Source organism: Bythopirellula sp. (assembly GCF_041737835.1).
GTDB lineage: Bacteria > Planctomycetota > Planctomycetia > Pirellulales > Lacipirellulaceae > Bythopirellula.
Window position 1 is genome coordinate 57,672 of the sequence record NZ_JBGSQY010000022.1, and the last position, 57,671, is coordinate 115,342.

General features: G+C 55.0%; 48 protein-coding genes (2 of these 48 cut by a window edge). 21 read left to right on the forward strand and 27 right to left on the reverse strand.

Annotated features, from left to right (window positions below; all coding sequences use genetic code 11):
* From aroE to rpsO, 6 genes are all read right to left on the reverse strand, one after another.
* Window positions 1–465: the beginning of a shikimate dehydrogenase gene (gene aroE, locus AC6T8Q_RS06640; protein WP_500678325.1), read on the reverse strand. It extends 1,038 nt beyond the left edge of the window; 465 of the gene's 1,503 nt are visible here — the first part of the coding sequence; the start codon lies at window positions 463–465; its stop codon lies beyond the left edge, outside the window.
* A gap of 122 nt (window positions 466–587) precedes the next feature.
* On the reverse strand, window positions 588–2,432 hold the full coding sequence (gene mutL, locus AC6T8Q_RS06645) for a DNA mismatch repair endonuclease MutL (protein WP_500678326.1): 1,845 nt from the start codon (window positions 2,430–2,432) through the stop codon (window positions 588–590).
* Window positions 2,433–2,495: 63 nt separating this feature from the next.
* The gene (locus AC6T8Q_RS06650; RefSeq protein ID WP_500678327.1) at window positions 2,496–3,896 is read right to left on the reverse strand and encodes a sigma-54-dependent transcriptional regulator; all 1,401 of its coding nucleotides are present in this window, start codon (window positions 3,894–3,896) and stop codon (window positions 2,496–2,498) included.
* A 59-nt stretch (window positions 3,897–3,955) separates the two neighbouring features.
* On the reverse strand, window positions 3,956–4,762 hold the full coding sequence (locus AC6T8Q_RS06655) for a two-component system sensor histidine kinase NtrB (RefSeq protein WP_500678328.1): 807 nt from the start codon (window positions 4,760–4,762) through the stop codon (window positions 3,956–3,958).
* A 156-nt stretch (window positions 4,763–4,918) separates the two neighbouring features.
* Complete coding sequence (gene pnp, locus AC6T8Q_RS06660; RefSeq protein ID WP_500678329.1) at window positions 4,919–7,036, reverse strand: polyribonucleotide nucleotidyltransferase; 2,118 nt, start codon at window positions 7,034–7,036, stop codon at window positions 4,919–4,921.
* A 203-nt stretch (window positions 7,037–7,239) separates the two neighbouring features.
* Complete coding sequence (gene rpsO, locus AC6T8Q_RS06665; protein ID WP_496922303.1) at window positions 7,240–7,509, reverse strand: 30S ribosomal protein S15; 270 nt, start codon at window positions 7,507–7,509, stop codon at window positions 7,240–7,242.
* A 357-nt stretch (window positions 7,510–7,866) separates the two neighbouring features.
* On the opposite strand from rpsO, the gene AC6T8Q_RS06670 reads away from it, so the two are divergent.
* On the forward strand, window positions 7,867–8,106 hold the full coding sequence (locus AC6T8Q_RS06670; protein ID WP_500678330.1) for a hypothetical protein: 240 nt from the start codon (window positions 7,867–7,869) through the stop codon (window positions 8,104–8,106).
* A gap of 307 nt (window positions 8,107–8,413) precedes the next feature.
* On the opposite strand, the gene AC6T8Q_RS06675 is transcribed toward AC6T8Q_RS06670, so the two are convergent.
* The 3 genes from AC6T8Q_RS06675 to AC6T8Q_RS06685 form a co-directional block, all read right to left on the reverse strand.
* Window positions 8,414–9,163, reverse strand: a complete 750-nt coding sequence (locus tag AC6T8Q_RS06675; protein ID WP_500678331.1) for a PEP-CTERM sorting domain-containing protein — start codon at window positions 9,161–9,163, stop codon at window positions 8,414–8,416.
* 223 nt (window positions 9,164–9,386) lie between these two features.
* Window positions 9,387–10,394, reverse strand: a complete 1,008-nt coding sequence (locus tag AC6T8Q_RS06680) for an acyl-CoA desaturase (protein WP_500678332.1) — start codon at window positions 10,392–10,394, stop codon at window positions 9,387–9,389.
* Between the two features lie 195 nt (window positions 10,395–10,589).
* Entirely contained in the window at window positions 10,590–13,058 is a 2,469-nt protein-coding gene (locus AC6T8Q_RS06685; RefSeq protein ID WP_500678333.1) for a ComEC/Rec2 family competence protein, read from the reverse strand.
* A 228-nt stretch (window positions 13,059–13,286) separates the two neighbouring features.
* Between AC6T8Q_RS06685 and AC6T8Q_RS06690 the strand changes: the two genes are divergently transcribed.
* The 4 genes from AC6T8Q_RS06690 to AC6T8Q_RS06705 all read left to right on the forward strand — a co-directional run bounded on the left by AC6T8Q_RS06690 (window position 13,287) and on the right by AC6T8Q_RS06705 (window position 19,557).
* Window positions 13,287–15,428, forward strand: coding sequence for a S9 family peptidase (locus AC6T8Q_RS06690; protein ID WP_500678334.1), 2,142 nt, complete (start codon window positions 13,287–13,289; stop codon window positions 15,426–15,428).
* 111 nt (window positions 15,429–15,539) lie between these two features.
* Window positions 15,540–17,246, forward strand: coding sequence for a CotH kinase family protein (locus AC6T8Q_RS06695; RefSeq protein WP_500678335.1), 1,707 nt, complete (start codon window positions 15,540–15,542; stop codon window positions 17,244–17,246).
* 228 nt (window positions 17,247–17,474) lie between these two features.
* A complete protein-coding gene (locus tag AC6T8Q_RS06700) occupies window positions 17,475–18,878 on the forward strand; it encodes a TrkH family potassium uptake protein (RefSeq protein ID WP_500678336.1) in 1,404 nt (467 codons plus the stop codon).
* Between the two features lie 22 nt (window positions 18,879–18,900).
* On the forward strand, window positions 18,901–19,557 hold the full coding sequence (locus tag AC6T8Q_RS06705; RefSeq protein ID WP_500678337.1) for an NAD-binding protein: 657 nt from the start codon (window positions 18,901–18,903) through the stop codon (window positions 19,555–19,557).
* 53 nt (window positions 19,558–19,610) lie between these two features.
* On the opposite strand, the gene AC6T8Q_RS06710 is transcribed toward AC6T8Q_RS06705, so the two are convergent.
* From AC6T8Q_RS06710 to AC6T8Q_RS06725, 4 genes are read right to left on the reverse strand one after another with little or no spacing between them, the layout of a single operon-like run.
* The gene (locus tag AC6T8Q_RS06710; RefSeq protein WP_500678338.1) at window positions 19,611–19,901 is read right to left on the reverse strand and encodes a putative quinol monooxygenase; all 291 of its coding nucleotides are present in this window, start codon (window positions 19,899–19,901) and stop codon (window positions 19,611–19,613) included.
* A gap of 42 nt (window positions 19,902–19,943) precedes the next feature.
* Window positions 19,944–20,990 carry a glutathione synthase gene (locus tag AC6T8Q_RS06715; protein ID WP_500678339.1) on the reverse strand — a complete coding sequence of 349 codons (1,047 nt, stop codon included), beginning with the start codon at window positions 20,988–20,990 and terminating at the stop codon, window positions 19,944–19,946.
* A gap of 21 nt (window positions 20,991–21,011) precedes the next feature.
* Window positions 21,012–22,934 (reverse strand): flavohemoglobin expression-modulating QEGLA motif protein, encoded by a 1,923-nt coding sequence (locus AC6T8Q_RS06720; protein WP_500678340.1) that lies wholly within the window; start codon window positions 22,932–22,934, stop codon window positions 21,012–21,014.
* Window positions 22,931–23,668, reverse strand: coding sequence for an N-formylglutamate amidohydrolase (locus AC6T8Q_RS06725; protein ID WP_500678341.1), 738 nt, complete (start codon window positions 23,666–23,668; stop codon window positions 22,931–22,933). The genes AC6T8Q_RS06720 and AC6T8Q_RS06725 overlap by 4 nt, the downstream gene beginning before the upstream one ends.
* A gap of 192 nt (window positions 23,669–23,860) precedes the next feature.
* Between AC6T8Q_RS06725 and AC6T8Q_RS06730 the strand changes: the two genes are divergently transcribed.
* Entirely contained in the window at window positions 23,861–24,841 is a 981-nt protein-coding gene (locus AC6T8Q_RS06730; protein WP_500678342.1) for a DUF6807 domain-containing protein, read from the forward strand.
* Between the two features lie 2 nt (window positions 24,842–24,843).
* On the opposite strand, the gene AC6T8Q_RS06735 is transcribed toward AC6T8Q_RS06730, so the two are convergent.
* Window positions 24,844–25,620, reverse strand: a complete 777-nt coding sequence (locus AC6T8Q_RS06735) for a HEAT repeat domain-containing protein (RefSeq protein WP_500678343.1) — start codon at window positions 25,618–25,620, stop codon at window positions 24,844–24,846.
* A gap of 78 nt (window positions 25,621–25,698) precedes the next feature.
* Window positions 25,699–26,595, reverse strand: a complete 897-nt coding sequence (locus AC6T8Q_RS06740; RefSeq protein WP_500678344.1) for a peptidylprolyl isomerase — start codon at window positions 26,593–26,595, stop codon at window positions 25,699–25,701.
* A gap of 319 nt (window positions 26,596–26,914) precedes the next feature.
* On the opposite strand from AC6T8Q_RS06740, the gene xylA reads away from it, so the two are divergent.
* From xylA to AC6T8Q_RS06775, 7 genes are all read left to right on the forward strand, one after another.
* Window positions 26,915–28,225 (forward strand): xylose isomerase, encoded by a 1,311-nt coding sequence (gene xylA / locus AC6T8Q_RS06745; RefSeq protein WP_500678345.1) that lies wholly within the window; start codon window positions 26,915–26,917, stop codon window positions 28,223–28,225.
* A 184-nt stretch (window positions 28,226–28,409) separates the two neighbouring features.
* On the forward strand, window positions 28,410–29,534 hold the full coding sequence (locus AC6T8Q_RS06750; protein WP_500678346.1) for a C45 family autoproteolytic acyltransferase/hydrolase: 1,125 nt from the start codon (window positions 28,410–28,412) through the stop codon (window positions 29,532–29,534).
* A 160-nt stretch (window positions 29,535–29,694) separates the two neighbouring features.
* Window positions 29,695–30,468: a glycosyltransferase family 2 protein gene (locus AC6T8Q_RS06755; protein ID WP_496922321.1), complete on the forward strand. Its 774-nt coding sequence runs from the start codon at window positions 29,695–29,697 to the stop codon at window positions 30,466–30,468.
* A gap of 144 nt (window positions 30,469–30,612) precedes the next feature.
* Window positions 30,613–30,942, forward strand: a complete 330-nt coding sequence (locus AC6T8Q_RS06760) for an ArsR/SmtB family transcription factor (protein ID WP_500678347.1) — start codon at window positions 30,613–30,615, stop codon at window positions 30,940–30,942.
* Window positions 30,943–30,959: 17 nt separating this feature from the next.
* The gene (locus tag AC6T8Q_RS06765) at window positions 30,960–31,478 is read left to right on the forward strand and encodes a rhodanese-like domain-containing protein (RefSeq protein WP_500678348.1); all 519 of its coding nucleotides are present in this window, start codon (window positions 30,960–30,962) and stop codon (window positions 31,476–31,478) included.
* Window positions 31,479–31,509: 31 nt separating this feature from the next.
* Window positions 31,510–33,156 (forward strand): FAD-dependent oxidoreductase, encoded by a 1,647-nt coding sequence (locus AC6T8Q_RS06770; protein WP_500678349.1) that lies wholly within the window; start codon window positions 31,510–31,512, stop codon window positions 33,154–33,156.
* 13 nt (window positions 33,157–33,169) lie between these two features.
* Entirely contained in the window at window positions 33,170–33,598 is a 429-nt protein-coding gene (locus AC6T8Q_RS06775) for a ferritin-like domain-containing protein (RefSeq protein WP_500678350.1), read from the forward strand.
* 172 nt (window positions 33,599–33,770) lie between these two features.
* Here the strand turns inward: AC6T8Q_RS06775 and AC6T8Q_RS06780 are convergent, their stop codons facing one another.
* The 3 genes from AC6T8Q_RS06780 to AC6T8Q_RS06790 all read right to left on the reverse strand — a co-directional run bounded on the left by AC6T8Q_RS06780 (window position 33,771) and on the right by AC6T8Q_RS06790 (window position 37,098).
* Complete coding sequence (locus tag AC6T8Q_RS06780; RefSeq protein WP_500678351.1) at window positions 33,771–34,673, reverse strand: PfkB family carbohydrate kinase; 903 nt, start codon at window positions 34,671–34,673, stop codon at window positions 33,771–33,773.
* Between the two features lie 132 nt (window positions 34,674–34,805).
* Window positions 34,806–36,449 carry a DUF1559 domain-containing protein gene (locus AC6T8Q_RS06785; RefSeq protein ID WP_500678352.1) on the reverse strand — a complete coding sequence of 548 codons (1,644 nt, stop codon included), beginning with the start codon at window positions 36,447–36,449 and terminating at the stop codon, window positions 34,806–34,808.
* A gap of 55 nt (window positions 36,450–36,504) precedes the next feature.
* Window positions 36,505–37,098, reverse strand: coding sequence for a transposase (locus tag AC6T8Q_RS06790; protein ID WP_500678353.1), 594 nt, complete (start codon window positions 37,096–37,098; stop codon window positions 36,505–36,507).
* Window positions 37,099–37,240: 142 nt separating this feature from the next.
* Between AC6T8Q_RS06790 and AC6T8Q_RS06795 the strand changes: the two genes are divergently transcribed.
* Entirely contained in the window at window positions 37,241–38,656 is a 1,416-nt protein-coding gene (locus AC6T8Q_RS06795) for an NCS2 family permease (RefSeq protein ID WP_500678354.1), read from the forward strand.
* On the opposite strand, the gene AC6T8Q_RS06800 is transcribed toward AC6T8Q_RS06795, so the two are convergent.
* Window positions 38,653–40,332: a glutamine--tRNA ligase/YqeY domain fusion protein gene (locus tag AC6T8Q_RS06800; RefSeq protein ID WP_500678355.1), complete on the reverse strand. Its 1,680-nt coding sequence runs from the start codon at window positions 40,330–40,332 to the stop codon at window positions 38,653–38,655. The two genes, AC6T8Q_RS06795 and AC6T8Q_RS06800, sit on opposite strands and share 4 nt — an antisense overlap.
* A gap of 316 nt (window positions 40,333–40,648) precedes the next feature.
* Here AC6T8Q_RS06800 and AC6T8Q_RS06805 point away from each other — a divergent pair, with 316 nt between their 5' ends.
* The gene (locus tag AC6T8Q_RS06805) at window positions 40,649–41,128 is read left to right on the forward strand and encodes a hypothetical protein (protein ID WP_500678356.1); all 480 of its coding nucleotides are present in this window, start codon (window positions 40,649–40,651) and stop codon (window positions 41,126–41,128) included.
* Between the two features lie 129 nt (window positions 41,129–41,257).
* Complete coding sequence (locus AC6T8Q_RS06810) at window positions 41,258–42,310, forward strand: response regulator (RefSeq protein ID WP_500678357.1); 1,053 nt, start codon at window positions 41,258–41,260, stop codon at window positions 42,308–42,310.
* Between the two features lie 6 nt (window positions 42,311–42,316).
* Here the strand turns inward: AC6T8Q_RS06810 and AC6T8Q_RS06815 are convergent, their stop codons facing one another.
* Complete coding sequence (locus AC6T8Q_RS06815; RefSeq protein ID WP_500678358.1) at window positions 42,317–42,793, reverse strand: hypothetical protein; 477 nt, start codon at window positions 42,791–42,793, stop codon at window positions 42,317–42,319.
* 141 nt (window positions 42,794–42,934) lie between these two features.
* Entirely contained in the window at window positions 42,935–44,086 is a 1,152-nt protein-coding gene (gene proB, locus AC6T8Q_RS06820) for a glutamate 5-kinase (protein ID WP_496922334.1), read from the reverse strand.
* 185 nt (window positions 44,087–44,271) lie between these two features.
* On the opposite strand from proB, the gene AC6T8Q_RS06825 reads away from it, so the two are divergent.
* Window positions 44,272–46,695, forward strand: coding sequence for a M48 family metalloprotease (locus AC6T8Q_RS06825; RefSeq protein ID WP_500678359.1), 2,424 nt, complete (start codon window positions 44,272–44,274; stop codon window positions 46,693–46,695).
* Here the strand turns inward: AC6T8Q_RS06825 and AC6T8Q_RS06830 are convergent.
* Entirely contained in the window at window positions 46,688–48,709 is a 2,022-nt protein-coding gene (locus AC6T8Q_RS06830) for a S1C family serine protease (protein ID WP_500678360.1), read from the reverse strand. The two genes, AC6T8Q_RS06825 and AC6T8Q_RS06830, sit on opposite strands and share 8 nt — an antisense overlap.
* A gap of 281 nt (window positions 48,710–48,990) precedes the next feature.
* On the opposite strand from AC6T8Q_RS06830, the gene lexA reads away from it, so the two are divergent.
* A complete protein-coding gene (gene lexA, locus AC6T8Q_RS06835) occupies window positions 48,991–49,590 on the forward strand; it encodes a transcriptional repressor LexA (RefSeq protein WP_500678361.1) in 600 nt (199 codons plus the stop codon).
* 76 nt (window positions 49,591–49,666) lie between these two features.
* On the opposite strand, the gene AC6T8Q_RS06840 is transcribed toward lexA, so the two are convergent.
* The 4 genes from AC6T8Q_RS06840 to AC6T8Q_RS06855 all read right to left on the reverse strand — a co-directional run bounded on the left by AC6T8Q_RS06840 (window position 49,667) and on the right by AC6T8Q_RS06855 (window position 55,413).
* Entirely contained in the window at window positions 49,667–51,022 is a 1,356-nt protein-coding gene (locus AC6T8Q_RS06840; RefSeq protein WP_500678362.1) for a sigma-54-dependent transcriptional regulator, read from the reverse strand.
* Between the two features lie 10 nt (window positions 51,023–51,032).
* Window positions 51,033–52,661: a sensor histidine kinase gene (locus tag AC6T8Q_RS06845; RefSeq protein ID WP_500678363.1), complete on the reverse strand. Its 1,629-nt coding sequence runs from the start codon at window positions 52,659–52,661 to the stop codon at window positions 51,033–51,035.
* A gap of 155 nt (window positions 52,662–52,816) precedes the next feature.
* Window positions 52,817–54,004 (reverse strand): LptF/LptG family permease, encoded by a 1,188-nt coding sequence (locus AC6T8Q_RS06850; protein ID WP_496922340.1) that lies wholly within the window; start codon window positions 54,002–54,004, stop codon window positions 52,817–52,819.
* An 86-nt stretch (window positions 54,005–54,090) separates the two neighbouring features.
* The gene (locus tag AC6T8Q_RS06855) at window positions 54,091–55,413 is read right to left on the reverse strand and encodes a protein phosphatase 2C domain-containing protein (RefSeq protein WP_500678364.1); all 1,323 of its coding nucleotides are present in this window, start codon (window positions 55,411–55,413) and stop codon (window positions 54,091–54,093) included.
* Window positions 55,414–55,685: 272 nt separating this feature from the next.
* Between AC6T8Q_RS06855 and AC6T8Q_RS06860 the strand changes: the two genes are divergently transcribed.
* The 3 genes from AC6T8Q_RS06860 to AC6T8Q_RS06870 all read left to right on the forward strand — a co-directional run bounded on the left by AC6T8Q_RS06860 (window position 55,686) and on the right by AC6T8Q_RS06870 (window position 56,974).
* Complete coding sequence (locus AC6T8Q_RS06860; protein ID WP_500678365.1) at window positions 55,686–56,252, forward strand: PEGA domain-containing protein; 567 nt, start codon at window positions 55,686–55,688, stop codon at window positions 56,250–56,252.
* A 75-nt stretch (window positions 56,253–56,327) separates the two neighbouring features.
* Window positions 56,328–56,582 (forward strand): antitoxin family protein, encoded by a 255-nt coding sequence (locus AC6T8Q_RS06865; protein WP_500678366.1) that lies wholly within the window; start codon window positions 56,328–56,330, stop codon window positions 56,580–56,582.
* Window positions 56,579–56,974: a type II toxin-antitoxin system VapC family toxin gene (locus AC6T8Q_RS06870; protein ID WP_500678367.1), complete on the forward strand. Its 396-nt coding sequence runs from the start codon at window positions 56,579–56,581 to the stop codon at window positions 56,972–56,974. The genes AC6T8Q_RS06865 and AC6T8Q_RS06870 overlap by 4 nt, the downstream gene beginning before the upstream one ends.
* A 19-nt stretch (window positions 56,975–56,993) precedes the next feature.
* On the opposite strand, the gene AC6T8Q_RS06875 is transcribed toward AC6T8Q_RS06870, so the two are convergent.
* Window positions 56,994–57,671, reverse strand: partial view of an MlaD family protein gene (locus AC6T8Q_RS06875; protein ID WP_496922343.1) — the 3' portion only. 438 nt of this gene lie beyond the right edge of the window; 678 of the gene's 1,116 nt are visible here — the last part of the coding sequence; its start codon lies beyond the right edge, outside the window — the gene reads right to left on this strand; its stop codon occupies window positions 56,994–56,996.

The following is a 57,671-nucleotide window of genomic DNA, read 5'->3' on the forward strand; positions in this document are numbered from 1 at the left end:
CTCGAGCATTCGCAGATTGTCGTGCGGGTCGTTGGCCATCGTGGCGATCTTAATGATGTCGGGATCAAGCTGAGCCATTTCGGCGTGCAGTTCGCGCAAGTTTTCGGGTGTCTTGCGAAAATTGTGGTAGCTGATAATCCGCTTGGTCTTGCCGAAGCGGGGAATCTGCGAAGCGATGTCCTCTTCGATATCAACGTAGTCGACCCCTTCGGCAATGGCTTCGCGCAAGAGCAGTTGCCGTGCCTCTTCGGTACCAGACCACTTGCCACCGTCTTCCATCCGCCGGCAGGTGATAATGACCTGGCAATCCAAATCGCCTTGCTCGGCCAATAACCGGCGGATGTTGATCTTACTGGCGACATAATCCAAGCGCAGCTCGACAAGATTGGCCCCCTGCTCTGCCAGATGGCGATGCTCGGCCATGATGTGCTTGTGACGACTGCGTCCGATGGCAACACAAATCATGAGAAAAGAACTTTCAACGAATTTATCGAATTATCTATTTTGTTGTATGCCGTTAAGCCGCCAGTGGCCGCTCGCGGCTTAGCGGCACGAACTCTCTATTGTGATAGAATCCCCGCCCCAATTCAAATCCGCTTAAATTGCCGGTCCAACTCGTCGCGGGTAAATGTGAGGGCCGTCGGCCGACCGTGCGGGCAATGATGGTGATCCTGGGCCAAATGGCGTTGGGCGAGCAGGGCGTCGACCTCCTCGGGGGTGAGGGAATCCCCAAATTTAATCGCCGCTTTGCAGGCGATCATTTGTAAAAGTTCATCGAGCAGGTCGCGAGATTGCAATTGCTTACCGCCCGCTTGCAGTTGCTCGACCAGCCCCGCCAAGACTTCCCGGGGACTAAAATTGGCCAGCATCGCCGGATAAGCTGAAACCAAGACCGTCTCACCCCCAAAAGGTTCAACTTCCAGCCCAAGCTGCGCGAGCACGTCGCGATGTTCGAGTAGCGCCCCCGCTTCGCTCGCGGCCATGTCGACCGGTTCGGGGACCAGGAGTTTCTGACTTTCAAGCTGACCTTGAGCGACTTTTTCGCGGAGCTGTTCGTAGAGAATGCGTTCGTGCAAAGCGTGTTGATCGATGACCTCCAGGCCGTCGAGGTTCTCCACCACGATGTAGCGATTATGAATTTGAATCGCCCGCGCGGGAAAATGCGCGGCGGGGATTGTGGCCGCTTGAGTCGCGGCAGGCGAGGAATCGACTCTGAGCGTGGAAGTCGTGGGCGCGACACGAAATGATGCTTCGAGCGTGTGCAGACGCAAACCCTCGGCGGCCGAACCTTGGGGCGAATTGCTACCGAAGGTATTAAACTCCGCTTGCACTTCAGGGGTGCGGCTCAGTTGGTTTTTTGCCCACGCGTAAAGCTCACTCGCACCAGAGGGCTCACCATCGTTGTCAGTCGATTGGCCAGGAAACGAGCCGCGGGCCACGAGGTCGGTGGTGAGAAACTTCGTGCGCAGTGTACCCAGCAGTTGGCTGTAAATCCGCCCTCCATCTTGAAAGCGAACTTCCAGCTTTGTCGGATGAACATTCACGTCCACCAGCGCGGGGGACAATTCCAAGTTCAAGAAACAAATCGGATAGCGGCCCGTCAGCAGTAATCCCCGATAGGCTTCCCCCAGTGCATGCTGCAACGAACGGTCGCGAATGCAACGGCCGTTGAGCATGAGGTATTGCAGTCGATTATTCCCACGGCTTTGGCTGGGATTGGCCACGTAACCCGACAGCCGCACCTGTTCGTCGGAGCTATCGATGGCAATCAGTGCGTTGGCGATTTCTTTGTCGAACAGCACGGCAATGCGTTCGCGTAGATCACTCACCGCCGGCAGATCGTGAGTCACCCGCGTACCATGATTGAGCGTGAAGTGAACATGCGGGGCCGCGAGTGCCAGTCGCGTGACCGCTTCGCTGATGTGACCCATTTCGGTCTGCGTGGTTCGCAGAAATTTATGCCGCACCGGCGTATTGAAAAACAGCTGCCGAACTTCAATCGTCGTTCCCACGGGGCAGCCGACGGGGCGAATCGGCTCGGCTCGGCCCCCCACGACTTCGAGTTCCGCACCCGCTTCACAATCACCGGGACGGCTGCGAAGCACCAGCCGGCTCACTTCGGCAATCGACGCGAGGGCCTCACCGCGAAAGCCAAGCGTCGTGACGTGAAACAAATCATCGGCTGCGGCGATCTTGCTCGTGGCATGGCTGGCTACGGCGAGCGATAATTCATCGGCCGCGATGCCACAGCCATTATCCGCAACGCGGATGAGTTCCACCCCGCCCTGCTCGACCGTGATATCAATCCGCGTCGCGCCACTATCGACCGAGTTCTCGACCAATTCCTTGACGACGCTCGCTGGCCGCTCGATCACCTCACCGGCGGCGATCTTGTTAACAACACTCGTCGGCAGTTGGCGGATTGTGGGCATAAGCGAAAGTTGAAATCTGAAAGTGGAAAGGGGAATCGCATTTCCACTTTCCCATTTCCCCTTTTACAAATTGTATTCTTTGATCTTGCGATAAAGCGTCCGCTCACCGATACCGAGCATCCGCGCGGCTTCCTCGCGGTTGCCACCGGCGAATTCCAACGTCTCGGCGATGAACATGCCTTCCAGATCGGCCAGCGACTTGCCAACCAAACCCGAAAGTCCTTGGCCGCCGACTTCGACGGTAGTGTGGTTATTCGTCGCCGCAAGTTCGTCCGGTAAATCATCGACGTCGAGCACCTGATCGTAGTCGACGACGATCATGCTTTCGATGATGTTCTTGAGTTGCCGCACGTTGCCGGGCCAATCATACGTCATCAGCCGCCTTCGCGCGGCGGTGGTGATACTCTTAATCTCTTTGTGATGCCGTTGGCTGTGGATTTTGATGAAGTGATCGATCAATAGCGGAATATCTTGCGTGCGGTCGCGCAAACGCGGCAAAGTGATCGTCACCACTTTCAGCCGATGATACAAATCTTCGCGGAACGTGCCGGCACGGATCGCTTCTTCCAGGTCACGATTGGTAGCCGAGATGATTCGCACGTTGACTTTTATTGTTTCATTCGAGCCCACGCGAGTGATTTCGCTGCTTTCCAAAACTCGCAACAGCTTGATCTGCGTGGGAAGTGGCATGTCCCCCACTTCATCAAGGAACAATGTTCCCCCGTGGGCATATTCAAACTTGCCGACGCGGTCGGCGCTGGCGTCGGTGAATGCCCCCTTCACATGGCCGAAGAGCTCGCTTTCTAAAATGTGTTCACTCAGCGCGGCACAATTGAGGGCCACGAACGGGCGGCTCTTACGTGGGCTATTTTGATGAATTGCCTGGGCGATCAATTCCTTGCCCGTGCCGGTGTCCCCTTGGATCAACACCGTGGCATCGGTGGGGGCGATCCGCCGCAAGCGGTCGATCACCTCATACATTTGCGGACTGTTGCCGATGACCCCTTCAAAGCCAAATTTTTCGTCGAGCCGACGGCTCAGCTCCGCGTTGGCGCGGCGCAGATGTTGATTGCGCGCGGCGTTGTCGACCACTGCGCGGAGTTGTTTCAAATCGAGCGGCTTGAGCAAGTAATTGAAGGCCCCCTGCTGCATCGCCTCGACGGCCGATTGAATCGTGCCGTGGCCCGTGACGAGAATCACTTCGGCATCGGGCTGCAAATCCTTGCAAATCGCCAAGATTTCGAGGCCGCCCACGTCGGGCATTTTGAGATCGCTGATTACGATCTCGAACGTATCCTGTTCAAGCAGCTTGGCACCTTCTGTCCCCGTGATCGCGACCGTGCATTGATAGCCGACCCGCGATAAGCTGTCCGCCATCGTTTCGGCGTGCGCAGCATCGTTGTCGATTATTAGAGCCCGAATCGGTGGGCCCGTGGTCGCGGTGGTAGTTCGGGATTCAGCCATGAATACTCGAAGCGTTAAAAAAGGTGTGAAAGCAATCTTGGAAAATCGTGGGACAACGGTCAATAGTCAGTCGGTAGCGTCACGACCGACGACGGAGTCAAATCGATGGTGCGGGTTTCTTGAGTCAATCGCGCGGGGATAGGCAGTTCGATCGTGATTTGCGTGCCGTGTCCTACTTCGCTCTGCACGGTGATGCGGCCATTGTGCGCGTCGATAATTTTGGCCGTGGTCGGCAGGCCCAATCCCGATCCCCCTGGCTTGGTCGAGAAAAAGGCATCAAACATTTGCGCGGCGGTCCGGTCGTCCATGCCGATGCCCGTGTCGATCAAGTGGATCGCCACGCTGCCGTTGGTTGCGGCGGTGCGGACCATCAGTTGCCCCCCCTCGGGCATCGCTTGCTTGGCATTGAGGATCAAATTGAATAGCGCACCTCGAAACGCTTCGCGATCCAATAGCACCGTCGGCAACTCAGGATCGAGATAACGCACGATCTCCACGCCCGCTTCCGCGGCCTCAGGCTGAAAGAAGTCGAGCGTATCCCCGATTTCCTTGTTGAGATCGGTAGGCGTCAGATGCACATGCCGCACCTTGGCGTATTGCAGAAAATCATCCAGCAAATCTTGCAGTCGTTGGCATTCACGCTGCATGACGTCGATCCGCTTGGCCGCGCGGCGTTGTGCGGGAGTTTGGGCTTCCTCTAAATCTTCGGCAAGGAGTTCCATGTTGAGCCGAATCGTCGAGAGAGGATTCTTGATCTCGTGAGCCAAGGCTCCCGCGAGCCGCGCGATCTCGGTGTACTGATCCATCAGCCGCTTGACGGCTTCGGAGGTTTGCTCGGTACCGATGCTGGCTGGTTCGTGCGACATGCTTAGTATGATAGAGGATATATTCCCATTTCTGGAGACATCACGCTGGGAATTAAGGCAGGAACGCTAATCTTCTGGATCACACAACAAAAAACGCTCAACGCCCTGCAAGTGCCGAGCGTTGAGCGATAAGCATTCTCGATATTGGTTCGGATGCTATTCAGCAGCCGAATCGACCGTTTCGTTGAGCTCTTCCATCGCAGCACGACGGCTGAGCTTCACGCGGTCTTGCTCGTCGACGGCGATCACTTTCACTTTCATCGAGTCGCCAACCGAGCATATGTCGGCCACGCTGCCGACGTACTCGTTAGAGAGTTCGCTGATGTGGCACAAGCCGTCACGACCGGGCAGGATTTCAACAAACGCGCCAAAGTCCTTGATGCTCGTCACGCGGCCGTTGTAGATCTTGCCGACCTGTACGCTGGCCGTCAGGGCATCCACGCGGGCCAAGCCTTCTTCCGCGGAAGCCTGATCGGCGGCAGCGACGGTAACCGTGCCGTCTTCTTCGACGTCGATCGTGCAACCAACATCTTCTTGGATACCGCGAATCGTCTTGCCGCCAGGGCCGATCAACAGGCCAATCTTCTGGGGGTCGATCTTCGTACGCAACAACTGTGGGGCCGATTCAGCCGTGGTCGAGCGAGGACGGGGAATCGCGCTGAGCATCTTCCGCAAGATTTCGATCCGCGCTTCCCGGGATTGGGTTAACGTCGCGCGGATGATTTCCTCGCTAATGCCTTTGATCTTAAGATCGAGCTGGATACCCGTGATGCCGTTCTGCGTGCCGGCGATCTTGAAGTCCATGTCGCCGAAGTGATCTTCGTTGCCGATGATGTCGGTCAGCAGCGTGAACTTGTCACCCTCCTTGATCAAACCCACGGAAATACCGGCGACGGGATTCGTGATCGGCACACCCGCGGCCATCAAGCCCAACGTGGCACCGCAGACCGAAGCCATTGAACTCGAGCCGTTGGATTCCAAAATGTCCGAAATCACGCGGATCGTGTATGGGAATTTCTCGTGATCGGGGAGTACGGGATTCACGCTCCGTTCGGCAAGCGCACCGTGGCCGATTTCGCGGCGACCAGGACCACGAATCGGACGGCATTCACCGACCGAGAAGGATGGGAAGTTGTAGTCGAGCATGAACCGCTTGGTGTATTCGTCGAACAGACCGTCAACGCGTTGCTCATCGCGGCCCGTGCCGAGCGTAACGGTGATAAACGCTTGGGTTTCACCACGCTGGAACACCGCCGAACCATGCACGCGGGGGAGCAAGTCCACTTCGCAATGAATGGGACGCAGTTCCGTGCTGGCGCGACCGTCGGAGCGGGTGCCATTAAGGATTTGCTCGCGAGTGAGCTTCTCTTCCAAGATGTGCCACTGCTTGTAGAACGAATCGAGCGTATAAGCCCCTTCGGCTTTCGGATCAGGAATCAAAGCCGCGACGGCCTCTTCCTTGATCGCAACAACGGCGTCGTGTCGTGCATGCTTGCCGTCAATCAAATTAGCTTCGCGATAGCGATCGCCATATTTCTCCATGATGACGTCGTACAAGCCATCCGAAGGCGCCGCTTCGTAAGGAACCTTCTCCGTGCCGACCTTTTGGGCCAATTCTTCTTGCAGTTCGCAAAGCTCTTTCACATAGCGATGGGCCGTCATAATCGCTTCGGCCATCACGTCTTCGGGCATCTCGCGCGAGAAGCCCTCGATCATCAGCACGGCATCCTTCGTGCCCGAGACGATCAAGTCGAGCGAGCTGACTTCCAAATCATCTTGCGTAGGGAACGGCACAAATTGGCCTTCGATATAACCCAGACGCACCGAACCCAAAGGGCCAGAGAACGGCAGCGGCGAAACGCACAACGCAGCGCTGGCACCATTCATGGCCAACACGTCGCCATCGGTTTGCTTATCGCTCGACATGACGAACGCTTGGATCTGAACTTCCTCGAAATATCCTTCGGGGAACATCGGACGAATGGGGCGATCCATCAAACGGGCGGTCAGCGTTTCTTTGGTCGTGGGCCGGCCTTCACGCTTCATGAAGCCGCCGGGGAATTTGCCTGCCGCGGCAGTGCGCTCGCGATAATCGCAAGTCAGCGGAAAGAAGTCAGTACCGGGACGAGAAGGGCCACCCGCGGCGGCACACAAGACTACGGTGTCGCCGTATTGGACGAGACAGCTACCCGCCGCTTGCTTGGCGAGATAACCGGTTTCAATGCTCAACGTGCCGTTGCCAATTTGTCTTTCAACGCGAATTTTATTGCTCAATGTTTTCTTCCTACTTTTGGGAAAGCCAATAACGCATGTTCAATCAAGGATTGGCGAGAGATTCGCGCAAAAGTGCGTGAATACTCTGAGCCGACCGGCATGCGGCGAGAGAGAGCCTAAACTCATTACAGAACGAAGTAACACCGTCGGATGCGTGGCGATGAATTGTGCCCGCAGTTTACGCTCGGATTACTTGCGCCAGATTACTTGCGAATGTCCAGACGGCGTAACAGATCGAGATACTTTTGTGGATTCTTGCGCTTAACATAATCCAACAAACGGCGGCGCTTGCCGACGATAGTTAGCAGGCCACGGCGGCAAGCATGATCTTTGTCATGCTCGCGCAAGTGCTTGGTCAACTCGGCGATGCGGGTTGTCAGAATGGAAATCTGAATCTCGGGAGAACCCGTATCCGTCCCACCGCGCCCATACTCAGTGACCAATTCCTGCTTGCGTTCTTTCGTGACCGACATTTTTTCCTACTCTTGAACTGTTATTGCCAGCCTGTCACCGATGAGATTAGACGGTTCGTCTCGCCAACCCGAAGCCCGTTGCTTCTAGTGCCAGCTTATCCAGCGAACCTCAGTGACATAGTGTTGCGGCTGTTCCTACCTACTCTACGTGTTACAAAATTAAAATACGACCCCTCTAATTTAGCGATCTTTGGCCTGCTGGCAACCGCAAAAATATGGGGAAAAGGGTGTAAATTGAACATGTGGCAGCCATTTAGCAGTGCTTCAAGGCCATCGAAGTGCTCTTTTCTGGTACGTTGAATAGCACCTCTTTAGATTACGGGAGGCATCACCTTTTGAGCGAGAGCATTTTCAACCATGCAAGAAATCACCGTCGCGCAATCCTTCGGCGATCAACTAGGCCAACTCGCCAGCCAAGCCATTGTCCGTGACAGCAATGGCAGGGCTTTGGGCATTTTTTCGCCCCTACCCGCTCATCCACCCGTCAAAGATTTGCGGCTTGAACCGCCGCTTTCAATTGCCGAAACAGAGAACCTGCGCAGCGTGAAGACTGGTAAGCCCCTGGATGAGATTCTTAACCGACTTGGAATCCAATGAGCTACAGGGTCTTCTGGTCGCCTCAAGCTGAAGAACGTCTTGAGGCAATATTTGCGAACCGAGAAGATCGTGATCAATGTGTTGAGGCAGCGAGAGATCTTGATCGCGCCTTAGCCACGGACCCTCATGGTTTCGGTGAATCTCGCTACGATACGGTAAGAGACGGTAAGAGTTGGATTTGCACTGCCCTTGGGCATCCAGTTTGAAGTGCTGGCAGACGTTGATACCGCCATCGTCTACGATGTATGGCGTATTGCTCGTTCAATCGGCGAAATAGCTGTTGAATAATTCAAGGTAGTTTTAATTTCTAAGCCATCACACGCCGCGTCATCATCGCACAGCCGGCAACGACAAGCAGACCAAGCGTCGATGGTTCTGGCACGGTCAGGTTCGCCGTGATTTCTATGTTGTCGATTTCCATCTCATCGTTGCCATTCCCTTCGACGAAGTCGTTGATGATGAGTTCGATCGAAGCGCCATTGAGGATCGAAGAAAGCGAAATAACTCCGCTGTCTGCGTATTGGTTCTCGGGGTCAGCAGGAACGTAATCCATGAAGCTCAGCGGTACGTTGTTCTGCGCTAATAATCGGTACCAGGTGCCGCCCGTTCCGCCCGTGCGGAAGAAGATGTCGAATGAAGGGGGCAACTCGCCCGGAGTTGCTTCAACATCGAAACGGATTTCAAAATCTTCATAACCGGTGCCGTCGAGCGTGATATAGAGGAGCGCGTCGTTACCAAAGTTATCAGCTAATGGTCCTGCACCATCGTTCTTGTCGACCTGAAAAGTGCTGACGCCGCCGATGTCAAAGTTGCTACCGCCCCCCTTGATATCGTCAAACTTGAGGGTGTTGGTGAGATCGAAGAAATCGCCGCTGGTGGGTGAGGTATAAGTGACAAAACCTGTTCCGCCATTGTTGTCTAAGCTATTTGCGACTCCCAAAAAGGCTTGCAAGTTGGCATTGTCAGCTACTGTGGCATCCACATCGGCTGCAAAATCCTGTTTGTTGGGATTGCTGGTGAAGTCGTAATCGTCGACAAATCCCCAGAAAGCAACCACTTCGCGCGCCGAAGTTGTAGAACTAGAAAACAAGAGTGCGCAGAGACAAATAAGCGCAGAACAAGTAAAAGTAGGTCGTATCATGAGTCGTATTTCTGGAAAAGTTGTGAAAAGCAAGCGTGAACGAGTGGGATTGATCCACCCATTATAAACAGGGAGAGGAAAGCTGTATACTTTTTTGTTCTCCACCGGCTTAGACTAAAGCTCGGCTTGAGAAACGCTGTTACACGGCTTGTTTACGGACATCTTTCAGCCGAATCACATCCCAAGCCAGACCCAGTTTTTCCATTAGTAGAATGCACCAATAGGTGACATCGATTTCCCACCAGCGGTGGCCCTGGCTGGCAACTCGCTGATAGGCGTGGTGGTTGTTGTGCCAACCTTCACCCCAGGCCAGGATCGCCACCCACCACAGGTTACGGCTATTGTCGGTCGTTTCGTAATTGCGATAGCCCCACAGATGCGTGGCGGAATTCACGAACCAGGTGACGTGCAACACATAGACCATCCGCACGCCCAGACCCCAAAAGACCATCGACCACCCAGCCCAGGCCGAGCCGAGTCCCCAACTTTCGGGACCAAAATAGCCCATGGCATAGAGAACGCCACCCAGCAAGAAGTGCGAGGGCAAGAACATATAGTGCAGAACAACCATGACTTTGTCTTTGGTAATATCGGGGGCATAGCGGCTCAAAAGATCTTTGTGCCACTTACGTCCAAAGTCCGGCATGAACCACAACAGATGGCTCCACCAGTTGCCGTGCACGGGCGAATGAGGATCGCCATCTTCATCACTATGTGCGTGGTGTTTGCGATGCTGAGCCACCCACGTGAGCGCAGAGCCCTCGCCTGATAAGCCTCCGAGGAACGCGAGTAGCCAGCGGATCGGACGATAGGTTTGAAAACTCTGATGTGTAAGCAAGCGATGATAACCCATGCAGACACCAAAGCTGCCGGTAACAAATGCCAGAATCACGCAAGTAATAAGTGCGGGCCACGTGAAAAAGAACGGTGCGATCACGGCGAGGACATGAACCACCGCGATCCAAATCACGATCGGCCAGTTTGGCCCCAGTTCATCGAAGGCTTGCTTGCCACGGAGGTAGGCGGCATTGGCGGCTGCCATCGCGGCTGTGCCCGATTGTTTGAGACTGGCCTGATAATCAGCGGCCCGTTGCTGCCAATGGGGATGATTATTATTGGATTCGGGCGAGGAAGATTCCGTCGACACGTTTGCTGTTCCTTAAACTTATGCAAAGTGCTGTTGATATCGAGTTTCAAGAAGTTGTCTCGATACAACAATCTTTACCGACTAACCCCTGGCAATCAATGGCTGGTTTTGGCCGCTTCAGGTTGCCACAAGCCCGCCAACCTAGAAAGCATAGGGATTTTGGGTGTTTATCGATAGGGCGTCAAAAAGCCTGAATTACTTGTTATGCAAGAAACTGCCGCGAAATGCGTGCCAAACGACTCCGGCAGAACTGACAGTAAACTCGACCGCACCGTCTTGCGAAGTATGAAAGACTTGGGCTCCCGCTTCATTGTACGAGGCCGTGGTAAATTGGGTTTGAGTAGGTTGATAGCGGCCGCTGAGGACGACCCAATCGGGCGTACACCAGTTGGCGAAACCCGGCGGGTCGCTGTTGTTGCTACCGTGATGCGGGGCGAGCAACACGTCGACGTCCAGCGGGGCTTCGGCTATCACGGCTTCAATTCCAGGAGATTTCAAATCGCCCGGCAATAGAAATCGCTGTCCTGCGAATTCTATTAACAGCAAGATGCTGTTGGCGTTGTCGAGGCCAGCCACGCCGAATTGGGGCGGATGCAGAACTTCGATGTTCACCCGTTCGTCTTCAATGGGCAGGACATCGTTCATCCAAACGACTTCCAGCGGTACGCCTGCCTGAGTGATTTTTTCTTTCAAAAAGTTGGGTGCGGTCAATTCGCCTTGCGTTGTCCAGGGATCGAACATCAAAGGTGAGACGAAAATTTGATCCACGGAAAAGCGTTCCAGCAATCCGGGTAGGCCGTTGTAGTGATCCACGTCGGCATGCGAAATCACCACGGCGTCGATGTGTGTGATGCCTTGCGACCAGAGAAAGCTCGAAATGATGTTCGTGGTTCCTTCCGGCGAGCCCAAACTGCCCGCGTCGTAAAGAAAAGTTTCGCCGGAGGGCAATTCCAAGACAACGCACGTTCCATGTCCCACCGAAAGGAACGTGCATTGCAGTTGATCGCTGGCGCGATGATTCCAAGTCGAAACGGCAAGGCCGAATGCAATCCAAAGCATTGCCAGCGCAGCCTGATTCTTAAGTTTCGGCCGCAAGTGGGGGAGCAAAGCAAACCAAGCCAGCGCGGCATAAAATACGACAAGCCACCACAGCGTTGGACCCGCGAAGTAGGCGTAACTGCCCGGCACTCGGCTGCCCAGTTCAATGATCCATTCACTCAGTAGTAGGCAGATTCCACAGACTTTCCCGAGTAGCCAAGCAATGGGAGCAAACAAAAATCCGACCGTACAAATCAGTAACCCGGAAACCAAAGCAATTGACATCGGCAGCCAAGCGAGTGGCGTTAGCACAAACGATGACGGGCTGATAATATTAAAGTTGTAAAGCAGCAACGGTGTCACCACGATCCAAGCAGCGATCGACGCCACAAATACGAGCCACACTTCTTGCTTGAATCCATTCCAAATGGTTTCCGGCCAAGTTTGATAGCTGGCGATCATGCGGTCCAAGGGATTGTTATTGTCGTGCGGCCAAAGCCAGGTAATCGAAGCGACTACGGCAGCTACCCCGAGAAAGCTTAATTGGGTTCCCGTGCGAAAGAGTTCCGCTGGATTGATGACCATTACCAGCAGAGCCGCTGCGGCAAGACAGTTCACGGTATTCTGCCTCCGAAATTCGACAATCGCAAGCAACGAGAAGACCACGAAGATTGTCGAACGGACGACAGAAGGTTGCGGCCCAACAATGGCTGCGTAAGCCAGGACGCAGAAAATTATCAGAGCGAGCCTTGTCGACTGTGAAACAGGCAGAAAACTTGCAACCAGCCCAACCAACACGGCAATGAGGCCCACGTGCATGCCGGAAACGACGACTAAATGAATCGTCCCCGTATTCATGAAGGCGTCCATGGTTTCGTCGTCGAGTTCTCCACGCACGCCCAAGGTCAGCGCTTGTGCCATGGTCTGCTGGTCGAATCCAACATAGCGAGCGATTTGTCGTTGGCACGAACGTCCCATTGCAGTCAGCCGGGTACCCAGCGACAAGGAACTTGCCGGCTCTAAAACCGACACGCAGGCGGGTGATTGAGTGAACAATTCGCAATGATGTCCCGTCGCGCGCTCGGCGAGAGAGAAATCAAACTGCCCTGGATTCATCACCGGTCTCAACTCACTCAATCGAGCGTAGATGAGCAACTGATCCCCCGGCGTAATCTCGGGCAGCACGCCGTTGACCCGTAATCGCACCGTACCGCTGACCTGCTGCCATCTTGTGCCGTTGCGCAAGCGTGTCACCTGAATTTCGACTTCACTGCGAGGCTCGGCTGGTATCGCTCGCAAAGGTGTTGTTTCCGCGGCGGGTCGCCAACTCGATGGAGTCGTGGCGGTGGCCTTCAGGCAAACCGGCTCGGTCGTGGCCGCCGCGTAACGGGCAAGATCGTTGTTAGCGCAATAATTCCACCGCAGATCGCGCCAAGACCCGCCCAAAAATAGACAGGCGAACAGCAGCGCTACGAGCGACGTACGCAAGTAATGGCCGTGATAGAGAAGTATCGCCAGGGCGGTTGCGATTCCCGCCGCCGCCCACCAATCGCTGGCCGTACGAGATTCAAACCACACCGAGCCAAATCGATCGGCCACGATGCCCAAAGCGAATGCCACAGCCATGAGTAGCAAAGGCTGCGCGGCCAGCGCATGATCGCTGGCCCTAGCTCTCGACAACCCAGATTCTGACAATTTCAGACGCATCGTGGACGTTTCGCGGCGTGGAAAATCTGAAGCTGTTTAGTGTACCGCGGGGCCTGGGCTGGCGAAATTAATTGTGCGCTTGTGGCAATACAAAAAACTCGAAACAATACCCGATTCCTTGCCTTGTCATGTCTACGGAGAATCCGCATGAAATATGCTTATCTTGAAATTCCCAGCCCACGGAAGTGGGCCAGCAGACTTTTTCTGGTTTTACTCGCGCTCGGCGGTGCGATGAATGTAACTGCCGCGGAAACACCAACCAAAATCAAATCAGCCAAGGAGCCCACCTTGATTCCCCGCAGTGTCTTGTTTGGCAATCCCCAGCGTGCGAGTGCCCGCGTCAGTCCCAATGGCAAATGGTTCAGCTACCTCGCCCCAGTGGATGGGATTCTCAATGTCTGGGTGGCTCCGATTGATGATATTTCCAAAGCCAAGCCCGTGACCAACGACAAGATTCGCGACATTCGCGGTTACTACTGGGCTTATACAGGTAATCACATCCTTTATACACAGGACAAGGCCGGCGACGAGAACTGGCACATTTATTCCACGAATGTCGATACGGGCGAAACCAAAGACCTCACGCCGCTCGACAACATTCATGCTCAAGTTCAAGACACGAGCGACAAATTCCCCAATGAAATCCTGATTGGACTCAATGATCGCATTCCTCAACTTCACGACGTGTGGCGCGTGAACATCGAAACGGGCGAACGCAAGCTCGTGCAAAAGAATGAAGGGGTTGCCGCCTACGTTACTGACAACGACTTCAATGTGCGGTTTGCCTTCAATTACACCCCCGATGGCGGCACCGCGTTGATGAAGCCCAAGAAGCCGGGCGAAACTGGCGAAGGGGCCGAATGGGAAGAGTTCATCACCACCGGTCCTGAAGATGCTATGAATACGGGCCCCGCAGGCTTCGACAAGACGGGCGATGTGCTGTATTTGCAAGACAGCCGCAATCGCGATACCGGTGGGTTGTACGCTTTGAATCTCAATACCGGCGAAACCAAGCTCATCGCCGACGATCCCCGCGCCGATGTGGGGAGTGTGATGACCCATCCCACAGAAAAAACTATCCAGGCCGTGAGCTTTAACTACACCCGCGACGAATGGAAGATTCTCGACGAAGCGATTCGCGCTGATCTCGATTATCTGGCGACCGTCGAAGATGGCGAAGTGCTGGTCACGAGTCGTACGCTGGATGACAAGCTCTGGACCGTGGCTTATCTGCTCGATGACGGTCCGATCAAGTTTTATCTTTACGACCGCGACAAAAAGGATGCTAAATTCCTGTTCAACAGTCGTGACGATCTCGAAAACTACGAGTTTTCCAAGATGCACAGTCCCATCATCAAGAGTCGCGATGGGCTAAATCTGGTTTCGTATTTAACCTTACCCAAAGGTTCCGATCCTGATGGCGATGGTGTTCCCGACAAGCCAGTCCCCTTGGTGCTCGACGTGCATGGTGGTCCTTGGGCGCGTGACGATTGGGGCTTTAACAGCTCGCATCAATGGTTGGCCGACCGCGGCTACGCCGTATTGAGCGTCAATTACCGTGGCTCGACCGGTTTTGGAAAGAATTTTGTCAACGCCGCCAACGGTGAATGGTCTCGCAAGATGCATGAAGATTTGATCGACGCTGTGAACTGGGCCGTCGACAAAGGCATTGCTCAACGTGACAAGGTCGCCATCATGGGTGGCAGCTACGGTGGTTATGCTACGCTCGTCGGTTTGACTTATACGCCCGACGTGTTTGCCTGCGGCGTCGACATTGTCGGCCCGTCGAGTTTGGTGACGCTGCTTGAGAACGTCCCGCCTTACTGGATTCCGTTCATGCCGGTGATGAAAGTCCGCGTCGGCGATGTCGACACCGAGGAAGGTCGTGCGGAATTGCTCAAGCGTTCGCCGCTGACGTTGGTGGATAAGATCGTCAAGCCGCTGCTCATCGGCCAAGGGGCCAACGACCCGCGAGTGACGCAGCTCGAAGCCGACCAAATCGTCGACGCGATGGAATCGAAGAAAATTCCTGTCACCTATGTCCTCTATCCCGACGAAGGTCACGGTTTTTCCAACGAACCGAATCGTATGTCGTTCAATGCCGTGACTGAAGCCTTTCTGGCCGAGCAACTTGGTGGGAAATTCGAACCGGTCGGCAAAGACTTTGAAGGTTCGAGCATTCATGTCCCCGTGGGCGCCGACGGCGTGCCAGGGATTGGTGATCACTTGAGTGCCGATCGCAAGGAAATGCCACCCTTGGAGGAGAAGTCTGAGAAAGCAGCCGAGTAAGTACGGCGAAACTTTCGTAGGTCAGCGCGGTTTAATCGAGTTAAGCCGGGTCGTCTCGACCCCGATCTAGTGAGAGAGACGATCCGGCTTGCTTGTTAAAAGGAACTTGCCATGCGCATCGTGTTCGCTCTGATCGTCGCCTGCCTATTCGCCACATCGCTTATCGCCCAGCCGCCCCAAGGGTTTGGGCCACCGGGCTTTGGTCCCCCTGGAGGACCCGGATTTGGTGGTCCCGGCGGACCAATGGGGCAAGAACGCAAGCTCGTGGCTGAGTTTGATGAAGATGGCGATGGACGTTTGAATCGTGCCGAGCGTGACGCGGCTCGCGAGGAGATGCCCCCGGCAGGCGAGCGACCTGGGCCCCGGTTTGGTCCCCGCAACGACCGGGAGCCTCCCGAACCAGGTGATGCTATTTCTCCCGGCGATGTGACGGATGCCTCCGAGACAGGTCTTTATGATCCCCACGTGTTGCGCACGCTGTTTTTGAACTTCGAGAACGACGATTGGCAAGAAGAACTCGCCGCCTTTTACAACACCGACGTGGATGTTCCCGCGAAATTGATCGTCGATGGTCAGGAATACCGTGACGTCGGCGTTCACTACCGCGGCAAGTCGTCTTATTTTATGGTTCCCGCCGGGTATAAGCGGTCACTGAATCTCTCGCTGGACGACGTGCATGAAGATCAACGACTCGATGGCTACAAGACGCTGAATTTATTGAATCTCAACGGCGACGACTCGATGTTGAGTTCCGCATTATATTCGCACATCGCTAGGCAATATGTTCCCGCTCCGCGAGCCAATTTGGTCCGCGTTGTGATCAATGGCGAGAATTGGGGCATCTACGGCAACGTCGAGCAGTTCAACAAAGATTTTCTCAAAGCGAATTATGCCAAGGCCAAGGGGGCCCGCTGGAAAGTCAGCGGCAGCCCCAACGGCGATGGCGGCCTGAGATACTTGGGCGAAGAGATCGAACCTTATCGCGAACGTTACGAGATCAAATCAAAAGACAACGAGAAATCGTGGCAAGCACTTATTGAATTGTGCCGCGTCTTGGAAGAAACGCCCCCTGAAGAGTTGCAGGCCAAACTCGAACCGATTTTGGATATCGAATCGACGCTATGGTTTTTGGCGCTCGACGTGGCTCTGGTCAATAGCGACGGCTATTGGACGCGGGCGAGTGATTACAGTCTATTTCTCGATGCCGACGGGCGATTCCATTTGATCCCACACGACATGAACGAAGCATTGCGCGAAGGTCATGGACCGCCGGGAGGCCGTCGCGGTCCGCCGGGAGGATTTGGCCCTCCCGATGGCCGACGTGCCGAGGGACCACCGCCGGGTGGCTCACCATTCGGTCCACCAGGGATGGGACCACCCCCAGGATTTGGCCCGCCAGGAGGTGGACGAGGCGGACCGCGCGAAGGGGGCGCAGATTTGGACCCGCTTGTCGGCTTGGAAAACGAGCGAACACCCCTACGGAGTAAATTGCTCGCCGTGCCGGAACTAAGGGAGCGCTACTTGGCAGCCGTACGCACGATTGCCGAACAGTCGCTCGATTGGGAGCAGCTTGGCCCTGTCGTGGCTGAGTACCGCGAGTTGATTGCCGACGAAGTCGCTGCCGACACGAAGAAACTAGGCACAACCGAGGGATTCTTGCAGGCTACGTCCGACGACGCGAAGACGAAGGGGTTAAAGAACTTTGTTGAACGCCGGCGGAAGTTCTTGTTGGAGAAGACCAAAGACGTTGATCTATCATTAGCCCCGGAGACCAGAAGCGGGCCATCAGGTCAGGTCCCGGATACCTCAGTTGACTAAGTGTTTTCTTTGCGTCTTTAGTGGATGGCGGCAATACACGGCCCTCACTCATGCGCCACAGAGTCGAAAACACGTTCATTGTTAATTATCAGGCATAGACGCGATTTGAAACCGACCGCCCAAAAAAGACCCGTAGGTTGTTGCCCGCTCTGATATGCTCTAACATCTTATTGTTCCAAGAGACCGACGGCGGACTTCGAATACCTCTTTTTTTTTGGTGAGCGCTCAGTGAAATTGAAGAAGCGTCGCACGATCGACAAATGGGATGTTGCGCGTCGACAAAGCCTGTTGAGTGCACGTTGGCTGACCCCGCCGCGCTTGTTTGTCGGCTCGTTTGCCGTCTTGATTCTTGTGGGCACGCTCGGCCTCCTCTTTCTGCCAGGCCTCTATACGGGCGAACCCCTTGGCTGGATAGACGCACTTTTTACTTCGACAAGCGCGGTTTGCGTGACCGGCTTGATTGTTGAGGACACCGCCACGTACTTTACCATGGCCGGGCAGGCGTGGTTACTCTTGCTGATTCAGTTGGGTGGTTTGGGGATGATTGCCTTTTCGAGCATTATTATCACCGCCTTGGGAAAGAGACTTTCGTTGCGACACGAGGCATTTTCGAACGATCTCTCTCGTGCGGCCCCTCATGTGAATATGCGCCAACTCACGTTTGACGTGCTTCGCTTTACGATCGCGATTGAACTGCTCGGTGCGATCATTTTGTATGTCTTATGGATTTCACACATGGGTTGGGTCGATGCCGCTTGGCCTGCAGTCTTCCATTCAGTGAGCGCCTTTTGCAACGCTGGATTTTCTACTTTCAGCAACAGCCTGATGAGCTTTCAGAAAGCCCCAGCGACATTGATCGTCATCATGTCTCTGATTGTCGCAGGGGGGCTGGGTTTCCTGGCTATGGAAGAAATCCATCTCCGCTATGTCGCAGGTCAACAGAATAAGATCTTCCGAATATCCTTGCACAGCCGGATCGTCGTGGTGACCACGATCGCGTTGATCCTGGGAGGATGGGTTCTCTTTGCAGGTTTTGAAAATGACGCCTCGCTGAGGCATCTTTCGATAGCCGATCAGGCAACCAATTCCTTATTCTTGAGCGTCACGGCGCGAACGGCGGGATTTAACTCCGTCGATTATTCCCAAGCGAGCGACAGTGCTAATTTCCTGACGATCATTCTGATGATGATCGGTGGATCTCCAGGTTCCACCGCCGGGGGGATCAAGACAACAACCTTCGCGCTCATTGGTTTGGTTGCCTGGTCACGGTTTATGGGGTACGAATCGACCAGTTTTGCGGGGCGATCCATACCTAAGGAAACCACCGAGCGAGCTATCGGACTCTTTGTCATGGCGTTTGGTCTGGTGACCGTCGGCATCTTGTTGCTCACAGCCATTCAGCCGGCGCAAGACCGGTTTTTAAGCCAAATGTTTGAGGTCGTCAGCGCCTTTAATACCGTCGGGCTTTCTATGGGAGAAACACCTGCCCTCAACAACCGGGGGCGGCTACTCATGGCGTTGCTCATGTTTCTGGGGCGGGTAGGTCCCTTGACGCTCGCCTCGGCTATTGCGATCGGTCAATACAGGCGTAGTAATTTCCGCTACTCGTACGAAGACGTCATCGTCGGGTAAAACGTGCTCTGAGAGAATAGTTATGAAACGATTCGTCATTGTCGGTCTGGGAAATTTTGGCGCGAGCGTCGCAGAGGCATTATTTGCCAAAGGTCATGAGGTCGTCGCGATTGATCCTGACGAGAAATCGGTCGACCGCGTGGCCCCGTTCGTCACGCGCGCGGCGGTGGGTGATGGGCGCGACGTGCAGGTGCTGGAGCGTATAGGAGCTAAGGGAGCCGATGCAGGGGTGATCAGCACTGGGGACGATATCACGGCAAGCATACTTTCGACGATGGCCCTGCACGACATCCATGTTCGCGACGTTTATGTCAAAGTCATTTCACGCGATCACGCAAGGGTAATGGATCACCTAGGTGTCACGGAATCAATCTTTCCAGAACGTGAATCTGCGATCTCACTTGGATCGCGCATGTCTGGAGTTGGTCTGTTGAATTACGTCCGACTGGGGCCAGGTTTTAGCATTCAGGAGATGGCGGTACCGGAGTGTTGGAGTGGCAAATCGCTACGCGCTTTGGAACTTCGCAGGCAATTCGGCATTTCCGTAATCGCAATTCACGATGTGCTGACAGATAAGATCGACCCTGCTCCGGATCCCGACGCCTTGTTGAAGGATTCAGAAACGCTGCTTGTCGCTGGCAAAGATGAGGATCTCGTCCGAATTGCCGAAGTCCATTAAGTGGCAATATTGGCTGGCAGGCTCGAAGCGAAGGCACCAAGGCGCATGATAGGTTAAGGAGTCGCTTGCTCCCACGTATCCAACTGCCGCGTGGCAATCCAGGGCCCTGCGACGCTCGCAAACCACGCAAAATGCTCCGAGGCGGTGTGGACGTTGAATGCCGCTTCGTCGTCGTAGCGCTCAAAGATAAATACACGCAGATCGTCGGCGGGGTCGAATGCCACGTCAAACTGCCGGCAGCCGGTTTCTTTAGTAAGCGAGTTATTCGCGTGCCGTAACACGGCCTCGCGAAACGGGCCGACGTGCTCGGGCTGAATCGTAATGTAAACCGTGACAACGAACATTGAAATTTTCCATTTAGCCGAATCGTTTCGGTTCGGTATTTGTTACAAGGTGGCCATATCAACGTTATTGAAATTGCGTTGATAGAAACCCATATATTGCACTTTTCGCTCGAGGGCTTCAATCACGGGGATCGTGAAATTTACGTTTTCAAAGCTTTGGGCACTTCCCAAACCGCCGGGACTGAAAACATTGATCTCCATCAGCTTGTTGCCAACGATGTCGAGTCCCACAAAGAACATACCGTCGGCCACGAGCTTGGGCCGCACGATTTCCGCGATCCGCAAGGCGGCGTCATCCACGACGGCTTGCGCCTTCTTGCCCCCCGCGTGAATATTGCTGCGAATGTCATCGCCGCTGCGAACCCGGCGGAAGGCGGCATATTTGCCTTTATAACGGAGCGGCTGGCCGTTCATCATAAACAGCCGCATATCCCCTTCGGCGGCGAGCGGCAGATATTCCTGCGCGACGACATACCCATCGCGTGAAATCGATTCGATCATTTGATTGAGATTGCCAAGCTGATCGCCCACGATGCGAAAGACCCCCTGCCCTCCCGAGCCTTGCAGCGGCTTAATCACCACGTCGTTGTTGTGCGAGCGTGCGAAGTCGCGAATCTCGTTGCGATCGCGGGTGATGAGCGTGGCGGGGCGCACTTCTTCGGGAAACAGCTGGAAGTACATCTTGTTGATGGCGTGATTCAGGCCGTCGGGATCGTTGAGCACAATCACCCCATGGCGCATAGCGGCTCGGCCGAAGATAATTCCCGCTTGCTGGGCCCAACTGCGAGGTCCCTGATCTTGAGCCGGATCGTTGCGCAACATCAAAATATCGAGGTCCTGCACGCTGATCCGCTCGATGATGCCGTTCGGGCCGCGTAGTTCCTGCAGGAAGGTCTTCGTGGATTTGTATTTTTGGCCCGGAGCCGTCCGCGCTCGGGCTCGAACTTGATCATCGGGATCAAACGCAAAATCGCCTGTGCCAATCATCCAGGCCTGATGGCCCTGATTGATCGCGGTCATAGCCAGCCGCGTGGTGGTGTAGCCATCTTCTTCGGTCGCAATGTTATTAACGACAAAACCAATCCGCATAAACTGTTCCTGTGAAGAGCATCAGTCTTCAATGAGATTGAGGACCGTCATCCCCGAGCCAAGTCGTTCCAGGCGTTCCGCCACGCCGGGAAGTTGCAAGTAACGCGGCTGGAGCGTCGCCGGTAATATTACCTTGCGATGCAACAACTCGCGCACGAAGCGAATATGTTCGCTCGCAATCTTACCTACGAACAAGGGGTCGAGCGTCCCCCCTTGTCCTAAATAGTCCAAGATTTCAACTAACCCCCGCAGATAGACGGCATCCTTGGTCAATCCGCCACCACGGTAGACACGCATCGTGACGGTATAAGCGACACGTTGAGCAAATTCAAACTCTTTGGCGAGCGCCCGAAAAGTTTCGACAAACGTAGCACCTTCCAGCAACATATGCACCGCCCACACTCGTGCGGCCAACAACCGCAAACGGGGCTTGCTCAAACCACCCACCAAGTATTCGCTGAGTACGGCGATGCCTTCTTGCAGCGAATCGTAACCCGCCAACCCTGTGTGTAGCAGCTTAAAGGGCTCGACCAGTCCGTTGTAATACGTGAGCAAGTGCGTGCCGACTTCATGGTGCAATAGCGCGTTGATCCGGCTACGAGGGATTTTCGCGTCGCGGCCAATTAGCAGATCGCCGTCGGAACACATCAATCCCGCGTACATGTCTTCGCGAATCACCACCTCGGCCGTGAACTGCGGCATCAGCTTTTTGTAATAGTCCACTTCCTTGCGCGCATGTTTGGCAAACTCCGCGGCGGTCACTTCGCCTTGGCTCACATCCTCGCGGCTATGAGCCTTGATTTTTTCTAGCAAACTTTGTGCCAGGCTCAGCAAACTCGCGCTCAATTCGCCGTAGACTTGTTGGCTGCCAAAGACGAATCGTTTGGTGCCCACGTCGCTGAGCATCGTGATCTTGCGGTCGAGTTCGTCGCGGCGTTCGTGAAACAATTCATGCAGCGTCGGGTCCTCGATTTTGTCGATGGCGAGTTGAAACAGCTGCCGTTTAAGTCCTGATGGTTCCATCGCGAGCGGGCGATAGTAATAACGCGGCTCAGCTTCAAAATGCCCCTTCTGAAATTCATGCCACGCAGCCTCGGCGTTCACGGGCGTAACTTGCAGGAGAAAACTAAAGCTCTTGCTGATTTCATTGAGCCGACGATCGACGAAGCGTACCGAGTTAAGAATCGTGCTACGACCGAGCGAATAAAAATGCTCGGGGGTAGCGTTGGTGTGAACCTTGCAAAAAGCGAAGAACGCCTGCTTGAGAGCCCGTCCGATGTTGCGTTTCACCATCCGCAAAACCGACGGATACAACTCCCCTGTGGAATGATTGCGATAAACGGGGCGAACGCAGATCCCCACAACTTCCGAACCCATTTCGTAAAGTTTCGCCGGGGTCAGCAGTACGGCGACACTTCCCAAAGTTGCATTTGGTGTGGTATCGACCGCCACAGCCGCCGGTTGTTTCAAATATGTGATTCGTTCCAGTTGCCGACGCAAAGCTTCGATGGTTCGCATCGGCGTATGCGGGCTGCGAGCTTCGATGGAGAATGCCGGGCGAAACTCCGTCGGTTCGAGCGCGCTTTCGGCAAAAGCCGCTTTGACGTCGGCATCTTCCGCGGACCAAACCTCAATAATTAGGAACGCTCCGAATCGCTCGCGCTGCAATTCGATAATTGTCTTCAAGAGTTGCAGTAACTCTTTTTTGACCATCAAGGGGGGAATTATCAAATACGCCGCTTCACCTTTGACCAACTCCGCCGTGCCAAAATCATTCTCAGCAGTCTGACGATACACAGCGAGAAAAGGCAACGGCCGTTCCATATAGAGCGATCCGCCACCAGGGAGATCGCATCGCACGGGTTGCCCCGCCAACAGCCGCGCATGGATGTCGTCCAAAAATTCTTGGGAAAGGGTCGATATTGAAGCGATTCCGCGGCTCAAAGCTTATCGACCTCCTCCAGCACTCCTGGGACCGTGCTTTCGAGCGCCACCGTGATCGCCGCGAGCAACGCATTAACGGGCACGCCGGTCCATTCGTCCATAAAGAATTTCTTGAACTCGATGCAGAGGTTGCAAACGGTAGTCGGGAAGGTTTCGCCAACCCACTCGGCAAAATGGCCCCCCTCGAATTTGATGTTCTCGCGGACATCGAGTTTCCCGCCAGGGAAGTCCTGTTCGCGTAAATCACTCATGAAGCGCTCCAACACAGGTCGCCATTGCGGGTGGTTGTAAGCCGTGCCGAGATTGACCTGCGGATTGAGTTGGGGATCGTCAAAAGGTGCCTGTGGCCCAAGGCGGTGATGATTGTAAGTATGTAGTTCGTAAATCACCACGCGGCCATGCTCGGCCACCTTGCGGGTGAGCAGTTCCTTGACCGTCTCGTAAAACTCGGCACGGATCGCTCGCGAGCGATCTAACACGTCTTCGGCCAAAGGCTCGTGCCAGACCGTCAGACCCCAGGCATCCGCTGGCGTCTGGTAAACCGCCTTTTCGCGTGGCCGGTTAAGGTCGACCTCAAACCGCGAACGACGCGCAATCACTTTTGTCGGCGCGATAGCAGTCCACACGGCCGTGAAAGGATCTTCCTCTCGCAACCGGTCGGCTTCCGACAAGGCGAAGAGCGGTAAGAGCTCTTCGCGAACGTCGTGTCCATCATGCAGGGCAACCGCAACCACGGGGCCTGAACCCTCGACAATTTCCCAAGCTTGACCAGCGATGACGGCACCTCATTGAATAGGACTGTTTCGTTGCAAAGTTCACATGATATTTTCGCAAACTGTACGAGGGAAGTAGAGGTGCGCCATTTAACCCAGCGACGAAGTCATGTTAAGCTGGTCTGACTCTTCGTGCTTGTCTGGGAGATTTGTATGCGATTCTTAGGCCTCATCGTTAGCTTTTGTGTGTTATTTCAGAGTGTATGCTTGGCCACGGAAACGCCGCACAAGCTCTCGTTGAGCCAAGAAGACGATGGTGTAACGATCAACATCGATGGCGAATTATTTACCCGTTATCTGACCAAATCCGGTACGCGACCCGTCCTTTGGCCGGTGATTGGTCCAACGGGTAAGCACTTCACGCGCGCCTATCCCGTGGGTGAGGGCCCTGCCGGAGAAGCCCAAGATCATATTCATCACCGTTCGGTTTGGGTTGGCTACGAAGGGATCAACGGCATCGATTTCTGGCATGAACCCGGCTCGGGGGACAAGCCCTTTCCCTTTGGTGAACAACGGCAGCGAGAATTCGTTCGTGCTGAAACCGACGGCGAAACGGCGACCATCATCACAAAGAATGATTGGCTCGCGCCGGATGGCGAAAAAGTTTGTGAAGACGAACGCACATGGACCTTCGGCACGGACGGCGAAGACCGCTGGCTCGATTGCCGCTTGGTGCTGACAGCCAGCGAAGGTGACTTAAAATTTTCTGACAGCAAGGAAGGTGTCTTTGCCTTGCGAGTCGCCGACAGCATGAACGTCGACCACAAGCAAGGTGGCCAAATTGTCAGTAGCCGTGGGCTTTCCGACGAGGCGGCGTGGGCACAGCCGGCCGAATGGGTCGACTATCAAGGGCCCATCGACGGCGAACAGGTGGGGGTCGCGATTTTTGCTCACCCCGAAAGCTTGAACTATCCCGCACCCTGGCACGTGCGAACTTACGGCCTCTTCGCTGGGAACCCTTTAGGTAAGCTCGCCTTCACGGACGGTGATGGCGATGTTCGCAAACGATCACTCCGCATGACCTTGCCGAAGGGAGATTCGCTAGTTTTGCACTATCGTATCGTGTTGCATCGGGGTGACGAAAAGGAAGCGAAGCTGGCTGAGAAGTACAAAGCCTACAGCGAAGCTCATTAAGATTACCATGGGGCGTAGAGATGTTTATAGATGTCTGGACGTTCGTCTTTGAGCCACACACAGAAGTCAGCGATAGCTTGATTCCGCTGAGCGACTTTTTCATGGTAACTGATAGGCTCGTATGCTGTGACCATTTCGTTACCACCTGAAAAAAACGCACCTTCAGCATACTCGTAGCCATGAAAATCATCGAGGTCTTTGCCTGTAAGAGCCTTTAGGCCAAGGTTACCCATATGCCGAGGCATATAGTAGTCGCTCTCTAGCATGGTTATGAGTCGACGGATGACGTTAGCTTCCCCAAGTTCGGCCAATGATTTGGTCGCTGCGTGGCGAACAAAATCCGGTTGTTTTTCATCTTCCATAAGATGCCGGAGTCGGCGATGACCACCATATATCTTCAAATCACCCAGGTGCCAGGCACAATGGTATCGAATCTTATCGCTTTGGTCGGCGAGGCCATGGTGAGCTATGGTTTCCCCAGCTTCTTCACCAAAATATTCCGTAAGAACTTCGTAGCAGCGCATCCGGATGCCATCATCTTCATGCCGCTTTGCCTGGCGTTTCAAGAGGCTGATGGCAGCTTCACCAAGCGTGGCAAACTCTTTCTGAATGGCAGACACCTCACGCCATTCTTTAGCTTCGATTAACCGCTTAACGGCGTCTTCGGCGAGTTGGTGTTGTTGCTCGCTTTTCGTAGTTGCCGAATTTTCTGCGCCAAAAGTAGATAACGCGAGAAAGAGCCAACAATAGCAAGTAAGAACGCTTCTTGTGATACTCATATCAATGTCCCCTGCAAACTAGAGGTACACATTCGATTACGATTATGACAAATCGTTAAGAAAATTGCACGCCCAGCGCTAGCGACCCGACCGACGGCCACTTAATGCGATTATACCAATTGCAAGCAATCCTATTGTGCTTGGCTCAGGCACGGTAGCAAGACTCGCCAGCGGTACTGATTGACCAACTGATTGTTGCCAAATGAGAAAATCTTTTCCATCAACACGACCATCTCCGTTGCCATCGGCTTCGGCTTTGGTGGTCGAACCATAATCAGCTTGCCAGATGGTCAGATCGGCCTGATTCACAACCCTGTCCAAGTTATAATCTCCGGCGGGCAGATTCAAAATTGAGACATCGGATATGACAACGGCTTCGGTATTGAAGACATTTTGTTGAGCGATCACCTTTTGGAGATCGGTCACCGGAAAATCCGTGAATGCGCCACCCGCGTTAACGCGCGACAGTGCGGCGATACTGTCGACAACGGACATGCCCGTGCCCAGCACCCGGCCAAAGACGGTGAACCCACCGTTTTGATTGTCGAGATTGCTGCTATTGTTTGCCAGGTTGAAAAACCATTGGCTGGTGGCACTGTTCGGATCTCCACCCAGTTTGGCATAGGCAACTGTTCCGCGAAGATTCGAAATACCAAACTCGTTCTGCACGGCCGGGTAGGTCACCACATTGGTAGGGTGAAAAACATCGGGGCTTAGACTAAAACCGCCTCCTTGCACGATGAAGCCTGGCACGCTGCGGTGAATGACCGTGCCGTCCCAACGATTGGCGTTCGCGTAGCTTTTAAAATTGTTCACCGAGAGCGGTGTGGCCGAGTCGTACAACCTCACGTTGATCGTGCCGAGTGTCGTCTGAAACCGCGCAATTGTAGCGCTGGCGGTCTGTGTGCAAAGCGTCACTATAAGTATCAGGGCTGCGACGCGCGCGGCCGTGAGCTGGGAAAAGCGCAAATTCATTATGACGACGTTCTGTTCCGTGAGAGCGAGCCGTGGTGCCGATCAAATGAGTGATTTCAATGGCTAGCCTTCATGGTAGTACGGCTGTCGCAAGCCGTCCACAAAACGGCCCGTTCGCATCACCGCAAAAACTACCTATTTTGTCGCAAATTCATAGATTTTTCGGCCTTGTGGAATCCTGACATCAGCCGGGCCAACCGCTAGAATCGATGGATTAGGAACTCGCCGGGCAAGACACTTGGCTGCCGCGAGTTTCCCAACGAATTAACTCCTCTCGCCTCGTCGCGAATTGTAAACGATTACAAAGGTTCAACTTATCATGGCCGCGTTTCCCGAAATCAGCCGTATTCCCTTCGAAGGCCCCCAAAGCAAGAACCCACTGGCCTTCCGCTACTACGATGCCGACGAAAAAGTGGAAGGCCGCACGATGCGCGACCACTTGCGGTTCAGCGTTGTGTACTGGCACACGTTCCGCGGCACGGGAAGCGACCCTTTTGGACCGGGCACGGCAGTGCGACCCTGGGAAGATGGCTCCGATTCAGTCGAGAATGCCAAGAACCGCGCTCGCGTGGCGTTTGAGTTCATCGACAAACTCGGCGCGCCGTTCTATGCCTTCCACGATCGCGATGTCGCCCCAGAAGGGAAGTCGCTCGCCGAATCCAATAAGAATCTCGACGCCGTTGCCGCGGTGCTCAAGGAAGAGCAGGAGCGGACCGGTATCAAGCTTTTATGGGGCACGGCGAACATGTTCAGTAACCCGCGCTACATGCACGGGGCGGCAACTAGCCCCAATAGCGAAGTCTTCGCCTATGCCGCCGCCCAAGTGAAGAAGGCCCTTGAAGTCACCCACGAGCTGGGCGGAGCGGGCTACACGTTCTGGGGCGGCCGCGAAGGTTATCAAAATCTTTGGAACACCAACATGCAGCGCGAGCTCGATAATCTGGCTCGCTTCCTGCACATGGCCGTCGACTATGCCAAGCAAATCGGCTTCAAAGGTCAGTTTTATATCGAGCCCAAACCCAAGGAACCCACCAAGCATCAATACGACAGCGATGCCGCGGCATGTCTCAACTTCCTACGCCAATATGATCTGCTCGATCATTTGAAGCTGAATCTCGAAACCAATCACGCAACGTTGGCGGGGCACACGATGCAGCACGAACTCGACGTGGCCGGCTCGGCTGGAGCGTTGGGTTCGATCGATGCCAACACGGGCGACATGCTGTTGGGTTGGGATACCGATCAATTTCCCACCGACATTTATCTCACCACCCAGTGTATGTATGAGATTCTCAAGTATGGCGGGCTGAAGACGGGCGGCGTGAATTTCGATGCCAAGGTTCGCCGCGAGAGCTTCGAGCCAATCGATCTGTTCTATGCCCACATCGGTGGCATGGACGCATTTGCCCGTGGTCTGAAAATCGCCGCCGCCATTCGTGCCGACGGCAAACTCGAAGGGATTCTTAAGGAACGTTACGCCAGCTGGGATAGCGGTCTCGGCGCCGAAATCGAAGGGGGCAAGCATTCGCTCGCTTCGCTGGAAAAGGTTGCGCTTGAAAAGGGTGAAATCAGCGGCAACCGCAGTGGACGCCAGGAAATGATCGAAAACTTGATCAACACCTACCTTTAATTCCTGCCAGCATTCCTTTTAAACCGGTAATCTGCGCTAATTATCGCTAATATTTTATTAGCGCCCTTTAGCGTGGATTAGCGGTTTTGCTTTTCACAGTGTAATTCAGTCGCTGTTGGTCGAATCGTGTGGAGCGCTATAATTACGGCGTAACGGATTCCTTTGGTGATTGTTGGGCCTTCTCATGATTCGCGCTTTAGTGTTTCTGTTCGTCGTTGCGTTATGTTGCTCGCGGCTTTGCGGAGAAGAACTCTTTCCCACGGCACGGCATGGTCTTGGTGAATTGCGGTATATCAATTCAATTCCCGTGGTGACTTTGGTGGGCACGCCGGAAGAAATTGGCGAGCAACATGCCGCGCTCTTGGCGAAGCATTCCAGCGATTTGCTCGGCTTTCCCAAACGATTGTTCATTGAATCGGGGATGGAATTCTTTTATCCGCTAGCCGCCCAGGCGGGGAGAACGCTCATGCTCAATGCGCCCGAGCGGTACCAGCGAGAAATCAATGCCGCAGCCAACCAAGGCAAACTCGATCTGGAAACCTTGGCCGTGGGAAACACGTTGCTCGAATTGCGGCGAATCGGTTGTTCCACCTTGATTGTCGAACCAAGCAAAAGCGCCACCGGCAAAATGCTTTTTGGTCGAAACTTCGATTTCCCGCCGTTTGGTGTGCTCGATCGTTTTAGCGTGGTCAGCATCGTGAAACCCACGGGCAAACATGCTTTCGTGTCGATTGGTTATCCCGGCATGATGGGTGTCATCTCGGGCATGAACGACGCGGGACTCTGCGTGGCGACGCTCGATGTTTATGACTCGGCGGATGGTTCCAGCCACTTCGATGCCTTGGGCGTGCCCATGACCCTCACCTTTCGACAAATCTTAGAAGAATGCACGACCGTCGCCGAGGCCGAAGCGTTGCTCAAGCGTACGCGCGCCACCACACAGGCCAACCTCGCGGTGTGCGATCCAGAGCAGGCCGTTATTTTTGAGATTACGCCGAAGCAAATCGCCCGACGCGATGCCACACAGGGTGTGCTGCCTTGCACGAACCACTTCCGCATGCCGGGATTAATTATCAACGACGAGTGCTGGCGTTATGACCGCCTGCAGACCGCCGGGCAGAAGTCGGCTCTGGGCGTTGCCGACATTCAGGCGGCATTGCATAGTGCCAACCAGGGCGAGATGACGCTGCAAACAATGGTCTTCGAGCCCACGGATTTGGTTCTGCACCTGGCGCTCGGCACGCCCCCCAGTTCCGCGCACACGATGCAGCGGCTAGAACTTAAAGAATTGCTCGCGCCAGCAGAGTGATCGATTCACCGCCTGTTAAACTTTGACGCCTCGGTGTTCTGGCGAAAGCGTTGAAGCGACGCCGTGCGAAACAATTTTGTTGAGCGCACAGGCCGCAATCGGCGATTTTTTCTAATGGATAGACTCGCCGATCTCTTTCTCGCTTCTGCAGGACTCACCCGTGGCTACACCCGACCTCTCGAAGTTGACTGCTATCATTCGCACCTTTGATCAACCCAAGGCCCTGAGTCGCTTGGTGAGCAGCATTCGCAAGTTTCACCCCGAACTCAAAGTGTTGGTGGCCGACGACGGCGTCGAGCCGACAAAATGCAAGCAAGCCGATTACTTCCGCCTGCCGAGCGAAAAAGGCCAAGCTGCGGCGCACAATGCCCTGCTTGCCCGAGTACGCACGCCCTATTTCCTGATGCTCGACAATCGTGCTGAAATCCACCGCGATAGTCAGCTCGTAACCTTGCTGGATCTCGTGGCAAGCGACCGGCTCGACGTGGCAGCGGGGGAAATCATCGGTTCGGCAAAGAAACTTTGGTTCTTCACAAAACGCAAGCCACTGCCCCAGCACGCCCTCTTGGAAATTGCTGGTGACCGTCTCGGCTTGATTGCAGGCTCACGCTCCCAAGGCGATGGTTTTTGGTGGTGCGATCTCGTGGGCAACTTCTTCGTGGCCCGCACGGATCGGGTGCGTGCCATGGGGGGCTGGGATCCCGAACTCCGTGACGATGCTCGCGAGGAGTTTTTCTTCCGTGCCCACCGCCATGGCATCCGCGTCGGCTTTCAGTCGGCCGCTTCGATCTGGCTGTGGCAGGAGAAAACCAAAGCCACCGAAGAGCCACAGCACGATCTGCTGGGACTCGCCGTTGCTAAGATGGGCCTTTCGCAGATGTCCGATCTCACGGGGCGGGTGATTCGTCCCCCCCGGATGGCCCGGGCGGCATAGCTCGTTCTGGCCGCTATTACCGGATCGCGTGGCGATCCGGCTATTCGCTGTGCCTAATGTTGCCTAGCTTGCCATGTTCGCAGCAAGTTTCCTTACTTGAATATATCGGAATCTTCCGATATATTTGAGTAGAAAGGAAATCCCATGGCTGCACAAACAGGTTCTAAAGCAAAAACACAGCGACGCAAAACGCTGACCCCCGAGGCATTTGCGCACGCTGCCGAATGCCTCAAGATTCTTGCGCATCCCCATCGGCTCAAGATCGTGCAACTGCTCCTCGATCACGAATATACCGTGGGCGAACTGGCCGAAGCCTGCGAAATTGTTCCCCACATGGCGTCGGAGCATCTGCGACTGATGCAGCGCTGTGGTTTTCTGGATAGCACCAAAGATGGCCAGCGGCGTTATTATCGCGTCGTCGAACCGCAATTGGCCAATATCATTCATTGTGTCGAGCAGCGTTTCGGGAGTTAGACTCCCAGGAGGTTGTCATGTCCGTTGCCACGATTTCTCCACAGGATTTATCCGAGCGCATCAAACGAGGTGAGGCCCGCGAAATCATCGATGTCCGTATGCCGGCCGAGTATCGTGAAGTGCATGCCACGGTCGCACGGAACGTACCGCTCGATGAGCTAACGCCGCAAGCAGTTCCTGTTGATCAAGGTCAGCCGCTCTACTTCATTTGCAAAATGGGGGGCCGCTCGGCCAAGGCTTGCCAAAAAATGATTGATGCTGGCGTAGCAAATGTCGTGAGCGTTGATGGCGGGACCCAAGCATGGGAAGCAGCGGGGCTTCCCGTTGTTCGTGGCAAAAAGGCGATGTCCCTTGAACGGCAAGTTCGCATCGCGGCGGGGAGTCTCGTTTTACTGGGAGTGGTTCTCGGGTACTTCGTTCATCCCTACTTCGTCGGTCTGAGTGCGTTCGTGGGGGCGGGGCTTGTCTTTGCCGGTGTGACCGACACCTGTGGCATGGGGATGTTACTCGCGCGGATGCCGTGGAATAAAGTTTGATTCAATCTCTTATTGAAAGCGCAGGTGTAAGATGAAAATCGTCATCGTGGGTGCGGTGGCGGGTGGGGCATCGGCCGCGGCTCGGGCACGCCGCTTGGATGAAGATGCCGAGATCATTCTTTTGGAACGAGGCGAGGCGCCCTCGTTTGCCAACTGCGGCCTCCCCTATTACATCGGTGGCGTAATTCAGGGCCGCGATAAATTGCTCGTTGCGCCGAAACAGCGACTTATCGATCGCTACCGGCTGGATGTTCGCACACGCAGTGAAGTGCTGAGCATCGACCGCGAGGCAAGAAAAGTACATATCCGCGAGCTGGAATCAGGCCGCGAATACTCTGAGTCCTACGACAAGTTGATTCTTTCCCCCGGTGCCGTGCCAATTCGCCCGCCGATTCCTGGCGCGAATCTGCCCAATGTGTTTACGTTGCGCGATCTGCGCGATGCCGATCAACTGTTTGCGGTGACAAGCTCAGCGAAAAGTGCAGTCATCGTTGGTGCGGGCTTCATTGGTTTGGAAATGGCCGAAAATCTCGTCCATCGCGGGATTCAAACCACGGTGGTGGAACTGGCCAACCAGATTCTGCCTCCTTGGGACGCCGAAATGGTCAGCCCGATTGCCGACCACTTGCGTGCCAAGGGCGTGCAGCTTGTGCTCTCCGATGCCGCGGAAGCGATCGAACCTCAAAATGGTCAGCTGCATTTGCGCCTGCGGTCTGGTGAGCAACTCACTGCCGATTTTGTGGTGCTGAGCGTGGGCGTTCGGCCCGAGAACAAACTGGCCCTTGATGCAGAATTAGAAGTTGGTCCGCGTGGCGGCATCCGTGTCAACGAATACATGCAAACGAGCGACCCCGATATTTATGCAGTTGGTGATGCAGTCGAAACTTTCAACTTCATCGATGGATCACCATCGCAGATTCCACTGGCCGGGCCCGCCAACCGCCAGGGCCGCATCGCCGCTGATCATATCTTTGGTCACGAGGCTCATTTTCGCGGTACCCAGGGCACGGCCATCGTCGGTGTGTTTGAGATGGCTGCAGCAATGACGGGGTTCAGCGAGAAAGTACTGCGGACTGCGAACATTCCTTACGAGAAAATTTATGTGCACCCTGCGCATCATGCCGGCTACTATCCGGGTGCCGAGCAAATGACTTTGAAACTCTTATTCGCACCTTCCGATGGGAAAATTCTTGGCGCACAAATTGCTGGACGTTCCGGAGTTGATAAGCGAATCGATGTGCTGGCCGTTGCGATTCAAGCAGGCATGACCGTGTACGACTTAGAAGAAATGGAACTCGCCTACGCCCCGCAATTTGGTTCTGCGAAGGATCCCGTTAATATGGCGGGGTTTGTTGCGGCTGGTGTACTGGAAGACTTGCAGCCGATTGCTCACTTCGACCAAACGCAGGATAATGAGCACAAGTTTCTGGTGGATGTACGTTCGCCGGAAGAATTCGCGCGGGGTAGTGTCCCCGGTGCGGTGAATATTCCCATCGAGCAGTTGCGTGAGCGGCTTGATGAGTTGCCACGTGAGAAAACCATCTTGGCGTATTGCCAAGTGGGGCAACGCGGTTACTTGGCAACACGCATCCTCGCGCAGCGGGGATTCAACGTGGCCAATCTGAGCGGCGGCTACACAACTTACAAACAAGTCATGGCTGCTCGCGAACAAAGATAAAACGGAGGATGAAATGGACAAAGAAACCCTGATCAAGAAGCTCAATGAAGATCTAGCGGGTGAGTTATCTGCGATCATTCAATACTTAACTTACGCAGCCAAAGCAACGGGGCCCTATCGTCCGCAACTCGCGGAGTTTTTCCTCGCCGAAGTGCCCGATGAACAAGGCCACGCGCAGTTTTTAGCCAACAAGATCGTAGCCTTGGGTGGCGAGCCGACGACGGTCCCCCGTCCAGTGACCGAAGCTCACAGCAATCACGAAATGCTCGAAGCGATCCTCAAGGCCGAGAAAAAGGCGACTGCCGATTACACCCAGCGAGCCAAAGAAGCCGATGCCTTCGGCGACAAAGGCCTCGCCGTGCAGCTCGAAGACATGGTCCGCGACGAAAGTGGCCACGCCGAAGAAACCGAACGGATCTTGCGCGACTGGCCGCTGAAGTAGCTGGCATACCCGCTAAAACACCGCTCGGGGTGTCATTCCGAGGGAGCCTAGGCGACTGAGGAATCTGGCTTCAATCGTCACACGCTATGCGAAGTGTGTGACGATTGAAGCCTATTTATTTTCCTGCGATAAAATCTGATCGCGTCTCAGGAATCAAAATTTTGCTGCTTAATTAGAAGTTGAGCATCTTACGATAGAGTTGCATCCGGTCATCGATATCCGCACGGGTGATTTCGGTCAGCCGTTCCAGTCCAAAACCTTCGACATTAAAACTCGCCACGAGAATACCGTAGGCCATCGCGGTCTTGAGCGTTTCGGGATCGAAGTTGTCACGTTCCGAAAGATAGCCCATCATCCCGCCGGCGAAGCTGTCGCCCGCGCCCGTGGGATCGATGACGTTTTGCGTGGGGTAAGCCGGGAGCACATAGGTTTCATGTTCGCTAAAGAACATGGCTCCATGTTCGCCCTTTTTGATGATCACAAACTTAGGACCCATCTCACGCACGCGATGACCCGCCGTGACGAGATTTTCCGTCTGGGCGATTAACTTGGCTTCGCTATCGTTAAGCACCAACCCATCAAGTTGCGTGAGCAACTTATTGAGATCTTCCCGTGCGATGTTGATCCACAAGTCCATCGTGTCGGCCACGGCTAGCCGTCGACCAGGCACTTGCGAGAGAACTTTCATCTGCACGGCTGGCACGCCGTTGGCGAGAAACACATATTTTGCCCGGCGATAACTTTCCGGCAGCACGGGATCGAACTCGCCAAACACGTTGAGCTGCACGTCGAGCGTGTCGCGGTCGTTCATGTTGTCGTGATAACGGCCGGTCCAAGTAAAGGTCTTACCGCCTTCCACTTGGTGCAGCCCCGACACGTCGATGTTGCGGTCGCTGAGCAATTTGGTGTGCTCGGCGGGCCAATCGGCACCGACGACCCCCACGAGCCGCACGCTTGTGAAGAAGCTCGCGGCATAGGAAAAGTGGGTGGCCGAACCCCCAAGCAGGTTATCCCGACGGTCAGTGGGAGTTTCGACGTTATCAATAGCGACCGATCCGACAACAACAAGTGGCATGGCTTTGGCGGGCCCCAATTATTAGGAAAACCCAGTAGCGGGCGGTGAATCAAGGAAGTGCTTCAAATCCTAAACGAACCCGCGATTATGCCCGCTTAGGCCCTACCATGACAAGGGCCGATCTCGGCGCCGCTATGGAGTTTGCACAGTCTCGCCGCCAGAAATCGTCAACAATTTCTTGAAAACATCCTTGTCGATATTCTCGGCAATCATCCTGACCGAACCATCACAGAATCCCACGACAAATGTGCCAGGATGCATCGAACCCGTGAGTCCGTTCAGCGGATTTTCCGGATCGACTTCCCAGTCGTCGGGTTTCGTCCAAGTTGTGGCACGATCATCGCTGACTTGTACGACGGCTATGGTATTTGAGGTGCCATCCGTAATCTGCTTCATCGACGTACCCTTTTCCGTACCGTTGAACAGATTGCCCGCGCCTTTGACTCCGAGATAGTGACTAAGGCCCTCAGTGGGATTTTTGCCTGAACTAGAGTCGATGTAAACTTCGGGCATTTTGGCGATGAGAGTCTTGTTGTGTTCGCTGTCCCACGGTTCATCGAGATGAAACTGATTGTAAAGAGCCTGTTGCTCTAAGTAGGGAAGAATATGCACACGCCAGCTCAAAAGCGGTTTGCCATCCTTGTAATTGGCATGAGCGGGGAATGACTTGGTCGCTGATTCATGGTTCAGCATGGCTAGCATGATCTGTTTGACATTGTTCATCGACGAATTCCGCCGGGCCGCTTCGCGTGCGGCTTGCACAGCGGGAAGCAACAAAGCCACCAAGATTCCCGAAATGGCCACCGTTGTCAGTGCCGTGGCATCACTCCCCTCCCCTGCAACACGAAAGATAACAAACTTCTCCCCTTCGCGTTTGGGCATCACCGCGTCGTAAGTGCTCGAGAGCATCCGTTCTTGATAACGGCCCAGCGCCTGCTGCACGGGGTCGGCATCCGCTTTAAGCCGAGCGATCTCCGCGTTGGCTTGCGTCTTGATCAGGTCGCCGGTCTTCACCAGGATTTGCTCAAGCTTTTCGGCGTCTGCAGCGTTGTTGGCGTCGACGACCAGCTCGCTCGTGCCGGCGTTCGAAACATTGATGCGGAATTCAACCGACTTGATCAAGTTGGGCGCTTCATACAGATAACCCAACTCCATGGGGATCTCGGCTTGCATGAGTCCCATGTTGATCATGGGGCGCAGTGGCGCGACATCGACCGCGACATACAAATCATCGCCCGCCGCCGAGGCCAGCTTGGCATTGATGTTGTTCTCATAGGGCGTGATCCCGCCAGTAAGAAATTTTTGCAGCACGTCTTCTGAGGTGGCAAGAATCGTGGTGTCAGTGGGGAAGTACAGGCTCGGCTCGATCGGCTTGGGATTCTTGAAATGGGGCCGTGCGCTGCCGACTTGCTCTTCCAAATTCTTGGTCACTTCGGGAACCAGTTTTCCCGCCACGTCGCTGGTGAAACTCATGATCACCGAATAATTTGGCGGACCCGTGAGCGGAGGCTCCATCGAAATGAGCAAGCGGTCCATTTCCAAGGCGTCGATGCCAACATACTGGATGGAAGCCGCCTGCAATACTTCCAGCGGCATCATCTGAAACATGGGCGAGTTGTAAATCGCTTGCGGCCGCGCCGAAACAACGAGGCAAGCCTGGGGCAGCACGTACGTCATATCAATCGGCGCCACATCTTGGGCCAGCAAATGACCACTCGGCGTAACCAGCATCAAGAACGCCAAAAACCAACACAGGAAACGCGATTGAATCAACATAAGGAAAGTCCCCAGGCGAGCCCACTTCAGTGGGCGGTGCACAAAAACGTAACCATCACTTAGGTCGCTTATTCAAATACCGTTTATACGGCACCCCATCCAAAAAAGCATCCAGTTCAAGCGAACGCCGAATAGCAGACTCCACATTAACGTTCACTCGCGTGTGCGGATAGGACCGCCAATCATCCGCAACGCCATGGCGGACGGCCTGCATCAGCGTGTACCGATAAGCCAACCGGCCTTGTCTTTCATCGCGGATCGCACCGTCGAAGTATTCGTGGCCTTTGGCATCGCGCCAAAAATTAAGTCGCCGCTCGGGCAACAAATCATTCACTAATTTTGCCACGGAACCGTGAAGTCGCTGCATCCACGGCGAAAGTTTTCGCCCTTCGTACAAATAACCGAGCGTGTGATAATGGTTGTCCAGCAGGGAGGTCACCCAAGGCACGAAGCGAAATTGCTTGGTAGAGTGCTCGAAACGGTCCCAGAAAACCGTTTTGGCTACTTCGCTGCGAAGTGCAGGAAACTGATCACGACACCGAGCCGTGATAAAGTAAACTTGGTTATCAATCAGCCAATGTTCATACCGATAGGACTCACCGTATTCAAGATTCCGACCTCGCGAGATTTTGCGAACAGGTTTGGACATGTGCCGCATTGTAATGGAGTTTTGACATCATGCAAAGCAGTTTTAGGCACCGCCCGCTGAAGCGGGCTCGCCTACTCAAATCGCCTACTGGCGAGCCCGCTTCAGCGGGCGGTGCATTTTATTAACTATGTAACCCCCACCCATGAACTTCCTCGAACGCCAATTTCAACTCTCCGCCCGCGGCACCACAGTCGGTACCGAGTTCGCCGCGGGGGTGACCACATTCCTCACGATGTGTTACATCATCTTCGTGCAGCCCGCGATGCTCTCGGGGAAGATGTTTGGCATCGATACCGGCATGGACTTCGCCGGCGTCATGGCCGCGACCTGCATTGCCTCGGCCATTGCCTCAGTTGTGATGGCACTCATGGCGAACTACCCCGTGGCCTTGGCTCCGGGGATGGGAATCAATGCCTATTTCGTGCTGGCCTTGCTCCCCGCCATCGCTGCCACGGGGCACGACGAGCCTTGGCAAGTCGCACTGGGCGTGGTGCTGCTAAGCGGTCTGTTGTTCTTGGTGCTGACGCTATTAGGTGTACGCGAAAAAATCTTTGATGCCCTCAGCCCCAGCCTCAAGAGTGCGATCGCCGTGGGCATTGGCTTGTTTATCGCACTGATCGGCCTCAAGAATGGTGAAGTCATTATCGCCAACCCCGCGACGTTCATCGCCATGAACCACGTCGTTTACGACCCCGACGTGATCGTTTTCTTCGTGGGACTTGTCGTGGGCGGAGCATTTTTCGCCCGCAACATCCGCGGGGCCGTCCTCGCGGGAATCGTGGCATCGTTGCTGACGGCTATCTTGCTGCAAATGCTGCTGCCTAACTTTGAAAGCTGGACATCAAACCCCGTCGTGGCTCAATCGCAACTCATGACGAAGTTACATTGGTCGGGCGACTGGATGGCCCCTCCCCCCTCGCTTGTACCAACCTTTTTCAAATTCGATCTGCTCGGCGTGTTCGACCTGCGAATCCTGCCGTTCGTGGTCGTGTTTTTGTTCATCGACATGTTCGACACGATTGGCACGCTCATCGGAGTGACCCAACAAGCGGGACTCGTAAAAAATGGTAAGCTCCCCAATGTCGGCCGCGCGATGACTGCCGACGCCACGGGCACGATCTGCGGGGCTTGTTTCGGCACGTCGACCGTGACCAGCTACGTGGAATCCGCGGCCGGTGTGGAAGCCGGGGGCCGCACCGGTTTGACGGCGATCTTCACGGCCTGTTGTTTTCTCGCGGCGCTATTTTTCGCACCTCTTGTGGAACTCGTCGGTTCCTATCCACCAATCACCGCTTCGGCCTTGGTGTTGGTGGGAGCAATGATGGTTCGCAACATCACCGAAATCGATTGGCAAACACCCGGCGAGGCAATCCCCGCGTTCTTGCTGATGATTGCCATCCCCTTCACATTTTCCATCGGCGATGGCATCGCGTTGGGTCTGGTCGCGTATGTGGCGATCAATCTGCTCGCTGGACGCAAACAAGCCGTCAATCTGACACTCGGAATACTCGCAGCATTAATACTCGCTTACTTTGTGTTTGTGAGGGCGAGTATTTAATTCTTCTTCGCTTCCTTCACCCAACTATCGCGCAACGTCGACGTGCGATTGAACACCGGCTTGTTCGGTTTCGAGTCCACCGGATCGACGAAAAAGTAGCCCAGCCGTTCGAATTGGTAATGCTCTCCCGGTAAGGCGTTGAGCAGCGATGGTTCGAGTTGGGCCGTGGTCAGCACGTCGAGCGAATTCGGATTGATGTTGTCGAGAAACGTGCCACCCACGGGAGCTTCGTCGGGATTCTCCACGCGGAACAAGTGATCGTAGAGTCGCACTTCGGCGTTGATCGCACTCGCGGCGGAAACCCAGTGGATCGTCCCCTTCACTTTGCGGCTGTGATCGGGATCGAACGTACAGTGCAGTTCTGCGATTCTGCCCGACGCATCTTTCTTGACGTCATCACATTTGATAATCCCTGCGGAGCGAATGCGTACTTCGCCCCCCGGCTTCAATCGGAAAAACTTAGACGGCGCATCCTCCATGAAGTCGTCTTCTTCGATGAAAATTTCGCGCGTGAGGGGAATCATCCGCGTCCCCATCTCAGGTTTTTGGGGATGATTGGGGGCTTCGATTTCAATCACTTTGCCGAGTTCGATATTTGTCAGCACGACTTTGCGCGGCTTCAAGACCGCCATCGCCCGCGGCGAGGTTTCGTTGAGGTTTTCCCGAATTGCATCTTCTAGCCACGCCATGTCGATCGTGCTGTTGAACTTCGCCACGCCGATGCGCTCGCAAAAGGCTTGAATCGCCTCGGCGGTGTAGCCGCGGCGGCGCAGCCCACGAATCGTGAGCATCCGCGGATCGTCCCAACCCGAGACGTGCTTCTCGGTGACCAATTGCAACAGTTTCCGTTTACTCATCACGGCGAAGGTGAGGTTCAGCCGCGCGAATTCAATCTGTTGCGGATGATGAATCCCCAGCGCTTCACAGAACCAATCGTACAGAGGGCGATGATTCTCAAACTCGAGCGTACAGATCGAGTGCGTGATCCCTTCGATCGAATCGCTTTGCCCGTGGGTGTAATCATAAGATGGATAGATGCACCACGTATCGCCCGTGCGATGATGGTGAGCATGCTTGATACGATACATCACCGGATCGCGGAGATTGATGTTCGACGAAGCCATATCGATCTTCGCGCGCAAGGTCCGCGCGCCGTCGGGGAATTCCCCTTTCCGCATCCGCGCGAACAAATCGAGATTCTCCTCGACGCTGCGATCGCGGTAGGGACTGTTCTTGCCAGGATCCACAAGCGTGCCGCGGTATTCGCGCATCTCTTCGGCGTTCAGGTCGCAGACAAAAGCCTTCCCACCTTTGATCAACTGCACCGCCCAGTCGTGAAGTTGTTCGAAGTAATCCGAGGCGAAGAACAGCCGATCTTCCCAATCGCCCCCAAGCCAGCGGACGTCGTCGAGAATCGAATCGACGTACTCTTGCTCTTCCTTCGTGGGATTAGTGTCGTCGAACCGCAGATTGAATTTGCCGCCATACTGCCGCGCGAGCCCTGCATTCAGGCAGATGCTCTTGGCATGGCCGATATGCAGATAGCCATTCGGCTCGGGCGGGAACCGGGTATGGACGCGTCCCCCGTTCTTTCCGGCTGCCAAATCGGCATCGATGATTTGTTCAATAAAATTCCGCGAGGCTTTTTCCTCGCCGGGGGTCGGTGCGGTCGACATCGTAGGTCCTACTTAAAGTCGCATGATTGCCTAATCTCACTATCAATTTAGCAAATCTTGGCCGCCTTGAGGTAGGTGAGAATCAAATGGTTTTGGATTCACACACAGTAAATCATGAAAACATGGGGTCAATTAAAAAGCAGACAGCGCAGCTTTCTCGGAATTGAGTTTCAGCAACCACCTGCGGAGACGCCCCTTGAATCGCCAATTCAACAAGGATCACTACATCCCGAACAGTCCCTACGATTCTTAGGGCGTTATGAGCTACGTTATAGATGGGAGACTTTTTTAGAATTCTTGAGCGAGGAGCGGAACAATGGCTAAGCATATCCAACGCAAGAAGTATCTGGTCGACCAGGAAGTCCAAGGAGGATTGTTGGGCAGGGCCGCCTGTTATTGGCTGCTCAGTCTGGCGGTGGTGACGGCTCTCAATGTCCTGGGCTGGGTTTACATCACTCCGGGTGCCGATGCCTTAATTCGGATGCGTGCCGAGGTCCCTTCACTCTTGGGCGCACTCTTGATTGCGGTTGGGAGCACGCTCATCCTATTGCCAATTTTGATGTACGACCTTGCTAAGCACACCAATCGCTTCGCGGGACCCATCTATCGATTGCAACGCTGCATGAACGACTTGGCAGCCGGGAAGCCAGTTCGTTCGATAGCATTTCGTAAAGACGATTATTGGAAAGATCTAGCAGAGTCCTTTAACCAAGTGGTTGCACGTATGGAAAGTCTTGAGCATGCCCAGCCTTCCACGGACTTAGTTGAATTCGACACATTGATCGCTAAGAACTAAGCAAAGTATTACTGATTGATATCTTAAGCAGAAGTACATCCCTCCTTGTTGGGTCGAACCATGTCAAGCTATCCCTGTGGTGATTCCCATTCCGCGGGGCGAGCAGCAACCGGATGTTAGGCAAGTATCATGGCGTCAATGTGTTGGTACGTTAAGGCGATTGAACAGCTCTCTTCAATCGCCAAGCAATTGGCCCTGGCAACTGATCTCGAAGATGTCGCGCTGCTCGTTAACCATGCGCTCGGCGAATTGCTCTCGGCCGATGCCGGCAGTTTGGTTCTCCGCTATGGCGATCAATGTTATTGCCTACCCGAACCTGACCAAGACATTCTTCACGACGGCCAACTGCTACCCCTGCATCTTTGCAACAGTGGCTGGGCCATGCTCAATCGTCGAGTTGCGGTTTGCCATGACATCGACCTCGACGAGCATTTTCAATTCGGCGCGGATCGCCACACGTTCGCCAAGAGTTTGATAATCGTGCCGCTGGGGCATCCTCGTCCGCAGGCCGCAATCAGCACCTATTGGCTACAAAAGCACGAATCGTCTGACGAGGAAGTGGGCATTCTCAAGATGCTCGCTCACATGGTCGAGTTAGCACTCAGGCGAGTTGGCATCCCCGTATTGCCTCGGCTACAGCGGGCAGCCGTCGAAGAAATTCACACGGAAACAATTCTTTTTGCCCTGCCACGCGAACTCGCCGAGTGTGTCGACGCAGAGAGAAACCCCAACTGTTTGGCAAATGTTTTACTGGTTGAGGATATAGAAGATCATCTACTTCTAACCAAAAGGCTTTTGTTTGAAAAAGGCGGCCTCGGCTGCAATCTCCAGATCGCCAACAACTCCAAGCAGGCACTTGATCAGCTGTACGAAGCCCACTATCGCCGCGAGCCCATTGATCTGATCTTGCTGGATATCAGTCTTCCCGGCATGGACGGCTTCCAACTGATGCAGCTCATCCAAACGAGTGACACCTTTCGTCACACGCCCATCATCATGTGTACCGTTTCGACCGACGCGCAAGACAAACAACGAGCCGCAACGTTGGGCGCGGCCGGTTATTTGATCAAGCCACCGCACCTCGAACGATTCAAAGGCATTGTCAAAAAGCTCGAATCGATTCAAGTGCAAGATTACGGACAGGACCAGCGCCTGGTGCGCAGCCTGCAAGCGGCTTCTTAAACGCAACTATTGCCCCTGCGCAGCTCGGGCGGCATAAACGCGCACGGCGGCTCGCAGCACGTCGTATTGATAAAGCTCATCCGCTTCGCCGCTGTAACGCATCAGCGCCAGATCGGCTTCTTGAAGTTGCTTGAGTTGTTGTGCGGTGAGATTGCGCGTCAAAAAATCGTTCTCCGCCGCGGTCCGTACAGGAGAATAATCGCCGACTCTCAAAAACGGTCGGTAATCCGCGAGCCGACGATTCAGTACGGCAAGTTCTAGTCGTGTTTGCGCGGACGCATCGGCGAGGGCCTGACGCTTCATCGGCAAAGTGACTTGCCGATACTCAATCAGTTGTTGACGAGCGAGTGCGTAGTCACGATAGGCATCCACTAATTCCGGCGTCAAAACGATGGCAGGCGTGTCCTGCGGGAGACTTTCTTGAGCAGATGCGAATGACGAGCACATCACGAATACAACACAAACAGAAAACAACAAACGCATGAGAATCTCCGAAAAGCAAGCGAGCGGGGGACGTAAGTCCCCTGCAGATTCGCTGGTGATCACCAACTTTTCAGAGTAATTACCAACTCAACGATTGCCAGTAAATCGTGAGATAAGTGGCCGTTAGCCGTTACAATCGCCCTAACCCAACACAAGCAGGTTATTGCGATGAACGATTTCGTCGTAAGGCCGATGGCCCAACAACTCGGCAATGCGTTCGGTCGGTTGACCGGCGATGATCTTCATTTCCTCGGCCGAATAATTCGTGAGCCCCCGCGCGAACTCGCGGCCCGTGTTGTCGCAGAGCGAGACCACATCCCCTTTGATAAAACTCCCAGCGACCGCGGCCACGCCCACGGCGAGCAAACTCCGCCCGCCGGTGGCGATGGCTTGGCAGGCTCCTACGTCGAGCGTGAGTTTCCCCGCAGGGATCGCTCCCCAACCGATCCACCGCTTACGCGAATCCAGCGACGGTCCCTCGGCGATAAACAGCGTACCGACATCTTTACCGGCGAGGATATCGGCAATCACGTTCTCGCGTCGGCCGCTGGCGATCACCACATTCTCACCGGCCGTCGTCGCGATCCGCGCGGCGTTGAGCTTGCTCGTCATCCCGCCCGTGCTGAGCTTGATGCCGGGGCGTTGCGGATTGTCATGCACCAACTGTTGCTGCGCGGCGGCAATGTCGGTGATGATCGACAGCACCTTGGAATCGGGATCACTAGGATCACCCGAGTAAACTCCTTCGATATCGGAAAGCAATACGAGCACCGATGCGCGGATCAGATTTGTCACTAGTGCCGCGAGTCGGTCGTTGTCGCCCAAACTCAATTTGAGTTCTTCGGTACTGACCGTGTCGTTCTCGTTGATGATCGGCACGGCATTCGACTCGAACAGCGCAAACAGCGTGTTACGAATATTGAGATACCGGCTGCGGTCCTTCAAATCGTCGGCTGTGAGAAGAATTTGTGCGGCATGCAGTTGAAACGGCTCGAGCGCGCGGTTGTAGGTTTCGATCAAATAGCTTTGACCCACGGCCGCCGCGGCTTGCAGTTGGGCCAAATCCGTGGGGCGCGATTTGAGCCCCATTCGTCCCAGGCCGGCCCCGACAGCCCCGCTGCTCACCAGCACGCATTTCTTGCCCGACTTCCATAAAGTCGCCAACTGCCCCGCGATATTCGCCACGCGATCTTTATCGAGCGTGCCATCGGGATGAGTCAGCACCCGTGTGCCCACTTTCACAACGACCAGCTCGGCCGAGGACATGATTTCTTGACGTACGAGATCCGACATTTCCACCACAACAATTGTTTTATTTCAAACCGCCGACCGCAGTCAGCAATTCTTAGGAGCTTTCCCTTAGCCAAGCTTGAGGTTTCGTAATTGCTTGACAACGAAGGCCAATTATAATCGCTGATGCCCTGATTCACTATTTCACTTGTCGTTATCTCATGCGACCGGGAAGCAGGAAACTTGCCATGGCGATTGAAGTCAACTGTGCCGGCTGCCGAGCGAAGTTTCAAGCCGACGAACGGCACGCCGGCAAAAAGACAAAGTGCCCCAAATGTCAGCAACCGCTGGTCATTCCCACAACCCATGCCGTGGCCCGAGTGGCTTCTTCTCCAGCACCTCGCACAGCCCAATCGGCGGTGGCCGAAGCACCCAAACCCGCGGCAACACCGGCTCCGCAGCAACTCGACCGCCAGCAAATCAGCCAAGCTCTGCTGAAAGGATTCCAAGGACCGATCAAACGTTCGCGGCCTTCGATCATGTATCTGCTCAGCGCGACGCTGGTCGCTTTGGTCATGATTTTGCTGCCGATCGCCTATATCGCGTTCATCGGGCTGGTCGGTTACGGCGTTTACTACCACGCCGTGAATCACATCGAGATGCTGACTTCCGGCAATGTTCGCGGTCGGGCAATTTTTCTGGTCTTTCTCGCATATCTGGCACCGATTGTTTGTGGAGCGATTGCGATCGTCTTCATGATCAAACCCTTGTTCGCCGGACGGGCGATGCACACCCGCACCCGGTCGCTGGCACGCGAAAGCGAACCCCTGCTGTTTGCCTTTGTTGATCGCATTTGCGAAACCGTCGGATCGCCGCGACCCAAGCGAATCGATCTGGATTGCCAAGTGAATGCCTCGGCGAGATTCCGGCGGGGCTTGCTGAGCATGCTGGGCAGAGATCTGGTGCTGACGATTGGTTTGCCACTCGTCGCGGGGCTTAACACACGACAATTCGCTGGAGTGCTTGCCCATGAGTTCGGCCATTTCTCGCAAGGGGCAGGCATGCGGCTTTCCTACATTATTCGCTCGATCAGTTTTTGGTTCGCGCGTGTGGTCTATCAGCGCGATGCCGCCGATCAATGGTTGCAAACGACTGCGCAATCGCTCGACATTCGAATCGGCTGGGTTCTGTATTTGGCCAGCTTGTTTGTTTGGCTCACCCGCCGCATCTTGTGGTGCTTCATGCAGGTGGGCAATGTCATCGGCAGCCATCTCTTGCGACAGATGGAATTTGATGCCGACCGTTACGAAATTCGCCTCGCGGGGAGCGAAGCGTTTATTCAAACGTCAAAACAAATGCAGTATCTCAACGCTTCGATGCAAGCGGCCTTCAATGATCTCAATGAGTTCTATCGCGAAGGCCGTTTGGGCGATGACTTGCCGCAATTGATTATGTCACGCGCCGCAGAGATTCCGCCGGCGCTCGTGAAGGCCATCGACAATCACATGGCGACCACCTCGACGGGTTGGCTCGATACCCACCCCGCCGACAAAGACCGCGTTGCGCAAGCCTGGCAGGAAAGCGCGCCGGGCGTGTTTACCGTCGAATTGCCCGCCACGAATTTGATTTCCGACTTTACCGCTCAGTCGAAGGCAACTACCTGGGAGTTTTATCGTGAAATCTTTGGCAACAAGCTCGATAGCAACAAGTTGCGCCCGATCAGCGAGGTTGTCGCCAAACGCGAACATCATCAGGCCGCACGGGCTGCGCTCGATCGCTTTTTTGTCGGCGGCTGGAACATCGCCGAACCAGTATTGGCGAGCCACGATGCGAGCCGTCCGCCAACCAATCCCCAAGCCGCACTGAAAACGTTGAAACAGACACGGCAACAGATGGAAGCCATCGCCGAGGCCACACTCCCCTATTTTGAAAAGCTTTCTGACGCGCTCGGCGAAGCAATCGCGGCCAAGCAACTGTTGATTTGCGTGCGGGCTGGCATGAAAGTCACTTACAACAAGAAACGGCTGTCGATGCGTGATGAATCGCAAATCAAAAAGCAGCGGGAAGACGCGGAACGACAAGTCCGCGTGGCACGGCAAAATATTGCCCCCTATCAAAAACTGGCAACCGAACGGCTCGCGCTAGATTTGCAACTCTTTCATGTCGCTCAAGTTGCCCAGCGGATCCCCCAACATTCCCAATTGGCGAAGAAACTGCACGCTCGCTTTGAGTGCTTTCTTATCGTCGGCGACCAATTGCAGTCGTTCGTCGAGATTGTCGAAAAGTCTGCGTCCTACAACATGCTTGTTCAAGAGTTGATGGCCAACAATCAGAACGAAGAAGTTTTCCGAGCCGTGCAAGGGCTCACCCGCGAGTTGCATACTTTGGTGCACCGCATGCGGTCGGCATTTCAAAACTTTAAGTATCCGTACGATCACGCGACCAAAGAATTGAGCCTCTCGAATTTTTTAATTCCTGAAGTTCCCATGAAGGACGATATTGGCAGCGTCTACCAAGCCGCCAATCAACTCGTCGAATCGGTACCCGCGCTCTACGAGCGATTGCTGGGCGGTATGGCGCTGATCGCGATTGCGGTCGAAACGGCCGTTGGGTTAGAAAAGCCACCTGCTGCGGAACGCACGGATGCCGTCGTCGCGGCCCTGCCTAATTAGCGTCCTTTTGATCATTCGCCGTCAATTCTTCAATCACTTTGACGATGGAATCCGCTGCGATGGCGTACGTTTCCGTGCGGCCCGAACGGGCGACGTTAAAGCCCACGACTTCGCCATCAAGATTGACCGCTGGCCCACCCACGTCGGTCGGCTCGATCACGGTATCATGCTGAAACGCACTGGCGAAGCCAAATCGGCGCTCGCTCAATTCGCTCCCCAAGCTGTTTTGGAATTCATTGCGTGTGGGACGCAAACCAGGGAACCGGCCCATCAACACGGCGGTCAGTTCCAATTCTTTGCCGCTGCGATCAACCAGCAGCTTCACAGTGTCGCCCGGGCTGAATTCTTGCACTCGTTTAATCAGTGCTTCACGCGAAGGTGTCGCGACCCCTTCGATCTGGAGGATGACGTCGTTAATCAGCATCCCCGCCTTGGCGGCTGCCGAACCGGGAAAGATGCGCACGATCCGCGCATCGCCCGTTTCGCTGTCGAGTTGCACTCCCAGAATGCCGGCTTGGTGGGGAATCACACGCGGTTCGACGCTCACGACGCCAACTTCTACGGGATAGCTGTCTTTTCCCACCGAGGCGAGCCACGAACCGACGATCGGCACCGTCTCGGCGGAAATGCTAAGCGTCGGCAAATCCTGGGCGTCAACTTTCAGTAGCGCCAAGTCGAACTCCCGACTCACCCCCGCCAACTCGGCCGGCAACTCCCGTCCATCCGGCAGGACGCAAGTCAGCGTTCCGTTAAGGGCACTGGCTTTGGTCAGAATTCCACCATTCGCGTCAACGACGCCGCCCAACGCGACTTTACGACCATCCACGTGAACTTCCACAACGGCTTCACGGGCATCAGCCACCACATCGCGAAACGCAGCCCGAACGTGCGGCCCGTGCGCGAATCTCCAACTGGGGACCGTGATCCGCTCCTGCGGATAATTCACTTGCAGTTCTTCTTCGCCATGTTGATGAGTGTCATGGGCCGTCAAATCGAGCGTCCCCGGCAAAGCATCGGCAATCAAACCCACCCGTACCTTAAACGTCATCGGCTTGTTGTCGCGCAAGACTTCGAGTTCAACACGGTCGCCGGGATCTTTGGCCAGCACCAACCGGTTCAGCTCATCGAGCGATTTAATCGCGGTATTATTTGCCGTTTGAATGATGTCGCCGGGCTTCAGCCCCGACTTGGCGGCTGGAAAACCGGGAAACACTTGCGTGACGATACAACGGTCGGCAACGTCGCGACCCGCGATGCCGAGCATCACGCGTTCCCCTTCGTTATCAAGATCATCGAACCCGCGGCCCCAGACTTTACCCGCCACGAGCTCATCCCAATTGGGCCGGATTTCTTCCACGGGAACATGAAAATTATGCTCAGCTTGCATGCCGATGCTCATGTGAATGGCCAGGACTTCCCCCTGCATGTTGAACAGCGGTCCCCCCGAGTCGCCCCCCACGAGCGTGCAGTCGGTGCAAATCCATTCGCCACCTTGCGCGAGAATTCGTCCCAAACGAATCGGCGGTGAGCGATCATCCAAAATCCCGCCCGGTTGGCCCGTGGCAACCACCCACGACCCCACTTCGACTTGTTCATCCGGCGCAAGAGGAGCAAATGGCAAGTCTTCGGGTACTTCGTCGAGTTGCACCATGCCGGCATCCATCGGATGGTGCGCGCCCAAGGTATGCCCCTTGAGCCGTCGCCCATCGGCCAGCACAACCGTGGCCGGCCGATTGGGTCCGCCAATCACATGCGCCGCCGTGAGCACTAACCCTTCAGGCGAAATCAACACGCCACTGCCGATGCTCTGGCCGACTTCAATTTCGACCGTCGCCGCGACGGCTTGGGTCGCAATTTTTTCGACTTGGCTTTGCAGCAGGCGAAGATCCGCCACGTTCTCGGGGTAGCGCTCGTCGAGGACTTTTTCCAACTCGGGAGAAATCGGGAGCGCATCGGCCGCCCAGCTGATAGTCGGCAACAAGCCAAGCAGTAAGAATAATAGAGAACGAGGCATAACGACCTAATTATTCGCGGGCTCGTCGGGTTTCATAAATCTAAGCGGCACAAACTCTTCCGACGAAAAGCACAGGCAAAGCGAGCAGAAAAGCCGATATCACTCGCTTGTCTTTGCATTCTAGCCAGTGACCACAAAGTCGGCACACCCTAGGGAAGACCACTTTTTAGGTCCAACCACAAAATACTGTACAGATGCGCTTGTCATGTGTACGAACGTATATTAAGATTGCTTGCTGGTCCAGTTCGTGGGCCTAAGGCACATTCTCGAAAGGACTCCCCATGTCACTCGATCAACTTACGCAACGGCAACGTCAGGTTTTCGATTTTATCCGCGATAAAATGACTGGCCGGGGCTACGGTCCGACCGTCCGTGAGATCGGCGAGAACTTCTCGATCAATTCGCCCAATGGGGTGATGTGCCACTTAAAGGCTTTGGAGAAGAAAGGCCTGATTACGCGTGAACCCAATATGTCGCGAGCGATCCAGCTTACCGATGCGGCACGTGAAGACCGAGGCATGCCGCTCGTGGGACAGATCGCGGCCGGGAATCTGACCGAAGCCATCGAGCAAGCCGAGCGTTTTGAATTCGACGATTGGTTCGGTCAAAAAAATCTCTTCGCCCTCAAGGTGAAGGGAGATTCGATGATCGAAGCAGCCATCGCCGACGGCGACTTGGTGATATGCCGCAAGGCCCGCACCGCCGATAAGGGGGATATTGTCGTGGCCCTCACCGACGAAGGGGAATCGACACTTAAGTATTGGTATCCCGAAGCAAACCGCGTGCGGCTTCAACCGGCCAACTCATCAATGAAGCCAATCTACTGCCGCAACGTCAAAGTTCTCGGCATAGTGACCGGCGTCGTCCGCAAAGTCAGCTAATAATTTAGCCGCGGTGCTCGCACCGCGCTAAAGTCCATAGCCATAGACGCGATTCAACGAATCGCACGGCGCTACATCACGCACTCTGCTCGAGCGTGCTCACCTGATTGATCTTGTTGTACAACGTCTTCAGGCTGATGCCCAACTCGTCGGCCGCCTTCGGCTTGTTGCCGTCATTGCGGTCCAAGGCTTCGTGGATCGCTTCCATTTCCAAATCGCGCAACGTAATCACACCGCGGCGACCTCGTGCCGCGCCTTGCAACTGCCGTGAGGCCAGTTGTGGTGGCAAATGCTCGGCCCGAATCGGACCCGAATCGCACAAGATCGTGGCGTGCTCGATGACGTTGGCCAACTCGCGAACATTTCCCGGCCAGACGTGCGACAGCAGGATTTCGATCGCATCATCGGCAATCAACGCATCGATCGCCTGTTTGCCCCCGCGGTGTCGGGCGAGCAAATGCCGCGCGAGATCAGGCACGTCTTGAACACGCTCCCGCAACGCCGGCAAGTTGATTTCAAAGGGATTGATACGATACATCAAGTCTTCGCGGAAATCTTCCGAGGCGACCATCGCTTGCAAGTCACGGTGCGTGGCACAAATCACGCGGACATCGACCTGGGTGGTCTTATTCTCACCCACGCGGCGGATTTCGCCGCTTTCGAGTACCCGCAATAATTTAGCCTGCATTGCCTTGGGGAGTTCGCCGATTTCGTCGAGGAAGATCGTTCCCCCGTGGGCGACTTCAAACAAACCAACGCGATGGTCGTCGGCCCCCGTGAACGCGCCCTTGCGATGGCCGAAGAGTTCGCTTTCGATCAAAGTTTCGGGCAACGCACCGCAGTTAATCGCCACGAACGGATTTTCCGAGCGATTGCTATGCTCGTGCAGCGCGCGGGCAACGAGCTCTTTGCCAGTCCCGGTTTCGCCAAGAATTAACACGGTCGAATTCGTGGGGGCAACCTTCTCGATGAGAATGCGCACCTTTTGCATCGCCGGAGTATGACCAATCAGTCGCGGCGTGCCCTCGAGTCGTTGCACGCGATGCTGCAGCGCGCGATATTTTTGCGTGAGTTGCCGTTTGTCGGAAACTCGTTTCAAGAGTGCTTGTAATTCAACGAGTTTGCAGGGCTTGGTGAGGTAATCGAACGCACCGTGACGGAGCGCGGCAATCGCCGTTTCCATCGACGATTTGCCCGTGAGGACGACCGCCTCGGTGTCGGGCGACACTTCCTTGCAGTGCGCGATCACACCGATGCCATCGCGGCCCGGCATGTCGAGATCCACCAATATGCAATCGTAGGTGTTCTTGTCGAGCGCGGCCATTGCCGTCAGACCGTCTGGACAGACCGTCACGCGGTGACCCAGACGGGGCAACTCGAGCTTCATCAGTTCTTGCAACGACGGTTCATCATCGGCAAACAACAGGGTCAATCCTTGACCGTTAGGCTGCTTGGTAGAGATGGCTCTTCTCCTTAATATTATGATGAGTCGGCAACGCAACCACGAATCGCGATCCGCATCCTACGCCCGCGCTCGAGGCTTCAATCGTGCCGTCATGTTCTTCCACAATCTTGTAAGTAATCGAGAGTCCGAGTCCCGTCCCCTGCCCTCCACGGCGGCGGGTAAAGAATGGCTCGAACAAATGTTTCCGCACTTCGTCGGTCATGCCGCAACCGTTATCCTCGACGATGATTTTGGCAAGACCTTCGTTCTGAGTCAGCGACACTTTCACCGTCCCACCGGTGTCGAGGCTTTCCAGGCCATTGGCGATCAAGTTGAGCACCACCTGTTTGATTTCTTGGGCATTGACCGCAATTAACACCGAGTCGCCAGGAACGAGTTCCAGGTTCTTGCCTTTGTGATTCCCCAGATGCTGCACCATGTCGATCACACCCGCGACAAGATCGCGCAGGTCGGTGAGAATCCTTTGTGAATCTCCCATCCGCGCGAAATCAAGCAGCTTCTCGGTGATTTGCTTGCAGCGGAACGCTTCCTTCTGAATCATTTGCAGGTAATGACGCACCACCTGCACGTCTTCATGCGACGAGCTGTTGGAACCGTCCAACAATTCTTCCACCCGCGAGTCGAGTGATTCGCTGCACAAAGCGATCGACGCGAGTGGGTTGTTGATTTCGTGGGCCACGCCTGCCGCCAGGAACCCGACGCTGGCTAATTGTTCGCTCCGCACGACTTGGCTGGTGCGTTCCTGCACTTGGCGGTCCAAGTCGTCACGCACCTCTTGGAACCGAGCGGTCATGTTGTTCATCGCCACGGCAAGTTCACCCATCTCGTCTGATGCTTCCAAATGGATGCGGTGATCAAACTTGCCCAGCGCTACCTTGCGTGAACCTTCTACGAGCGTTTGTAGCGGCACGGCAAACCAACGAATAAAGCCGCGTACGGAGATGACCAACAACACGATCGCCACGCCAACATTAAACCAAGCCACGATAATCGCCGTGCGATATTGGGCCTTCACGTTTTCGGCCAAATCTTGCAACCGAGTATGCAGATAACTGGGAAGCTCCGCCACGTGCAGGCGAAGTTGATCCACTTGATTTCGTAATTTCTCCACCCTCGAAGGACGCGAAAGCCAATTGTCGCTGTTCTGAGCTTTTTCGTCCTCGCCTCCAAGCACATGAACGGCCTCATCGATCTTGGTGAGCGTTTGACGTTCGAGGCTATCGTCGCCCAGTTCGAGACCCCCTTCGCTGCTCGTGAGATCGAGTTGCCGGCGGTAGCGTTCGATCGATTCAACAAGCTCGGCAAATTTCGTGCTGTATTGCTGATTTAGAATCAACAGGTCGTAAGACGAGATACGGATTTTGTGTTCGTCGTTGGAAAGGTCGATTCGTTCCGTGGCTTGGCTGAGGATCACGCGCAGATCGTTGACATGCCGTTGAATGTCGCTCGCCAACGGCAACTCAGCCGAACGGGCGCTCAAGCTCCGTACCAAGCCGCGATAGGCGTAAAGTCCGTAATACGCACTGCCGAAGAGCGCGAGAATCGCCACTAGGAATAATCCTAGGCCGACCTTGAGCTTCGTGCGAATGGGCCAATGATGGGGCACCGACGACCTCCGTGTCGCGATTGGTGCAACGGCGTGCAAAAATGAGTTTCTCTGAAACTCAACGGGACGCGGAGTCTAGCACCGTTCTTGTAAAAATGACAATAGAAGTGTGCAAGTGCTATCACTGCGTCTGTTCGCTTCAGCGAACAGACTCGCTAAAAACGCACGATCCGTCGCATCAAATAGACGCCAATGCCTGCTAGCACCAGATTTCCCAGCCACACAGCGGGGGAAGGGATCGTGCCCGACTTGGCCATGTCCAAACAGCCGACCAGCATCGGATAGTAGATCAACAAAATCGGGGCGAAGCACATGAAGAAGCTCCCCCAGAATTCGCCATGTTTGCGCCACATGGCCATTGGCGCGCCGATCATCACGAAGCACAAACAACTAAAACCGTTCGCCCAGCGCCGATGGGGCTCGGTATAAAACCGCTGCAATGTGACACGGTTGTATTCCAAGCTTTTTTGCTTAGCCAGCCAATTTTGATCCGCCAGCTCAAACGTGCGGCCCGTCATCAAGGCGTTGGAAACATCGGCGGCCATCTCTTGTTCCAGCTCGGCGACTTCCCGTGCCTGTTCCGCCTTTTGCACGCCGATTTCACGTAAGGCGTAATTGGAAGGGCTCCGCGTATTGCTCGTTTGACCGCTGAATTCACTCAGCGAAATCGGAAACTCCGAAATCCCAGGATGTGAGACTGCCCCTTTGCCGCCGAAGTCAATTTCGGCATTCGTAAGCTTCAAAAGCACGCGTTCGTTCGCGGCGTCGGCACGTATTTCCGCTTCATCGGCGGTCAGCGTCCAAGCCGGATCGTCGTCGTTGGCAAAGAACAGAAACGTCGGTTGCAGCAGCCGTTTATCCTGCACCCGCCGCACGGTCACTTTGAGTTGGTCGTTGCTGTAAGAGCGGGTCGTTCTCAACCGGCCATAAATAATTTCTTCCAGCGAGCTGAAAAAAACTTTCTGCACGCCTTCATGTCCCCACGAGACGGCCATATCGTTGATCCACACCGTGGCGAAACTCACGAGTGTGGCTAGCACCAGCGTCGGCCACACGAGCGTCATCGGCGAGATGCCCAGCGATTTGAGAGCAACGACTTCATTGGCATTGGATATACGGCCATAGATCGTTGTCGTGGCGAGCAGCATCGTTCCCGGCACGGCAAATTGCATCGCCTGCGGCAGCATGTAGGGCAGCAAACGCAAGAGTGGCACGAGCCCCAACCCTTTTTCCACCGCTTCCTTGCCGACTAGCACAAAAAAGACGATCCCCGTCATCGCCGTGAGCGTTAACAGAAAGACCGCTAGCAGGTCGAACACAATATAGCGCGTGAGAATCCGCATGGGGCCAGACTGTAACAATCCCCACGCAACCTGCAAACGACAATCCGCATGCTAGCAGCCGCTCGCGGCTTAGCGCTCAATCTTGCTCACGCCAAATCCACCGTCGAATCACTCGGCTTGGCGAGCTTCGAATCCCGCAATGCCTGCATCAAGCGCCGCACGGCCGCACAGTAGGCCACGACCGCTTCTTGGAAATTACCGTGGGTGACCGCTTCATGCGCTTTTTCACGGTCTTGCTGAATCGATTTCCAGTCGACGTCCCAATTGCTGTGGCCTTCGAGGTCCTCAAGCTGGCGCACGATGTCGCCCAGCGTGCTAATACTCGTCGCACCGGGGGCACAATCGTAACGTCGATAAGGAGCCTTGCCGTGTAGGCCCATATAATGAGAACTGTTGAAAGACCCACCGCCGTTCGAGCGCTGCGTCCAAGCGACTCCCGCTGAGACGAGCAACCCAGCCAGCGCCAGTCCGCTCCACGCATAGTGCCCGGTCATCAGTAATCCCGCGGTCAGAAACGTGCATGCAATCAGCGATAACCAAGTGACAGGATGAACTGATTTTTTACGGGCGCTCTTGCGTTGCACAGGGATTGGATCGTCAGGGGATGCTTCGAGACCCAACTTGCCGGTGTCGGCCACCTCGACCAACACGGCGGTGATATTGTCGGGGCCTCCCAGCAGATTCGCGAGATCGATGAGTGTTTGCGCGGCGTCGTTGAGTGGCAAACTGCTCAGTACCGCGCCAATTAATTCCGGCTTAAGCGGACCGGTGAGACCATCGCTGCACAACAGAAAACGATCCCCCGGCTTCACACCGAACGGCCCTTCGACATCGACTGACACCGTGGGGTGCGGACCCAACGAGCGTGTGATCACGTTCTTTGGGACATAGGCGGGAATCTCTTCTTCGGTGGCATGTCCCGCGGCTGCCATTTCCCAAACCAGACTGTGATCAAACGTGAGTTGCTCGAAAGTATCATCGCGCAAACGATAAATACGACTGTCGCCCACGTGGGCCGCCAACGCGCCTTGCGGCAACACAAGCAAGCAACTGCACGTGGTCCCCATGCCTTGAAAGTCGACGCTGTTCGAGCCCTTGGTATAGATGACCGTGTTGGCTTCCCGAACCGCATCGACGATGGCCTGACTCGCCGGCATATCCGCACGTTTGTGATAACTGTGCGGCACGGTGTCGGTGGCGAGTTTGCTAGCGAGCTCACCTGCGGCGTGGGCCCCCATGCCGTCGGCGACCATAAACAGATGGCCATGCTTTTGCCACTGCGAAGTCCCCTCGGCGAGCAACACGGCCAGCGAATCCTGATTGCTCGAACGCCGCATCCCGACGTCGCTCACCGCAGCGCAGCGCAATCCTCCAGCAGAGTATTCCAGTTTTCGAGACGGGCTGCTCATGCGGCGGCAAAACCTGGCGTACCGCATTGAAGCGGTGGGAAAAAGAATCATGCATCCGGCAAGCTAGCTATTCTACCCAGCCTTGGGGGTGATTGATAGCGGTTCAAACCGTCTTCCATGTCGGCCTAAGCCCCGAAAGTCGCCATAGCCAGCAGAACTTATGATTTCTATACTTCCGCCCCCGTTTCTCTCGATCCCGTTGGACTTATTCCGAATTTGAGTCGTCCGTCATGCTCATTGGGCAACCAATTCATCGATCGACTTTGCGAATTATGGCTTGCCTAGTACTGGTCAGCCTGATGGTGCTCCCCGGCTGCGTGCGCCGACGTCTCATGGTGCGCAGCAACCCACCAGGGGCCATGGTTTATGTCGACAACCAACTGATCGGCACGACCCCATGTGCCACCGATTTCATTTATTACGGCACGCGCGAGGTTCGCTTGGTGAAGGCTGGGTTCGAGACGCTTACCGTCAATCAACCCATCCCCGCGCCGTGGTATCAGATTCCCCCGCTCGACTTCTTCAGCGAGAATCTGAATCCGCACAAGATTCAAGACTTCCGCACGGTCACCTATGATCTCACGCCGCAAGTGATGGTGCCAACGGAGCAACTACTCAACCGCGCCGAAGAATTGCGTCAAAGCACGCTGCAAGGAGCCATCTTGCCGACTGCTCCCGCGGTCGCACCGGTGTTGCCGCCGGGGACACCTGTTGTTTTGCCTCCGGGTGTGCAGCCAGGCGTCACAGCGCCAGAAACATTGGGCCCCGCGCTGAACACGCTTCCCACACCCTCGGGAACTCTCCCCCAAGGCGGCCAAACACTCGAGCCAGTCCAATAGCCGCTCGCGGCTTAGCGGTAAGTATTTACTGGCAATGGCTTCCGGGACAACGTATGATTAACTCCGGAGACAGCCATGAATCAAATGATCGACGCAATTTACGATGGCGGGGTATTGAAGCCATTGATCCCCCTTACGCTTCCTGATAACACTCGCGTCAGAATCACTCTCTCCACGGAAACACAAGACGATAACGATCAATCCCTTATTGCCCAGCAAAAGGCGATTCAAGAATTCCAAGCCGTCGTGCGTCAATCCAGTCAGCATCAAAACAAAGATGGCTGGTCAGTTCGCCAGCACGATCAGATTCTGTACGGCGAATCACAATGATCTTCGTGGACACAAGTGCTTGGTTTGCGGCATCAATTGTGGAAGATCCCGATCATGCTCAAGCAAATGGCTTGTTAACGAATCCCAGTGACAGATTGATCACAACGGATTACGTTTTCGATGAGTTGATGACGCTCATGTCGGCCCGTGGCCATCGTTCTGTCGCAAAACAGATAGGACGGTTGATAATTTCTGGGAGCCTTTGCGAGGTCGTCTGGGTGTCCCAATCCGATGTTGAGGCGGCTTGGCAGATTTTCGACACATTTGAAGACAAGTTTTGGAGCTTTACGGATTGTGTAAGTTACTCTGTTATGAAAAGGCTAAACATTACGGAAGCCTACGCGATTGACGAACATTTTCAGCAATTTGGCTTTGCTCAAATTCTTCCTTAAAACTCTATCTTGCTGAGGATCACTTCACTGGTGTTTCACGATTTTTTGGAACGATACCTCGTGCGATTCGTGCCGGATCACGGGCCAGCTTATCAGTCAGCACCCAGATGTTATCGAGTATCTGTTGGATACGGCGTTGAATAAACTCGCTATTGATCATCAGCCGCACGTCGCGAATCGCCGCTTGGGCTTCGTTCACGGTGTTCCCCAACCGATCGTAAAGTTCTTGGTCACGCAGCAGTTTGCCTATCGTCCCTTCACCAGAATTGACGTTCTTGGCCAAGAGTGCAGCTTCGGCAAAGACTTGGCTAAGATTGTCGATGCTGGCTTCCATGCGGTTGACGAGTTCTGGACCACGTTCCCCCAACGGACCGGTGAGACCTTGAAGGTTCTGTAGGTTTTTGTCCGCCGAAGCGAGCGTCCGTTCCAACACTGCCAAGATCTCACGGGCATCCGAAACGACCTGCGGAATTTGCGTGAGCCCTTGCCGGAGATCGGCTTTAAATTGTTCGTCGCCCAGCACGTCCTCGACATCGGCCATCACGCGGCCAAAGTTGGTGAGTGCCGCATCGGCCGAATCCATGACTTGCTTCAGCCGATCCATGTCGGTGTCGCCGATCACGCTGTTGAGTTTGCCGGCCAGTTCGGCCACTTGCTGGCCAGCTTCACCGAGCGACTGGATTGCGATTTTCAGATC

Coding starts and splice junctions, on each gene's coding strand:
- mutL (WP_500678326.1), bottom strand. CDS start 2,432: ATGCCCACAATCCGCCAACTGCCGACGAGTGTTGTTAACAAGATCGCC.
- AC6T8Q_RS06650 (WP_500678327.1), bottom strand. CDS start 3,896: ATGGCTGAATCCCGAACTACCACCGCGACCACGGGCCCACCGATTCGG.
- AC6T8Q_RS06655 (WP_500678328.1), bottom strand. CDS start 4,762: ATGTCGCACGAACCAGCCAGCATCGGTACCGAGCAAACCTCCGAAGCC.
- rpsO (WP_496922303.1), bottom strand. CDS start 7,509: ATGTCGGTCACGAAAGAACGCAAGCAGGAATTGGTCACTGAGTATGGG.
- AC6T8Q_RS06670 (WP_500678330.1), top strand. CDS start 7,867: ATGCAAGAAATCACCGTCGCGCAATCCTTCGGCGATCAACTAGGCCAA.
- AC6T8Q_RS06685 (WP_500678333.1), bottom strand. CDS start 13,058: ATGGCTGTGGCATTCGCTTTGGGCATCGTGGCCGATCGATTTGGCTCG.
- AC6T8Q_RS06690 (WP_500678334.1), top strand. CDS start 13,287: ATGAAATATGCTTATCTTGAAATTCCCAGCCCACGGAAGTGGGCCAGC.
- AC6T8Q_RS06695 (WP_500678335.1), top strand. CDS start 15,540: ATGCGCATCGTGTTCGCTCTGATCGTCGCCTGCCTATTCGCCACATCG.
- AC6T8Q_RS06705 (WP_500678337.1), top strand. CDS start 18,901: ATGAAACGATTCGTCATTGTCGGTCTGGGAAATTTTGGCGCGAGCGTC.
- AC6T8Q_RS06710 (WP_500678338.1), bottom strand. CDS start 19,901: ATGTTCGTTGTCACGGTTTACATTACGATTCAGCCCGAGCACGTCGGC.
- AC6T8Q_RS06715 (WP_500678339.1), bottom strand. CDS start 20,990: ATGCGGATTGGTTTTGTCGTTAATAACATTGCGACCGAAGAAGATGGC.
- AC6T8Q_RS06730 (WP_500678342.1), top strand. CDS start 23,861: ATGCGATTCTTAGGCCTCATCGTTAGCTTTTGTGTGTTATTTCAGAGT.
- AC6T8Q_RS06735 (WP_500678343.1), bottom strand. CDS start 25,620: ATGAGTATCACAAGAAGCGTTCTTACTTGCTATTGTTGGCTCTTTCTC.
- AC6T8Q_RS06740 (WP_500678344.1), bottom strand. CDS start 26,595: ATGAATTTGCGCTTTTCCCAGCTCACGGCCGCGCGCGTCGCAGCCCTG.
- xylA (WP_500678345.1), top strand. CDS start 26,915: ATGGCCGCGTTTCCCGAAATCAGCCGTATTCCCTTCGAAGGCCCCCAA.
- AC6T8Q_RS06750 (WP_500678346.1), top strand. CDS start 28,410: ATGATTCGCGCTTTAGTGTTTCTGTTCGTCGTTGCGTTATGTTGCTCG.
- AC6T8Q_RS06760 (WP_500678347.1), top strand. CDS start 30,613: ATGGCTGCACAAACAGGTTCTAAAGCAAAAACACAGCGACGCAAAACG.
- AC6T8Q_RS06765 (WP_500678348.1), top strand. CDS start 30,960: ATGTCCGTTGCCACGATTTCTCCACAGGATTTATCCGAGCGCATCAAA.
- AC6T8Q_RS06770 (WP_500678349.1), top strand. CDS start 31,510: ATGAAAATCGTCATCGTGGGTGCGGTGGCGGGTGGGGCATCGGCCGCG.
- AC6T8Q_RS06775 (WP_500678350.1), top strand. CDS start 33,170: ATGGACAAAGAAACCCTGATCAAGAAGCTCAATGAAGATCTAGCGGGT.
- AC6T8Q_RS06780 (WP_500678351.1), bottom strand. CDS start 34,673: ATGCCACTTGTTGTTGTCGGATCGGTCGCTATTGATAACGTCGAAACT.
- AC6T8Q_RS06785 (WP_500678352.1), bottom strand. CDS start 36,449: ATGTTGATTCAATCGCGTTTCCTGTGTTGGTTTTTGGCGTTCTTGATG.
- AC6T8Q_RS06790 (WP_500678353.1), bottom strand. CDS start 37,098: ATGTCCAAACCTGTTCGCAAAATCTCGCGAGGTCGGAATCTTGAATAC.
- AC6T8Q_RS06795 (WP_500678354.1), top strand. CDS start 37,241: ATGAACTTCCTCGAACGCCAATTTCAACTCTCCGCCCGCGGCACCACA.
- AC6T8Q_RS06800 (WP_500678355.1), bottom strand. CDS start 40,332: ATGTCGACCGCACCGACCCCCGGCGAGGAAAAAGCCTCGCGGAATTTT.
- AC6T8Q_RS06805 (WP_500678356.1), top strand. CDS start 40,649: ATGGCTAAGCATATCCAACGCAAGAAGTATCTGGTCGACCAGGAAGTC.
- AC6T8Q_RS06810 (WP_500678357.1), top strand. CDS start 41,258: ATGGCGTCAATGTGTTGGTACGTTAAGGCGATTGAACAGCTCTCTTCA.
- AC6T8Q_RS06815 (WP_500678358.1), bottom strand. CDS start 42,793: ATGCGTTTGTTGTTTTCTGTTTGTGTTGTATTCGTGATGTGCTCGTCA.
- proB (WP_496922334.1), bottom strand. CDS start 44,086: ATGTCGGATCTCGTACGTCAAGAAATCATGTCCTCGGCCGAGCTGGTC.
- AC6T8Q_RS06825 (WP_500678359.1), top strand. CDS start 44,272: ATGGCGATTGAAGTCAACTGTGCCGGCTGCCGAGCGAAGTTTCAAGCC.
- AC6T8Q_RS06830 (WP_500678360.1), bottom strand. CDS start 48,709: ATGCCTCGTTCTCTATTATTCTTACTGCTTGGCTTGTTGCCGACTATC.
- lexA (WP_500678361.1), top strand. CDS start 48,991: ATGTCACTCGATCAACTTACGCAACGGCAACGTCAGGTTTTCGATTTT.
- AC6T8Q_RS06850 (WP_496922340.1), bottom strand. CDS start 54,004: ATGCGGATTCTCACGCGCTATATTGTGTTCGACCTGCTAGCGGTCTTT.
- AC6T8Q_RS06855 (WP_500678364.1), bottom strand. CDS start 55,413: ATGAGCAGCCCGTCTCGAAAACTGGAATACTCTGCTGGAGGATTGCGC.
- AC6T8Q_RS06860 (WP_500678365.1), top strand. CDS start 55,686: ATGGCTTGCCTAGTACTGGTCAGCCTGATGGTGCTCCCCGGCTGCGTG.
- AC6T8Q_RS06865 (WP_500678366.1), top strand. CDS start 56,328: ATGAATCAAATGATCGACGCAATTTACGATGGCGGGGTATTGAAGCCA.
- AC6T8Q_RS06870 (WP_500678367.1), top strand. CDS start 56,579: ATGATCTTCGTGGACACAAGTGCTTGGTTTGCGGCATCAATTGTGGAA.